The organism is Rhodococcus sp. DN22 (genome assembly GCF_036669995.1).
GTDB classification, from domain to species: Bacteria; Actinomycetota; Actinomycetes; order Mycobacteriales; family Mycobacteriaceae; genus Rhodococcus_F; species Rhodococcus_F erythropolis.
This window is the reverse complement of the sequence record NZ_CP133326.1, coordinates 2,443,110-2,499,951: the sequence shown is the minus strand read 5'-3', so window position 1 is coordinate 2,499,951 and position 56,842 is coordinate 2,443,110. Positions and strand designations below refer to the sequence as shown.

The following is a 56,842-nucleotide window of genomic DNA, read 5'->3' as shown; positions in this document are numbered from 1 at the left end:
GCCTTGACCGACCACGGATGCGGCCCGGCGACGTAGTAACCGTCCTGATTCGGGAACTCGACGCGCAGAGTCTCCTCGTCGGTGATCAACGTAGGCAGGATGACGGGAATCTCCGGCTCGGCTGCGAGTATCTCCGCCACCGAGCTGAACTTGGCCAATTCGGTCAGCTGACTCCACGTCGGCGGCAACAGGATGCTGCCACCCTCCCGCCAATGCGCCAGCGCGTCCCGCGGGCTCTGCCAACGCACCTCGGCGGCCTCGGAGGTGACCCCGTCCGCGATCTGTCCGGTCGGTGACGCTGCGACGAAAAAGCGCGTGTCGTAGCGGCGGGTCTCGCCCACCGGCGTGATCCAGTTCGCCCACGGCCGCAGCAGATCCGTTCGCAGGACCAGGTTCTCCTTCTTCAGGAAATCGCTGAACGACAGCTCGTGCTTTTCGAGAGCAACGCGGTCCTGGGCGTAGCCGGCCGTGTCCGCGACGACGGTGTCCCCGGTCGGTCCGGCGAGCAGAACGCCGCACTCCTCGAACGTTTCCCGCACCGCAGCCAAGACGAGAGCCTTCGCCCGAGCCACATCCGTGCTGAACCGCTCGGCCCACCACTCGACCGACGGTCCGGCCCACTCGACCTCTGCCGTCGCATCGGACTTGTCGACGCCTCCGCCGGGGAAGACCGTCATGCCCCCGGCAAACGCCATCCCCTGTACTCGTTGAAGCAGGAAGATCTCGATCCCGGATTCGGCATCGCGCACCAAGATGACGGTCGACGCATCCTTGGGCTCGGGGACAGCGTTTGCATTCTCGTTAGCCATGCTTCGCGAACCTACGCGATCTGTGATCTGGAACGCATTTCAGGTCCCACTGAAGCTCACGCGCGATGAGCTCCTGACGGCCTTGCGCGGCGCGCGAAGTATCGGCCGTCCGCCTTGTCGAGGCTGATGGACTGGCTGAATGCCGCGCTCAGATTTTCGGCGGTGATGACGTCGTCCAGAAGGCCCTGAGAGACGACCTCACCTTCCTTGAGAAGGAGTGCGTGAGTGAATCCCGGCGGGATCTCCTCGACGTGATGGGTGATCAGAACGGTAGCCGGGGCGTCCGGATCGGCAGCCAGTTCGGCGAGTCTGGCCACAAGTTCCTCACGTCCACCGAGATCGAGCCCGGCGGCGGGCTCGTCCAGGAGAAGAAGTTCGGGATCGGTCATCAAGGCTCGCGCGATGAGGACGCGCTTGCGCTCGCCTTCGGAAAGCGTCCCGTACGTGCGATCCGCCAGGTGCTCGGCGCCGAGGCTTTCGAGCATCTCCACAGCGCGCGAGGTGTCCATGGATTCGTACTCCTCGCGCCACCGACCGAGAACGGCGTAGCCCGCCGACACGACTAGGTCGCTGACCTTCTCGTCGCCGGGCACGCGGTTCGCCAACGACGACGAGGACAAACCGATTCGCGGGCGCAACTCGTTGACGTCGACCTTGCCGAGAACTTCGCCGAGGAGGTGGGCAGAACCACTGGTCGGGAAAGTCTCACCGGCCGCGATGCGCAGCAGCGAGGTCTTGCCGGCACCGTTGGGTCCGAGCACCACCCATCGCTCGTCCAGCTCCACTTTCCAGGTGACGGGCCCCACCAGAGTGGACCCTCCCCGACGGATGAGTACGTTGTCGAAATCGATGAGCAGATCTGGATCAGGTAGCGGCACCCGAACATCTTCCCGCACATTCTCCGGCCGTTCACGGCAGGATCATCTTGCGTGTCGCCTCTCATCGAAACTCACACCCCGACGCCCGGGTCTCCGTTCCCCCTCGGCGCCAACATCGTGGACTCCGGAACCCAGTTCGCGGTCCACGCACCAGCTGCGTCGAGCGTCCAGATCTGCCTGATCGGCCAGGACGGAAACGAAGATCGCGTCGAACTCCGGCAACACACGTACGGAATCTGGCACGGGATCATCGCCGGGATCGGTGCGGGGCAGCGATACGGAATTCGGGCAAGCGGCCCGTGGAATCCGCGCGCCGGACTGAGACTGAACCCACACAAGCTGCTCATCGATCCGTGGGCGCGCCGCATCGAGGGGGAACTCGGTGACCACCGTGCCCTCCTGTCGTACGCCGACGATCCTTTCGGCGACCCGTCTGCCCTCGACTCTCTCGGCCACGTGCCGCTGTCCGTGGTGACTCCCGGCCTCGCGCCTGCCGGAGGCCGCCTCGAGACGCCGTGGGAGGAAAGCGTGATCTACGAACTGCATGTGGGCGCGTACACCGCCAGTCATCCAGGAGTACCCGCCGCCCACCGCGGAACGTACCTCGGCCTGACGGCACCGGCCGTGATCGATCACCTCGTCTCACTCGGCGTCACCGCCGTGGAACTGCTTCCCGTACAGGCGTTTCTGACCGAACAGAGCGTCCGCGAGCGAGGGATGCGCAACCACTGGGGATACTCGACGGCGTCGTACTTCGCCCCGCATCCCGGATACGCGGCAACTTCGGGCGGCGAAGTCACCGAGTTCCGGATCATGGTCGACGCACTACACGCGGCAGGCATCGAGGTCATCCTCGACGTCGTCTACAACCACACCTGCGAGCAGAGTGTCGACGGAATCAGCGTCAGCTGGCGAGGTTTGGACGGCCCCGGCTACTACCTTCTCGACGGCGACGGCCGCGACATCGACCTGACCGGGTGCGGCAACACGGTCGACGCCTGCTCCCCCATCGCCGTCCGCATGATCACCGACAGCCTCCGCTACTGGGCCACCGAAATGGGTGTCGACGGCTTCCGATTCGATCTCGCGAGCGCGTTGGGTAGGCCGCGCGGCGGCGGCTTCGACCAGCGGGCGTCCATCTTGTCGGCCATCTCCTCCGATCCGGTACTGACCCGGTGCAAGCTCATCGCCGAACCGTGGGATGCCACTGCCGACGGTTACCAGGTCGGAAACTTCGGACTCCAATGGTCGGAATGGAACGACAAGTACCGCAGCACTATTCGCCAGTTCTGGAACGGCGGCTCCAGCGTCCGGAAGGTCGCGTCGCGCCTCGCCGGTTCCGAGGACATCTTTGCCGGCAGCGGCCGTCGCCCATGGGCGTCGATCAACTTCGTCACAGCGCACGACGGGTTCACCGCCGCCGATCTGGTCGCGTACAACCACAAGCACAACGAAGCCAACGGTGAAGACAATCGTGACGGCGCCGATCACAACGATTCGTTCAACCACGGAATCGAAGGCCCCAGCACCGATCCCGAGATTCAGGACGCCAGGGCACGTCATGTACGGGCGCTACTGGCCACGCTCGTGCTGTCGACAGGCACACCGATGCTCACCGCCGGAGACGAGTTCGGCCACAGTCTCGGCGGAAACAACAACGCGTATTGTGTTCCCACACTTGCCTCCCCAGCCGATTCGTGGGCCCTGGACTGGACGGCGGCCGATCAGTCGTTGGTGCAGTTCGTCTCCCGAGCGTTCGGATTACGCCGAGCGGCACCGGCGTTGCGTCAGCCCGAATTCTTCGAAGGCAGAAGAAGACTGGAGCACCCGGACCTCGTCTGGTTCGACGCTGCCGGCGTCGAGTTCGACGACACCGCATGGTACGACGAGAGTCACCGAACGCTGCAGGCCTGGATCGACGGAGCCGACGTTCGGTCTCACACTCGGACCGGGCGCCCACTCGGTGACGACAGTTGGCTCCTGATCCTGCATTCCGGTGGACCGGTTCAGGTCACCGTCGGCACTCCGGAATGGTTCGACGGCACCTTGACTGCATCGTTCGATTCGGCGTCACCGACCGGCGAACCTGCCTCCACGGCCGAAGTTCCCGTCGGCACGGAGATCTCATTGACCGGACCCACGGTCTTGGCCTTACGTTCCGTGACACGTCCGCCGGTAACCGCTGCTGTCATGGAATCCGGCAGCACCTTGATCAGTAATTGAATGGTCGGCCCGATCCCGAAGGCGTACAACACTGTTCCGACGCCAACCGTTCCACCGAGGAGCCATCCGGTAGCGAGGACCGCGATTTCGATGCTGGTTCGCACGAGCCTGACCGACAAGCCGGTGCGCGCCACCAGTCCTGTCATCAACCCGTCGCGGGGACCCGGCCCCATGCCTGCCCCGATGTAGAGAACGCTGGCCAGTCCGTTGAGGAGGATTCCCGCGACCATGATCGCGGCGCGAACTGGCATGGAATCAAAGACCGGCAAGAAGGCCAGTGAAGTATCCACCGAGATTGCAATTACCACGACATTGGCGAGCGTGCCGAACCCTGGCCGCTGACGGATCGGAATCCAGAGCAGCAGTACCACCGCACCGGTAATCGCAGTGATCACGCCGAAACTGAGCGAAACATGCTCGGCCACGCCCTGATGGAACACATCCCAGGGGTCCAGTCCGAGGCCGGCTGTGATCATCATGGCCATCGAGAAGCCGTACAACCACAGACCAACGAACAGCGAGGCGAATCTCCGTATCAACACTCGACCATCTTGAAGGCCACTGGACTGTTCATCCATAGCCAAGTTGTCGATACTGGACTGGTCGGTTAGGTCTCTACGGAACCGCGATGACTGTCATGGAGCCTGGTGCCACTTCCGTGAAGCCCGCATCACGAACCGCGACAGCCTCCGACCGCTTCAATCGGTCTACTGCCTCGGCCCACTGTTTCGGACTTGCGTCGCGTACCGAGCAGCGAAAGTCGTTCTGCGCCCATACCCAGCACTGTTTCTCGGACATGGCCGCTGCCAACAACATCGAGGCATGCCCTACCTGTGCCGACGCCTTGCCTACCGTCATCTCGAGCTCCGAGTCGATCCACAGCACCGGAAGACCGGGCTCGGGCTGGCCAGGCTCGTCGTGCTCCAGGTCGGTGCCACCGATCTGCAACTTCTTGATTCGCGGGTCCAGTTCTCCGACCGGCCCGGGAACCAGAGCCCGCGCCTGGGCGCCATCCACGTCGACGGTGATTCCCGGTACCTCTTGCGCGGCGAGCCACTGGGCTCCACGCGCTCGGCGAGACACTTTCCGGATCCGGGCACTCACCCACGCCGAATAGTCCTCGTGCCACGGGCCGGGCTCCCCGTCTTCGGTGAACCCGACGCGTTCGTCCAGGCACAGCGCCACTGCCGCCGTTGCGGCAGCCTCGAGCAGTGCAGTGCGCTTCGGCGGGTCTGCCTTCGGGATGTGGAGAATGATCGGCATCGCCAACACCAGTGCCGGATCCGCGGGATCGTCTCGCCCACCGTACCCAGCGGCCAACACCGCGTGGCGCTCGCGCCAGCGAGAATCGGGATCGGAACTGACTGCTGGATCGGAACTCATGGAATCGGTACGCGTCGTACGCCACCGTCGACGGCGTCCGCAGCCTCGACCTCGTCGCGGGTCACACCGAGAATGAACAGCACAGCATCGAGGAAGGGATGCGACAAAGCCGCGTCCGCGACCTCCCGCAACGCGGGCTTGGCGTTGAACGCCACACCCAGTCCCGCGGCGTTGAGCATGTCGATGTCGTTGGCACCGTCACCGACGGCGACGGTCTGTTCCATCGGCACACCGACCTGATCGGCGAACTTGCGCAACGCGACGGCCTTCGCAGCGCGGTCGACGATTTCACCGATCACACGTCCGGTCAGCTTGCCGTCGACGATCTCGAGGGTGTTGGCGTGCACGAAGTCCAGTTCGAGTTCGTGTGCGAGGCCTTCGATGACCTGGCGGAAACCGCCGGACACCACGCCGCAGTGGAATCCGAGGCGGCGCAGGGTGCGAATCGTGGTGCGCGCCCCCGGCGTCAGTTCGATGCTCTCTGCCACCTCGTCGATGACGGACGCGTCGAGACCGGCGAGTGTCGCCACCCGCTGGTGCAGTGATTCGGTGAAGTCGATCTCGCCGCGCATCGCAGCTTCGGTGACGGCGCGGACCTCGTCCTCGACGCCGGCCTTCGCGGCGAGCATCTCGATGACCTCGCCCTGTACGAGCGTCGAGTCCACGTCGAACACGATCAGACGCTTGGCCCGGCGAGCCAGTCCTGCGCGCTCGACTGCGATGTCGACGTTTTCGAGAGCGGCGACCTCGGCGAGTCCGGTACGCAGCTTCGCGTCGCCGTCGACAGTATCGGCTGCGCTGACGCTGAGTTCGAGGCCGGTGACCGGATAGTCGGCGACACCACGGATGGAGTCGATGTTGGCGCCCTGCTTCGCGAGTTCGCGTGCTACCGAGCGCATTGCGCGGGCATTGACGGGGCTGCCGAGAACAACGACCGCGTGAGTGGACACTGCAGGTCGACCTGGATCGGCACCGATTTCGATGTCGACGTTCATTCCGACCGTCGCCATCGCCTGTTCGAGCTCTTCCTGAAGGGCTTCGGGATCGTTCGGGCAGGCCACCATGACGCCGAGTGTCAGTCGACCTCGAATCACCACCTGCTCCACGTCGAGCAGACGCACATCGTGCCGCGACAGCGCCGCGAACAGTACCGAGGTGACACCAGGGCGGTCCGGCCCGGTCACAGTCACCAGAACAGTGGTGTCAGAGGCACCCACCGAAAACTCCGATCGTTTCTTCGTTCGCGTCTTGATCGTCACCATTGTGCCAAGCGAAAGGCCCCACCCGTTACTCGGGCGGGGCCTTCGCTGATTACTTCAGTGTGTTACTTCGCTCAGGAGCGGCTGTCGGTGCCGGGGTCGCCTTCGTCCCCGACTGTGAGCGGCTCGTGACGAGCATCTTCGAGCACGGTGCTGGCGTTCTTCCCACCGTGACCGGGGCCGACGTGCGCTTCTGCGCGCATTCGCTCCACCATGTGCGGGTAGTGCAGCTCGAAGGCCGGACGCTCGCTGCGGATGCGCGGCAACTCGGTGAAGTTGTGACGCGGCGGCGGGCAGGTTGTCGCCCACTCGAGCGAGTTTCCGTAGCCCCACGGATCGTCGACGGTGACCACTTCGCCGTAGCGGTAACTCTTGAAGACGTTCCAGATGAACGGGAGCGTCGAGGCACCGAGTACGAACGCGAAGATCGTGGACACCGAGTTCAGAACCGTGAACCCGTCCGAGGGCAGGTAGTCGGCGTAACGACGCGGCATACCTTCGGCACCGAGCCAGTGCTGGACGAGGAACGTGCCGTGGAAGCCGACGAACGTGGTCCAGAAGTGCCACTTGCCGAGGCGCTCGTCCATCATGCGGCCGGTCATCTTCGGGAACCAGAAGTAGATACCGGCGTACGTGGCGAACACGACCGTACCGAAGACCACGTAGTGGAAGTGGGCGACGACGAAGTAGCTGTCCGTGACGTGGAAGTCGAGCGGCGGGCTCGCGAGGATGACGCCCGACAGACCACCGAAGAGGAAGGTGATCAGGAAGCCGATCGAGAACAGCATCGGCGATTCGAAGGTCAATTGCCCCTTCCACATCGTGCCGATCCAGTTGAAGATCTTCACACCTGTCGGCACGGCGATCAGGAACGTCATGAACGAGAAGTAGGGCAGGAGAACAGCGCCGGTCGCGTACATGTGGTGAGCCCACACTGCGATCGACAGAGCGGCGATGGCCAACGTTGCGTACACCAGGCCGCTGTAGCCGAAGATCGGCTTACGGCTGAAGACCGGGAAGATCTCCGAGACGATGCCGAAGAACGGCAGCGCGATGATGTACACCTCGGGGTGACCGAAGAACCAGAACAGGTGCTGCCACAGGAGCACACCGCCCGTTGCCGGGTCGAAGATGTGTCCACCGAGATGGCGGTCGACGAACAGTCCCATGAATGCAGCGGTCAGTAGCGGGAACGCCAGCAGGATCAGGATGCTGGTGATGAAGATGTTCCAGGTGAAGATCGGCATGCGGAACATGGTCATACCGGGTGCGCGCAGGCAGATCACGGTGGTGACCATGTTGACGCCACCGAGGATGGTGCCGAGGCCGGCGACAGCCAGACCCAAGACCCACAGGTCGGCGCCGACGCCGGGGCTGTGCAGCGCGCTGGTCAGCGGCGTGTATGCCGTCCAACCGAAGTCTGCTGCGCCACCGGGCGTGACGAATCCGGCCGTCGTGATGATCGCGCCGAACAGGTACAGCCAGTAGCTGAACGCGTTCAGACGCGGGAACGCGACGTCAGGTGCACCAATCTGGAGCGGAAGAATGTAGTTCGCGAAGCCGAAGACGATCGGGGTCGCGTACAGCAGCAGCATGATCGTGCCGTGCATGGTGAACAGCTGGTTGAACTGTTCGTTGGAAAGGAACTGCATGCCGGGTACAGCAAGTTCGGCACGCATCATCAGTGCCATGAGGCCACCGATGAGGAAGAAGGCGATGGAAGTCGCCAAGTACATGATTCCGAGCACCTTGGGATCGGTGGTCGTGATCATCTTGAAAATGAATGAGCCCTTGGGTCCCTGCCGCGGCGGGTAAGGCCTGGCCGGCGCTATCGTGGGGACTGGCTGGGGCGCTACGGCAGTCACTGATCCTCCTGAATGTGCCTTTGGTCGCTCCGCAGACTCCGTCAAAGAGCCCTTGGTTGCGCCCGCAGGGTCCGTCGCCCGGGCTGCGGACAACGGCTTCTGGCTTGCGCTCATCGAATCGTAGACCGTGACTCCGAGGCACCGCGACCCGGTCCTACTCTGCGTCGTACTCGAGCATCCGTTTTTGGGGGCACCAAACGAACGACCTGCGGTTTATGTTCCCTCGGGAGTCCGAACCCACATCCGAATCGGCGTGTCGTACCCGTCGAAGAATTCGGCCGGTGTCCGTTTTCGGCCATCTCCTCCACTGATAAGGTCACCCTCGCCTAACTCACCTCAGGAGTATTCAGTGAAATTCTTTCCCCGCCGCGCCGCGCTGGTAGCCGTCGCAGCCTCGATCGCCTTGGTCGTTCCAGCCTGCTCGAGTAACGACGAGCCCGCTGCAACCACCACCTCGACCGAGTCGGGCGCATTCCCCCGCACGATCGAACACTTCCGTGGAAGCACCGAAATCCCGGCAGCACCCCAGCGGATCGTCGCGCTCGACAACAGCTTCACCGACGCCGTCCTTCTCCTCGAATCCCCGCTCGTCGGCTACGTCGACTACCGCGAGCCCGGTCTGCCCGACTACCTCGGATCCTCCCGGGAGGAATTCGCCGCGGACGCCGTCTCGGTCGGCACGGTCAGCAGTGCAAGCCTCGAGAAGATCGCCGCACTGCAGCCGGACCTCATCATCTCCGCCGAGGTCCGCGACGGGAAGAACTACGAACAACTGTCCGCAATCGCACCCACCGTCTTCACTCAGACGACCGGCCCGACGTGGAAGGACAACATCCGCCTGGTCGGTCAAGCGCTGGGCAAGGAGTCACTGGCCGAGGCGAAGATCACCGAGTACGAAACCCGCGCAGCCACCGTCGGCAAGGAAATCAACGAGAAGGCGAACAACCCGGTCATCTCGGTAGTCCGATTCGCCGGTGAACCGACGGCACGCCTCTACCGCACCACCTCGTTCAGCGGCATCGTCCTTCAGGACGCCGGATTGAAGCGCCCGAACAACCAGGGACCTGACCCCGCCGATGCCGGAAACATCATGATGAAGATCAGCCCCGAGCTGATCAACGAAGCCGACGCGGACGTCATCTTCATCAGCACCTGGCAAGACGCCGAGGGCAAGAGCGCCGAAGCTGCGAAGCCGTTCCTCGAGAGCCCGCTGTGGCAGACCCTTCGAGGACGCAAGGTCGACGTGGACGATTCACGTTGGATGTCGCCGGTCAGCATCCAGGGCGCCCACATGATCCTCGACGACCTTTCGGACACGTTCGAGGTGGACAAGCAGAACAGCTGAGTCGAACAGCTAACCTGAACGGCGCCCGCTCACACAGGAAGCCGTCGACTTGTCTGTTCTCTCACGCACGTCTGTTCTCTCACACACGACCGCCCGCACGTCCATTCGTCGTGTCTCGATCCTGGGGATCGCTGCCACGATGCTCGTCCTCGGTGGTTGCTCGTCCGGCTCGTCGGACGATCCCGCGAGCACTATCGTCCGGACCACTACGTCGATCGCCGGTGCCGGCGTGATGGGTATCGAACGCGACACCGCCACCGCGTGCCCGACGCCGACGCAAGCCGACCCGGGAGCGGGCCCCGGGGTGAAGCGTCGAGTCGTACACACTGCGGGTGAAACTGAGGTTCCTTCCGATCCCCAACGGATCGTGGTCCTCGACAGCGTCTCGATGGACGCCGTGTGCGCCCTCGGTCTGTGGGAGCGGGTAGTGGGCGCCGCGACCGGTGTCGACTCGCCTCAACCGTCGTACCTCGGTTTCGGCATCTCGGAGATTCCGAGCGTCGGCCCCGTGAGCGCACCCGACGTCAACGCCGTGAAGGCCGCCGCGCCGGACTTGATCCTCGGGTCCAGTCCGGCGTCCGACGGTTTGTACGGGCAACTCGACGCCATTGCCCCCACCGTGTTCGCCGGCTCGGATCCCGTGTACTGGAAAGCGCAGTTCGCCCTCGCCGGCCAGGCACTTGGCCGTTCGTCCGCGGCTGCGACGGAGCTGGACCGCTACCAGCAGGACGTCGTGCAGCTCGGCGACGCATTGAATGCATCACAGACGCAGGCATCAGTGGTTCGGTTCGGTTCGAAGGACCTGCAGATCGAGGGTCCCGCATCCTTCGCCGGACAGATCCTCAGCGACGTCGGCGTCCGGCGCCCACCGGCGCAGCGATTGACCGATGCGACCACAGCACCGATTCCGGCCGACGATCTCAGCGCCGCCGAAGGTGACTTGATCTACGTACTCTTCGACGGGCCGAACGGCCGTACCTACGGCACCGAGATCATGAAGAGCGACCAGTGGCAGGACCTCGCCGCCGCCACCGACCGGCGTGTGTTCGTCGCTGAAGACGAAATCTGGAACGGAAACGGGATGACTGCCGCCCGTGCCGTATTGGCGGACTTGAAGGGAACCTTGAACGGATATGCGAGCTGACTGGAACGAACCGCTACTCCCACATTCGAGGCGGCTCGCCACAACTGTGACGGTCGGGTTCTGATCATGCCGATCCCGGAATTCATTGTCGCTTTGCGCGAGAAGGTCGGTCATGCGCCGCTCTGGCTGTCCGGCGTGAGCGTCGTGATCCGCGACGACGACGGCCGGGTCCTGCTCACCCGCCGCGCCGACAACGGTCAGTGGGCCGTCGTGTCCGGCGTTCTCGAGCCCGGAGAGGAACCGTCGGCGGCGGCGGTGCGGGAGGCGAAGGAAGAAACCGGCGTCGACGCCGAATTGATTCGGATCACGAGTGTCGATGTCACAGAACCCATTACGTACCCCAATGGTGACGTGACCCAGTACCTCGACGTCTGCTTCCTGGCCAGGTGGACCGGCGGAGATGCACACGTGGCGGACGACGAAAACCTCGAGGTCGCGTGGTTCGCGCCGAGCGAATTGCCTTCGGACATGACGGAAACCTCGCGTCTGCGCCTCGCAAAAGCATTGCTGGACAAGCCGGAAGCGTGGTTTCTGCGCTGACCCACTCCCCCATCGACGACCGAAGCCCGATTCCCGCGTGTGCAGGAGTCGGGCTTCGGTATATAGGTCGCTCTAGAAATCCCGAGCGGGTCGCTCTAGAAATCCCAGTCGTCGTCTTCGGTGTTGACGGCTTTGCCGATGACGTAGGAGCTTCCCGAGCCGGAGAAGAAGTCGTGATTCTCGTCCGCATTCGGTGAAAGTGCCGACAGGATAGCCGGATTGACGTCCGTCTCGTCCTTCGGGAAGAGGCCTTCGTAGCCGAGATTGTTGAGCGCCTTGTTGGCGTTGTAGCGCAGGAACTTCTTGACATCCTCGGTCAGGCCGACGCCGTCGTAGAGGTCCTGCGTGTAGTCGACCTCGTTCTCGTAGAGCTCGAAGAGCAGCTCGAACGTGTAGTTCTTGAGCTCTTCACGCTCGGCCTCGGTGAGCTGTTCGAGGCCCTTCTGGTACTTGTAGCCGATGTAGTACCCGTGCACGGCCTCGTCGCGGATGATGAGGCGGATGAGGTCTGCGGTGTTGGTGAGCTTGGCTCGCGAGGACCAGTACATCGGCAGGTAGAACCCGGAGTAGAAGAGGAAGCTCTCGAGGAGCGTCGAGGCGACCTTGCGCTTGAGCGGCGACTCGCCGTTGTAGTAGTCGAGAACGATCTGCGCCTTGCGCTGCAGGTTGGGGTTCTCCTCCGACCAGCGGAACGCGTCGTCGATGTCCGGGGTGGAGCACAGCGTCGAGAAGATCGAGCTGTAACTCTTCGCGTGCACCGATTCCATGAAGGCGATGTTGGTGTACACCGCTTCTTCGTGGGGAGTGATCGCGTCCGGGATGAGGCTGACGGCGCCGACCGTTCCCTGGATGGTGTCGAGCAGCGTCAGGCCCGTGAAGACGCGCATGGTGAGCTGCTGCTCCTGCGCGGTCAGCGTTCCCCAGGACGGGATGTCGTTGGAGACCGGCACCTTTTCGGGCAGCCAGAAATTGCTGACGAGGCGATCCCATACCTCGGCGTCCTTCTCGTCCTGGACGCGATTCCAGTTGATGGCGGAAACGCGACTGACCAGCTTGACCATAATTCCTACCTAGCGAGAGAGATACTGCCGAATGTTGGCTTGCCTGAACACTACCCGTTGTGTCGGGTCCGCGATGCCAACACAACAACATGTGTCGCACGCGCCCCTCCACGAGTACAAAAAATGTGATATCAATTAAATATCACTTACCGATGGAAAGCGAGTCCCGCATGACCAGCACACCCACCGTGGCCGAGAAACCGACCGGAGTCGCCACCACAACGATCGCCGAACGCCCAGGCTGGGACCTGTCCGGCAGCTGGATGCTCCTCGGCGGCGTACTTCTCTTCCTGGCCGGAATCGCGCTGTCCGTCGTTGGCGGAGTTCTGGGACTCTTCGCCCTGATTCCGGTCGGTGTGGTGCTGTTCATCGCGTCACTCCCCCTGCTGATGGGCCTGACCTTGGTGCAACCGAATCAAGCCCGAGTCCTTCAACTCCTGGGAAGCTCGTACAGCGGCACCCTGCGCACGCCGGGACTGCGATGGACAAATCCGCTGACTGTCCGTCGATCGATCTCGACGCGTATCCGAAACCACGAGACCGGTCAGGCGAAAGTGAACGACGCCGACGGAAATCCCATTGAGATCTCGGCGGTGGTCGTCTGGCAAGTTGCCGACACAGCGCTCGCCTCATTCCAGGTGGACGACTACGAGGAGTTCGTCTCGGTGCAGACCGAGGCGGCCGTCCGCCATATCGCCGGCAGCTACCCGTACGACGCCGAAGGCCGAGTCTCGTTGCGCGAGAACGCCGATATCATCACCACCACCTTGTCGGAGGAGGTTCACGCCCGCGTGCGTGCGGCGGGTGTCGAAGTTATCGAGACACGCATCAACAGGCTCTCGTATGCACCCGAGATCGCCAGCGCAATGCTTCGGCGCCAGCAAGCGGGTGCAGTGATCGCCGCCCGCAAGCAAATCGTCGAAGGTGCGGTGTCCATGGTCGACATGGCACTCAAGCAGCTCGAGGAAAAGCACGTCGTCGAACTCGACGAGGAACGCAAGGCCACGATGATCAGTAACCTTCTGGTCGTGCTGTGCGGCGACCGCGACGCACAACCGGTGCTGAACACCGGTTCGCTCTACCAGTAAAGGAAAGGCCACATGGCCACGGATCCAGCTCCGAGATCGGAGCGTAAGAAGATCCTGCTTCGGTTGGACCCAGCGGTGCACGACGCGCTTGCCCGCTGGGCCGCCGACGATCTCCGAAGTACCAACGCCCAGATCGAGTTTCTCCTTCGGCGCGCACTCACCGAGCACGGTCGAATGCCGAAGAATGCCGGCAAGATGCACGGTCCAGGCCGTCCGCCGGCCTGATACCCCTGTGCGCCTTTTCGGTAGTAACCACTACCGAAAAGGCGCACGGGGCGGAGCCCTTTACAGCATGCAGGAAACGCAGCCCTCGACCTCGGTGCCTTCGAGTGCCATCTGACGCAGACGGATGTAGTACAGCGTCTTGATGCCCTTACGCCACGCGTAGATCTGCGCCTTGTTGATGTCGCGGGTGGTGGCGGTGTCCTTGAAGAACAGCGTCAGCGACAGGCCCTGGTCGACGTGTTGCGTTGCCGCAGCATAGGTGTCGACGATCTTCTCGTACCCGATTTCGTAGGCATCCTGGTAGTACTCCAGGTTGTCGTTGGTCAGGTAGGGCGCCGGGTAGTAGACGCGACCGATCTTGCCTTCCTTGCGGATCTCGATCTTCGACGCCACCGGGTGGATGGAGCTGGTGGAGTAGTTGATGTACGAGATCGAGCCGGTCGGCGGGACGGCCTGAAGGTTCTGGTTGTAGATACCGTGCTTCTGAACCGAAGCCTTCAGCTCACGCCAGTCGTCCTGGGTGGGGATGTGCAGCTTCGCATCGGCGAAGAGTCCGCGAACCTTGTCGGTTGCCGGCTCCCAGGCCTGGTCGGTGTACTTGTCGAAGAATTCACCCGAGGCGTACTTCGACTCCGGGAAACCCTTGAAGTACGAGCCGCGCTCGATGGCGATCTTGTTCGACGCACGCAGTGCGTGGAACAGCACGGTGTAGAAGTAGATGTTCGTGAAGTCGATGCCTTCTTCGCTGCCGTAGAAGATCCGCTCACGAGCGAGGTATCCGTGCAGGTTCATCTGACCGAGGCCGATGGCGTGAGAGTCGTTGTTGCCCTGCTCGATCGACGGCACCGAGTAGATGTGTGTCTGGTCGGACACTGCCGTCAATCCGCGGATCGACACTTCGATGGTCTTGGCGAAGTCGGGCGAGTCCATGGTCTTCGCGATGTTCAGCGAACCCAGGTTGCAGGAGATGTCCTTGCCGACCTTCGAGTAGGACAGGTCGTCGTTGAACAGTGAAGGCGTCGAAACCTGCAGGATCTCCGAGCACAGGTTCGAGTGAGTGATCTTGCCTTCGATCGGGTTTGCCCGGTTCACCGTGTCCTCGAACATGATGTAGGGGTAGCCCGATTCGAACTGCAATTCGGCGACGGTCTGGAAGAACTCGCGGGCCTTGATCTTGGACTTGCGAATTCGCTTGTCGTCGACCATCTCGTAGTACTTCTCGGAGACGTTGATGTCGGAGAACGGAACTCCGTAGATGCGCTCGACGTCGTACGGCGAGAACAGGTACATGTCCTCGTTCTTCTTCGCCAGTTCGAAAGTGATGTCCGGGATCACGACGCCGAGAGAGAGCGTCTTGATGCGGATCTTCTCGTCGGCGTTCTCACGCTTGGTGTCGAGGAAGCGGTAGATGTCGGGGTGGTGCGCATGCAGGTACACGGCGCCGGCGCCCTGACGCGCACCCAACTGGTTGGCGTAGGAGAACGAGTCCTCGAGAAGCTTCATGATCGGGATGACACCCGAACTCTGGTTCTCGATCTTCTTGATCGGTGCGCCGTGCTCACGAACGTTGGTGAGCAGCAAGGCAACTCCGCCACCACGCTTGGACAGCTGCAGTGCCGAGTTGATGGAGCGACCGATGGACTCCATGTTGTCTTCGATACGAAGCAGGAAGCAGGACACGGGCTCACCGCGCTGCTTCTTGCCCGAGTTCAGGAACGTCGGGGTGGCGGGCTGGAAGCGTCCGGCGATGATCTCGTCGACGAGTTCGACGGCCAGGTCTTCGTTGCCTGCGGCCAGGGTGAGCGCAACCATGCAGACACGATCTTCGAAACGCTCGAGGTAGCGCTTACCGTCGAAGGTCTTGAGCGTGTAGGAGGTGTAGTACTTGAATGCACCCAGGAACGTCGGGAAGCGGAACTTCTTGGCGTACGCGTGATCGATCAGGAACTTCACGAAAGTACGTGAGTACTGATCGAGAACCTCGGGCTCGTAATAGTTTTCCTCGACGAGGTAGTCCAGCTTCTCGTCCAGATTGTGGAAGAACACGGTGTTCTGGTTGACGTGCTGCAAGAAGTACTGACGGGCTGCAGCGACATCCATCTCGAACTGGATCTCACCGTTGGCGCCGTACAGGTTGAGCATGGCATTGAGTGCGTGGTAGTCGAGACCGTTGGTGGAATCGCCGCCGCGTGCATCACGCTCTACGCTTCCTGCCGCGATCGTGTCAGTGATGGTTGGCGCCACTGCCCGTGCTCCTTCTCTGTTTCGAGATGATTCCAGAACTCCCCCAAGCCTTCTCGTACTCGGTCGACATCCTCGGCAGTGCCCATGAGTTCGAACCGGTACAGAAAAGGAACGTGGCATTTCTGGGAAATGATGTTTCCTGCATAGCAAAAGGACTCACCGAAATTGGTGTTTCCCGCCGCGATCACTGCTCTGATCAACGACCTGTTGTGTGGATTGTTCAAAAAACGAATGACCGGCTTCGGCACATAACTGGTGTCGCGCCCTGTCACGGTGACCCCGCCACCATAGGTGGGCAGAATCAGCACATAGGGCTCGTTTACACGAAATGAGCCGTCACGGTCATGGATAGGTATACGTGTCGCAGGCAGGCCGAGACGTTGAACGAATCGGTGGGTGTTCTCCGACACGCTGGAAAAATAGACCAGCGAAGTCATCGGTTGTCACCATTTTCTTGTACGGTGCCCGGAACTACTCAGATGTGTCGGCGGAGGTGTCCACCGCCGACACTGCGGCGCTTCAAGCAGCGACGGTCAGGGTCTTGATGCGATCGGGACGGAAACCCGACCAGTGATCTTCACCGGCAACCACGATGGGCGCCTGGAGGTACCCGAGAGCCATGACGTAGTCGCGGGCTTCGGCATCCTCGGTGATGTCGATGATGTTGTATTCGAGACCGGCCTTGTCGAGGGCGCGGTAGGTGGCATTGCACTGAACGCAAGCGGGCTTGGTGTAGACGGTGATGCTCATGAGAGTCCCTCTTTCGCTTAGCCAACAAAGGCCGATGTAGTGATGTTCAGCACCGATTCGACCGATTGCCGGAGTCTCGCTCGAGGCGTTCCGCGTTGTGGTCTCTCAGTGCTCAAGACACTACACCTAGTGGCCGACAGAAACACATAACGCGAGATGTTGTGAGTCACATCGTTGAAATTCCCAGGTAGCCCCAGTTCAGCGCACACATCTTCCGGCGCGTCGGCGTGTCGCCCGTCACATTTCGGCCGCAGGCCCGACAGCATCTGAAAACCACTACTCGGACCTACCATGAGCGTCGTGGAAACACCCCCGAAGGACGAAGCTCCGCGCCACCAGGCAACCGTGACGAGAACGCAGCAGGTGACACCTAAGATGCGCAGAATCACCTTCGGCGGTGCGGGCCTGAGCGACTTCGAGACGAGCGGGAGCCCCGACGAACGGGTGCTCGTCAGATTCCCCCTCGACCCCCCTCACGCCCGTAGTTACACGGTCCGGCGCTGGCAGCCCTCGAAGAACGAACTGGAGATCGACTTCGTTCTCCACGGCCACGGCGGAGCTGCGCTCTGGGCCGAGAATGCGCAACCGGGCGAGACCGTCCATCTTTCGACTGCGAGCGGGTGGTTCAAGCCGCCGGCAGAGTGCGACTGGCTGCTACTCGTCGCCGATCACGCCGCACTGCCTGCGATCGGGCGGATCTTGGAAGAAGCACCCGACGGTCTACCGATCCACGTCATTGCACAGGTGCCCGCGTCGAGCGAACAGCAGACGTTCACGACGCGCGCCGACGCTCATTACCGATGGATCGACGAAGCAGACTCACTGCTCGCCGAATTGGCTGCCATTCCCCTGCCTCGCGGCGAGGGCTACATCTGGTGCGCAGTCGAGGCCACGACCGCCAGACGCATCCGCGCCCATCTGCGTCGAACATCGGAAATCCCGGCACCCCGCATGCACGTGATGGGTTACTGGCGGGAGGACAAGGAGAACTGGGAGCGTCGGTACGCCGTCGTCGCCGACCGTATCGACGCCGCGATGGGCGAAGCGATGATGGCCGGCAAGGATTTCGAAGCGGTTCGCGACGCCGTCGACGACGCGATGGAACGCGAAGGGCTCTAGCGCACAGACGGGCGCGAATCGCATACGAGTGAGGGCCATACCTTCCGGCATGGCCCTCGCTCGTGAAACGGATTACGCGTTGACGAGCTGCTTGCTGGCGTCGACGAGGTCGGAGACGACCTTGGAGACCTGAGCGAGCACCTCTGCGTTCTCACGCGGGTGCAGCTCACCGAACAGTGCGCCGGTTCCACCGATGCTCAGTGCGGTGTCCTCGACGACCTTGCCGCCGGCGATGCGGACTGCCTTGGTGGTGTCTTCGTGTGCCCACTTGGCGCCGTTGCCGCTGGGCGACGCGCTGATGACTGCGACAGCCTTGTCCTTGACGGCACCGACACCGTACGGACGCGAGATCCAGTCGATGGCGTTCTTCAGAACTGCGGGGATGGTGCCGTTGTATTCGGGGGTGACGAGCAGGAACGCGTCAGCGTCGCTCGCAGCGGCGCGCAGTGCGTCGACAGCGGGAATGGAAGCACCCTCGACGTCGATGTCTTCGTTGTAGAAGGGGACGTCGGCGAGGCCTTCGAAGACCGTCAGCGTTGCACCCTCGGGCGCGGCGGACACAGCCGTCTCGGCAAGCTGGCGATTGACGGATCCGGCGCGCAGGCTGCCGACGAGAACGAGAACATTGGTCTGTGACATAACGAGATTCCTTCGAGAGTGGTGCGGTTGGTGGCTCCGGTTGAAAGTTATATCAACTAAACGGACCGCGGTCCACTTACATTCCCCGGCCCTGTAACCTGATCCCGTGAGCGCAATCCCCCTCCCCCAGATCGGCGCCGTACCCGTCGAGCGCGGTGACGCAGCACGTAACCGCGTACTTCTGCTCGACGCCGCAGCCCTCCTCGTCGCCGAGCGAGGTGTCGACGCGGTCACGATGGATGCCGTCGCGTGCCGGGCCGGTGTGGGCAAGGGCACAGTTTTTCGGCGCTTCGGCAATCGATCGGGACTGATGCAGGCACTGCTCGATCACACCGAGCGAGAACTGCAGCAGGCATTCATGTTCGGCCCCCCACCGTTGGGGCCGGGCGCGCCGCCGATCGAGCGCCTCATCGCGTTCGGACGAGCTCGGATCGCCATGGTGGAAGTACAGGGCGAAGTCCTCCGTGCTGCGGAGAACGCTCCTGAATACCGCTTCGGCGGTCCGGCCCGGGCGCTCGGCATCGCTCACGTCATCGGACTTCTTCGAGGAGCCGGCGTCGAGGGCGACCTCGATCTGCTCGCTTCAGCACTGTTGGCACCGCTCGAAGCGTCGCTTGTCCTTCATCAGGTTCGCGATCTCGGGATGACCACCGAGCGCCTGGCCGCCGGCTGGGAAGACCTTGCCCGGCGCGTTACTCGATGTTGACTCCCCAGATCCGTCCCACCACTTAATGTGAGCCCATGCGCATCGCAGCTGCCGTCATCGGCCTCCTGACCATCGCCGCGGTAAGCGGTTGCTCCGCTTCGTCCGACTCCCCCGAGGACAAGACGGACCCCTCCGGCCGCGTCTTCATCTCGACCTCCGTCGACGGAACACAAATTCCCGGCGGTGGCCCGCTGACTCTCGATTTCAGCCAAGCGGATCGAGTGTCCGCGAGTGCCGGATGCAACACGGCAAACGGCTCGGTCGAGTTCACCGACGGCAAGCTGACCACCGGCACCATGGCGTCGACCATGATGGGCTGCCCTCCCGGCATCGCCGAATCCGACGCCTGGACAACAACATTGCTGACCTCCGCGCCGACGTGGAGCCTCGACGGCGACACCCTCACCCTGACATCGGACGACGCCACAGTGACTCTGCAGGACAAGAAGATCGTCACGCCGGATCGACCTCTGCAGGGCACGACGTGGACCGTCACGTCACTCATCAGTCCCGATGCGATCAGTACGAGCCTGGCTCTGGAGACGTCAGCTCCCGAACTCACGATTGCCGCAGACGGTTCGGTCAGCGGAACCACCGGATGCAATCGCATGACCGGAAGCGCCCAGGTCTCCGACACCACAGTCACGTTCACGCCGATGGCAACCACGCGAATGGCCTGCCCCGAGGAGAACATGGACATCGAGCGTCAGATCCTGGCGGTACTCGACGGTGAAGTGAGCTACACCGTCGACGCCGACACGCTGACCCTGCGCAAGCCCGACAACACCGGATTGATACTGACTGCGCAGGCTTGACCAGACGCTGCAGGCTCGATCAGACGTTGTCGAGCAGCCAGCGCCCCAATTCGCGGGCGCTGGCATCGATCATCGCGGGCCAGTCCAAGGCCGAGTCGTCCGCGTGATCGCTGACATGTTTGACGAGTCGGCAGGTAGCACCCGCAGCCTGCGCGGCGAATGCGATGGCAAACCCCTCCATGTCGACCAGATCGGCTCGCTGAGCGAGAGCGTCCCGGGTCGCAGTGTCGGCGATAAATGCGTCGCCGGTCGCCAACACCGAGTCGTCACCGCCGGCGAGCACCAAACGGTCCGCGACCTCGTGCCCCAGCGCTCGGATCGCGGTGCTGCTGATGTCGTGATTGATGACAACCCCGGGAACATAGAGGCCACCGTGGTGCGCGTGCAGCGCACCGGCGGTCCCGATGTTGACGACCAGCGGCAGATTCTCCCGCTCGTACCGCGCGAGAGCAGAAGCGACTGCTGTTGCAGCACTGACCTTTCCAATCCCCGTGATCAGCAGTTCGTATCCTTGCGGCACGTATGCCGCTTCCGACTTCGTCGCACTGACCACCAGAACGTTGTTCGCACTCATGTGCGCGACCGTACCGCCCCGGATACGGTGGCACTGCACGCGCCTGCTCACATCGCTAGAGTCCATTCATGGCCACACTGCGTGAAAGCATCATCGAAGAACTCGGCACAAAGCCGACAATCGACGCCGCAGCGGAGGTTCGCGCGCGAGTCCAGTTCCTGAAGGACTACGTGCGCTCGACCCCCGCCAAAGGGTTCGTTCTGGGAATCAGCGGCGGTCAGGACAGCACGCTCGCCGGAGCCCTCGCCCAACGCGCGGTCACTGAACTTCGTGAAGAAGGCCACGAGGCCGAGTTCGTCGCCGTTCGACTCCCCTATGGCGCGCAGGCCGACGAATCCGATGCTCAGATCGCACTCGGCTTCATCAAGCCGGACCGCTCTCTCACGGTCAACGTCAAGCCTGGCGCCGACGCCACAGCCCGTGAGGCCTCCGAGGCGTTGGGGAACGGCGAACTACGCGACTTCGTCCGCGGCAACATCAAGGCGCGCGAACGAATGGTCATTCAGTATGCGATTGCCGGTCAGCTCGGCTACTTGGTAATCGGTACCGACCACGCCGCAGAAGCGATTACCGGCTTCTTCACGAAATTCGGTGACGGCGGCGTCGACATCACGCCGCTCACCGGCCTGAGCAAACGTCAGGGCGCTGCATTGCTGCAGGAATTGGGCGCACCCGAGAGCACGTGGCGCAAGGTGCCGACCGCCGACCTCGAGGACGACCGACCCGCGCTGCCCGACGAAGTTGCCCTCGGCGTCACGTACTCACAGATAGACGACTACCTCGAAGGAAAGGACGTTTCCTCCGAGGTAGCCGAAAAGCTCGAGAAGATGTTCGCCAACACTCGTCACAAGCGCACGGTGCCGGTCACACCCCTGGATGACTGGTGGAAGTAACTCTTACCAGCGACTAGCTACCGAACAGGCTGCCGAAGACGTCGCCCAGCGAACCCGTTCCCGAAGCCGGATCCTTCTTCGCGAAGTTGGTGGTGCATCCGTTGAACTGCACCGCATCGACCAGCGTCGAGGTGGCAGCGGAACCGGTCCCGACACTGACGCCGTAGTGGTCGACTACCGCTTTCGGGTTCGCGGCGACGATGTCAGCCAAAGGCACTGACACGCGGTCCTTGGCGCCGTCGATGTTCTGAGTGCTCCACCACACGCCCTTCTGGAGATCCGCGTGAACGCCGCCGTCAGCCGTCGGCGTCGCGTCCGGTCCCGGGACCCACACCAAGGTGGTGAATCCGTTCTCGAACTTTCCGCCGGTGGTTCCGGTGAGGCGGAGCTGGAACGCCGCAGTCGGCGTGGCGGCGCGCTCGGCGAAACCGATCGCCTTGCTGACTGCGTCGGACAGCTTGATACCGCCGGCCGAATGGTAGGAAACCGAACGATCGCCGGTACTGTCGACGGCCAGCTTCAGTGAACCGTCCTTGTCGAGAACGTTGTCGGCCGAGTACGACGCGGTCTGATCCTTCTCGTCGGTGAACGGGATGCCCCACCCGTTCGGCGTCGCTTCGGTGGACAGGGTCGAGCACGAGGCTTCCGGCGCAGAAGAGCCGAGAGAACCGGTGGACGGAAGCGCAGTAGCAATTGCCGGAGCGGTGAGTGCAGCTGCCCCGAGGAGCGCTACGACGACTCCGACACGGCGCGTGGAATTAATCGACATTGAAATACCTTTCACATATCCCGAGTGGAATTGCGCCAAAATTAACACATGTCGACAATTACCAACAGCGAAGGTATTTCTTTTGTCATCCAAACAGATGACAATTCACCTGGGCAATTAGAAGTGCATTTACTCCCCCAAAAGTAGGAGAAACTAAACAAAGCGACCAATGCTGGACAATTGACCAACAATGGAGAAAACGGAGATAGATGCCACTTGAGCTGGAGTGATCAAGATATAAATATTTGGACCGGGAAACCGAAAAAGGACAATACGTCGGCAGCCCACAAATAGCTACGCCGGCAATTCTCGGACTAGCCTCCAGCGAAAGGCGGAAGAATATCGACAGCGCTACCGGAGGCTCGAGAGACGTCGCGGGTCAACTCGTCACCGACGAGGAAAGCCGAGACCGACAGCACTCGCTCCATCTCCGGTCCGTATCGCCCGACCAAGACCGCCACCAACTCGGCAAGTGTGTTGTCGGGCGAAATGGCGACTACCTCGCTACGGCAACCGGATACATCCGCTGCAGCAGCAAAGTAACGAACCGAGATCGAATGCGGATCAGCCACCAATCGCTCCCATACTTCTTTCCGGCGGAACGAAGTCCGCGGCGTCGATGCCGTGCCCTGCCCACTTGTTCCACATCGCACCGCGCCACAAATCCGCAAGTTCGTCGTCACTTGCTCCGGCCCTGAGCGCGGCACGCAGATCAACTTCACGGTCACTGAACAAACATGACCGAATTGTCCCCTCTGCAGTCATTCGCGTCCGATCGCAATCACTGCAGAACGAGCGCGTCACCGAAGCGATGATCCCCACCGTCATTTCAGTCCCGTTGACACGCCATTCTTCAGCAGGAGCCGACGGGTCTTCGCGACCGATTGCGGCCAATTCGAAACGGTCACTCAATACCGACAGCAATTCAGCCGCAGTCACCATGTTCTCGCGCGCCCAAGCATGGTCTGCATCGAGAGGCATTTGTTCGATGAACCGCAATTCGACTCCGGCGTCGAGGCACCACTGTAAAAGGTCCGCCGCGCCGTGGAGCGTTTCGCGCATGAGAACGGCATTTACCTTGAGCGGCGCAAGGCCAGCCACCGCGGCCGCTCGGATTCCCGCGAGAACCGAAGGCAACCTGTCTCGACGCGTCAATTCCGCGAAGTGCGCGCGATCAACCGAATCCAGGGAAACATTCACGCGGGTCAAACCAGCTGCAGCCAGCTTTGCGGCACGATGTTCGAGCCCAACGGCGTTGGTGGTCATGGCAAGTGGAATTCCTGGCACACGCGCGGCGCATCCCGCGATGATCTTTTCGAGGTCACTACGCATCAGCGGCTCGCCGCCGGTGAATCTCACCTCGCGAATACCGACTCGTTCGACACCGATTCCGACTACTCGAACGATCTCGTCGGCACTCAGAAGGTCTTCCGCAGCGATGGCCGGCAAGCCTTCCTCCGGCATGCAATACGTGCAACGAAGTGAACACTTCTCGGTGATCGAGACTCGCAGATCTCTGGCAACACGCCCGAACCTGTCGACCAGGAGATCCGTCTCGGGACGACCGGCGAGGGAGGCAGCGTCAAACCGCACGGTGGGAATTCCCATCGAGACCACTGTCATCACTTCACCAACTTCCGTATTGCTCCAGTATGACCGAAAGCCGTACTCCGTGTGTCGGACGGACCACACCGCCTAGGATCAAAACATGTCGAGGTTGTCGAGGTTACTGTCATGAGCGCGCGTTCGGTCGAGGAACACGCTGCGCACATCTCCGGATTGCTCACCGGCCTGCACACCCTCTCTCCGTCGGCGGTTCCGACGGCAGAAGCGTTGGGGCGCATAACTTGCTCGGATATCGCATCGCCGGTGGACCTGCCCCTCTTCCGCAACTCACAGATGGACGGATATGCGGTCGACGCCGCATCCGTTGCCTCGGTTCCCACGACACTGACGGTTCGAGGCGTGATCGCCGCGGGAAGCGGAAAACCACCGAAACACCTTCCAGGATCGGCATTTCGCATCATGACCGGTGCGCCGCTCCCCGAGGGTGCCGACGCCGTCGTTCCCGTCGAGGACACCACGGGCGTCACCGAACACGTGGTCACCATCGAACGGGGCAGGTCTGTAGGCGAATTCGTTCGCGAACGTGGCAGCGACATCACTGCCGGAATGCTACTGGTCACGGCCGGAACACACTTGGAACCTCGCCATATCGCCGCGCTGAGTGCTGTGGGCCTGGCCTCGCTCGACACGTACACGAAGCCACGGGTCGCGATAATTACGACGGGCGCCGAACTGAAAAGTGCCGGAACAACTCTCGAACCCGGCGAGATCTACGATTCCAACGGCCCAGCTTTGGCAACATTGGCCGAAGCCAACGGCGCCGATGTCGTCTCCGTCGCCCGAAGCAGCGACGACCCCGCCGAGTTCCGCGAATTACTCTCGTACGCAACCTCGGTCGCCGATCTGGTTTTCACCTCCGGTGGGGTGTCCATGGGCGATTTCGAGGTGGTGAAGGAAACTCTCACCCCTCTGGGTGCACACTTCGGCCACGTCGCAATGCAACCTGGCGGTCCGCAAGGCACTGCAGTGGTGAACGAAGTGCCGGTACTGAGTTTCCCGGGCAACCCGGTCAGCACGATGGTCTCGTTCGAGGTCTTCGCCCGCGGCGAACTGCGCCGGGCCGCGGGTCTGCCCGAGATCCCGCGCGAACGGCTGCCACTGACTGCACCGCTGCGTTCGGTGGATGGCAAGCGCCAGTTCCTGCGCGCGCGTAGAACTGCGGACGGTATCGAACTCGTGGCCGGACCCGGCTCGCACCTCGTTGCAGCAATGGCGTGGGCCGACGTCCTGATCGACGTCCCCGCTGCCGTGACCGAACTCGGAGCGGGCGATCTCGTCGATGTCCTCCCGCTCTCGACTTCCTCGTTTTGATTCACTCGATCTGATTCAAAGGACACTCATGACCGAATTGACACACGTCGACAGCGAAGGCCGAGCGCGCATGGTCGACGTCAGCGCCAAGGCCGAGACGACGCGCATCGCCGTCGCTGCCGGTGAACTCGTCACGACCGCCGAGGTAGTTCGCCTCGTCCGCGCCGACGGCATGCCCAAGGCCGATGTCCTCACCACCGCGCGCATTGCCGGAATCGCCGGTGCAAAAAAGACGTCAGAGCTGATCCCGTTGTGTCATCAGCTCGCGCTTTCGTCGGTCAAGGTGGAATTCGGGTTCACCGAAACCTCGATCACCGTCGAAGCGACGGCAAAGACTCGCGGACAGACCGGCGTCGAGATGGAAGCACTCACCGCCGTCGCGGTAGCCGGCCTGACCTTGCACGACATGGTCAAAGCGGTCGATCCCGGAGCCACTATGAACGGTGTTCGCCTGCTCACCAAAGACGGTGGTAAACACGGACATTGGACCCGCGACACTCAGAACTCACAGACATCTCCGGCGCACGCCTTCGCCTCGCCACGGTCCGCAACCGTCCTCGTCGCTTCCACCGGCGGTGCCAACGGAACCAGACCCGACACCACCGGACCGACGATCGCAGCCTGGCTACGCGAGCGGGACTTCGAGGTGCGTGGACCGCTTGTGTACGCCGACGCAGACATCGCGGCAGGCATCGCTGACGCCAAGGAGGGCTCCCCGTCGCTTGTCATCAGCACCGGCGGCACCGGTGCTTCCCCCACGGATGCAACGCCGGAAGCTACCCGGGCAGTCTTGACCCGTGAGTTGCCCGGGGTCGCAGAAGCGATCCGAACCAAGGGCCTCGAGAAGACCCCGCACGCGTCACTGAGCCGTGGTGTGGCAGGTCTCACAGGTACGACGGTCATCGTCAATCTTCCGGGTTCTCCCGGTGGAGTGAAGGACGGTCTCGCCGTCCTCGAACCCATCATCGATCACCTGCTCGCGCAGGTCGCAGGCGGAGGAGCACACGATGAGTGAGCTACTGGCTCGGATCTCCGAGCAACCGATTCACGCAGACACCGTCGACGCCGCCGTTGCCGGTCCGAAGAACGGCGCTGTTGTGGTGTTCACGGGAACGGTGCGCAATCACGATGGAGGTCAAGCAGTTTCAGCGTTGGAGTACCAGGCACACCCGGACGCGGAACGCTTTCTCGAGACGTGCTGCCAAGAGGTTGCAGCCTCGACCGGCCTGCCGGTTGCCGCGATCCATCGCGTCGGCCACCTCGAGATCGGTGACCTCGCACTGGTCGCCGCCGTCGCCGCCCCGCATCGAGCGGAGGCGTTCGCCGCGTGCGCCGAACTGGTGGAGCGCATCAAGCACGAGGTACCGATCTGGAAGCGGCAACACTTCGCAAACGGCGTCTCCGAATGGGTCGGGTTGTAGGTCGAACGCTCCGAGAAGGTAGAGTTGCGACCACTAGGTGCCTGAAATCGGGCATCCAGCGTCGTAGAACGCAAATTTTCTTGCTGAGTGCTCAATGCACCCGCTCTTCTTACGGCGAAGAAGCCTGCCGACCGGCAGCGCCGCCACCACTGTGCTTGATTGTTCGACCGGTTAATTCCCGTGTCGGCATCCGGGCACGAACACGTGCCCGAAAGGCTCTGAACACACTTGTCTGACATCTCTACGCCCGCTACCACCTTCGCAGCCCTCGGTGTGCGCGCACCGCTGGTGAAAGCTCTCGAAGACGGCGGAATCACTTCTCCGTTCCCGATCCAGATCGACACCCTCCCCGACACTCTTTCGGGGCGCGACGTACTGGGCCGCGGAAAGACCGGAAGCGGCAAGACCCTCGCGTTCTCCATCCCCATGGTCTCCCGCCTCGCCGGCGAACTGTCCGGAGGCAAGCGTCGTCCGGGTCGACCGCTCGGCCTGGTCCTCGCACCGACGCGTGAGCTCGCCACCCAGATCACCGCAACCCTCGAACCGTTGGCCGCCGCATACGACTTGCGCGTGACCACCATCTTCGGCGGCGTCTCGCAGCACCGCCAGGTTCAGGCCCTCAAGGCCGGAGTCGACATCGTCGTCGCCTGCCCCGGTCGCCTCGAAGACCTCATGAAGCAGAAGTTCGTCAGCCTCGACGCCGTCGAGATCACCGTGCTCGACGAGGCCGACCACATGGCCGACCTCGGCTTCCTGCCCGTCGTCACCCGCATCCTCTCGTCCACCCCGCAGGACGGGCAGCGCCTTCTCTTCTCGGCAACGCTGGACAACGGCGTCGACAAGCTCGTCAAGCGTTTCCTCAAGAACGAGGTCATGCATTCGGTGGACGAGGCCAACTCCCCCGTCGCAGCGATGACGCACCACGTGTTCGACGTCGACGGCGTCGAAGCCAAGAAGGCTCTGGTCGAGAAGCTCGCTTCCGGTACCGGTCGTCGCATCCTGTTCATGCGCACCAAGCACCAGGCACGCAAGTTGGCTCGCCAGCTCACCGAGTCGGGCATCCCGTCAGTGGACCTGCACGGCAACCTCTCTCAGGCTGCTCGCGACCGTAACCTGGCGGCATTCTCCGCCGGTGAAGCGCGCGTCCTCGTCGCCACCGACGTCGCAGCGCGCGGCGTCCACGTCGACGACGTCGAGTTGGTCGTCCACGTCGATCCGCCGGCCGAGCACAAGGCGTACCTGCACCGCAGTGGTCGCACCGCTCGAGCAGGCAGCGCCGGCGACGTGGTCACCGTGGTTCTGCCCGAGCAGCGTAAGGATCTCGCGATCCTCATGCGTAAGGCAGCCATCAAGGTGACCCCGGTTCGTTCGACTGCCAACTCCGAGCACGTCGTCAAGTTGGTCGGCGACATCGCACCGCACGTCACGCCGGCTCCGAAGGCTCCGGCCCAGCCGAACGGTGGACGCGGACAGCGTCCCGCCGGCCAGGGTGGACGCGGCGGCGCAGCACGTTCGGGTCAGGCGCGCTCCGGACAAGGCGGTCAGTCACGCGGTGCTCGCACCGGCGGAGTTGCTCGTCAGGAACATGCAGGCGGCGGCGCTCGCCGTCCCCGCACCGGCGGCGGCGCTCGCACCGCAGGTTCCACCGGGGGCCGTCCCGCGCGCTAGGCACCCGGTACAACTCAATAGGTTTCGTAGTGGACAGCGTCGGCCAATGGCCGGCGCTGTCGCCATCCGAAGCGCTCGAGATCCGGAACCTGTTGAAACTCAGTCACCTTCCCGACGCACAGCCACGCAATGGGGCGTACGGGTGACGGAATGCCCATGAGTTCGGTGAGGTACTTCTCGTCGTAGAACGAAACCCAGCCGATGCCGATCTCCTCGGCCACCGCGGCGAGCCACAAATTCTGAATTGCGAGTACCGCCGAGAACAGTCCGGTGTCGTCGACGGTATGACGGCCGAGGATGTTCGGGCCACCGCGTGACGGGTCGTAAGTGACGACGATGCCGGTACCGCTCTCGGCGATTCCCTCGATCTTGATGGGGTCGAACGTCGATCGGCGATCCTCGGGCAAAGACTGCGCGAACTTCAGCCGGGCATCGGCGACATGTGCCGCGAAGGTATTGAGCGTCTCCGGATTACGAACGACGACAAAATCCCACGGTTGCGTGTTTCCCACGCTCGGCGCGCGATGGGCGGCGTCGAGAATGCGCATCAGAGTTTCGTCGGGGATGACCTCTCCCGAGAACTCGGCGCGAACGTCTCGCCGTCGCCGAATCGCTTCGTACACGGATACATCTGATTCACTCACGCCCCGACGGTATAGCGGTGCAATCCCAGCATGGCGTCGGGGTGCGGTTCGACCGTTTCCTCGCGCACGCAGGCGCGGAGCGCGCTGCCGACCGCTCCCGAATCCATCCCGGTACCGATCACAACCAGTTGCGTGGTTCGAGGTTCGCCCGACTTCCACCGCAGCGGCGTGATCCGAACATGATCACCCACCGATTGGATCTCGAATTTTCCTGTGTAACCCGGAATCTCGAAGTTCACGAATCCTTTGATGCGGTACACCCCCGGCGGTTGATTCTCGAGGAAATGCGTCAGAGCCCTGGCATCGAGTGGCATCTCCGACGTGAAATCAACCGATTCGTAGCGGTGGTGCAGGTGATCGTGGTGACACGAGCCGTCCTCGTGATCGTCGTCGTGCCCCTCGCGCAAGAGCTCGTCGAGGCTCAGTTGATCGCCCGGAGCGGGAGGGGTCACCTCACCGGAATCGAACAGCAGAGCAGGGTCTATCCGTGAATGCGCCGTCTCCACTATCGGCGCTCGCGGATTCAACTCGCGAATCCCGGCCGTGAATCTCTCGCGCTCGGAGACCGGAACGCTGTCGATCTTGTTGACTACCACCAGGTCTGCCAGGCGGACATGTTGATCGAGCTCGGGATGTTCGCGGCGAACGGTGGAGAAATTGGCTCCGTCGACCAGGACCACCAGGCCGCCGTAGACGACAGACGGGTTCTCACTTCCGAGGACGAGTCGAATCATGTTCCGCGGCTCAGCAAGCCCGCTCGCCTCGATGACGATCACGTCGATCCCGGATTGCCGGTGCGCCAACTTGTTCAGCATCTCGTCCATGTCCGAGACGTCGACAGCGCAGCACAAACAGCCGTTGCTGAGAGAGACCATCGAATCGACCTGACCGGCGACCATCATCGAGTCGATGTTGACGGAGCCGAAGTCGTTGACGATCACGCCGATGCGTACACCGTCGTTGTTGCGCAGAAGATGGTTGAGCAGCGTCGTCTTTCCCGAACCGAGAAAGCCTGCGACGACTATTACGGGAATCTGCTTCTTCGCCACCACGCAACCTTCCGAAACCACACGTACCGATCAGTGATCGTAGTGGAGTGTGGCTCCGGAAGGTTCACGCTGACAGCAGACTCACACCGTGCAGAGCGGACGGATGTCCGACGTGCCCTCGGTGGTCGGTGACGTCAAGATCGTGCACGCGTTGTATCCACGGGATTCGGCGACCCGACGGATCTCACTCCAGCCGGCCGCGTCGACAATCGGGGACCGTGAGAGCACGAACCCGGAAAGCCTGAGTGGATCGCCCACCAGTGCCCACGAATAATCGTCGGCGATATACGTGACGATGTAGTTGGGCGGACCGTCCAAACTCTCCTGCGAGGGCACCCCGGGGAAGCTCACATGCAACTGGGCACCCGTTGCTGGATCGGTAACTCGGGCATTCCCGACGATCTCGTTGGCTTGGCCGGTCCACGTCGTACACGTGTTCTTCACGCTCACGTTCGACGAATCGACGATCCCGTAACTCGCCCGGGTGTCCTTCGCGCACGCGAGGTTGAAGGGCTGAGGAATCGCCGCCACCTGGTTCCATTCCCCTACGTAGCGCGCGGCGTCCAGGTTCGCCACCGGCTGCAGAGGTTCCCAGAGTGGGCTCGCCTGCGCGGTTCCCGAAAACAGCGTCGCTGCGGCGCACACTCCCGCAATCGCAATCGCACTTCGCCCCGACCACTTCATGTCATTGCTCCTCGTCTGTACAACGCTCGATCGGCATTGGTTCCTCAAGGTATTCGGAGCTGACGGACTGAAGGATGGGGACGTATGTAAAACTACTTTCGGTTTGTTATGGACCTACTTCACGAACCTTATGTAGTCTTTGCTCAAAGATAGCTGAAAGTCGGACGGAGCTACTGTGATGAAGGTTGTCGACTTAGGTCTCGAGCGCACTCGCTATGCAGTCATCGACGAGACGATCGAGTCGAGGTGGCGCCGAGTCACCTCGATGCAGCACGACACCGTTGCCGTCGTGACTCCGCGCGACCGGATCACTTTCGCCGAACTCGAACTCCGGACCGATGCATTGGTCCGCGAACTTCGCCTACGTGGGTCACACGGGGCTCGCCCGGTTGCGGTCGATCTCGAACCAACCGCCGAGTCGGTGCCCGCCATCCTCGCTACTCTGATTTCCGGTCGACCTTTGGTCATGATCGACCCACAACTCCCCGAGGCCCGGCGAGCGCACATCATGAGCGCCTCGGGCGCCGTCGCGCTGCAGTCGATCCTCGACGAATCGGCCGCAACCGGCTTCCGTTTCGACAACGCGCTGGAACCATCGAGTTCCGACCCTGCCATGATCGCGTTCACATCAGGGACCAGTGGAGCGCCCAAGGGAGTCGTGTTGAGCCACTCCATGTGCCTGAACAAAGCCGACGAACTCGCCGCAGCAATCGACCTGCGCCCCGACGATCACATCGGAAACCTCTTGCCCGTCAGTTTCGGAGCCGGAATCACGGCCCTGATCATGGGACTGATGAACGGCGTCACGGTCTACTGCTGGGATCCACGCATAGACGGAGTTTCGGGAATCGACGACTGGCTGATCGAGAATTCGATCACGACCGCGCACTGCGCGCCGTCATTCCTGCGGGCATGGTCAAGCCTCGAATCCGATGAAGCACCGGATAATTCGCTCGGATCGCTGCGGGTCGTCGTGACGTACGGGGAAGCAGTGCACGGCGAGGATTACGCGCGCCATCGCAGTCACGGCTTCGCTCGCGTCACGTACGTCAACTGGCTGGCCACCACCGAGACCGGTGTCGTCGCGTACAACGCGTTCCCACCACATTCCGAACTACCCGTCGGAGTGGTTCCGGCCGGACGTGCTCGCGACGGCAAGGACGTACAGATCGTCGATGTGAACGGCGTGCCTCTCCCCGACGGAGAGATCGGCGAGATACAGGTTGTCTCGAGCGATCTTGCCGATGGATACCACGGTGACCCGGATCGCACTGCGGCACGATTCACGCGCCTCGGCGACGGAGTGAGCATCTACCGGACCGGTGACCGGGGCCGTATCGACGAACGCGGCGAGCTACAACTGCGGGGACGCGTCGACGACGCCGTCAAGATTCGGGGCTATCTGGTAGAGCCGATGGAAGTCGAGGCGCATATTCGTCGAATTCCCGGCGTCGCCGATGTTTTCGTGGCTGTCGTCCTCGAGAACGATCGACCGGAGATTGTCGCCTACGTGGTCCTGACCAAAGCCGTGATGGCACGGTCGGGCGCCGAGATGCGGCGCGAATTGGCGACATATCTGCCGGCCTGGATGCTCCCCCGACATTTTGTTCTGATGCCAGCGTTGCCGCGCAACGAAAGAGGAAAGGTCGATCGAACAGCGCTGCCCTCCGTCGAGGTGCGGTCCACTCCACCGACTCTCGCCGGGCCCGCCGAATTGTGGTTGTCCTCGATCTGGGAGTCGATTCTCGGTATCGACTCCATCGACCGTGATGACGACTTCTTCGAACTCGGTGGCGATTCGCTTGCTTCAACCGAAGTGGTGGCAAAGATTCACGACATGTTCCGGATCCGGATCACGGCGGCGGAGTTCGCGGCCGCCAGCACCGTCAAAGACCTTGCAGCGCTGGTGGATCGGTGCAGAATCGATCCCGATGATCGTGTCTGTCACAACACGATGGTTCCGCTGAAGCTCGAAGGGTCCGGGCGACCGCTGTTCATCATGAACGGAGCGGGGTGCCCATCGACGACGCTGTCCACCTTGTCGAAAGCGCTTCACACCGATCGGCCGGTTTACGCACTTCAGCCACATGGCTTCGAATCTCGCGGACTACCCGACCGGTCAGTGAAAGCAAGCGCCCGCCGTTTCATATTCGAAATCAAGAAGATTCAGCCCACCGGGCCATACCTCCTCGCCGGTTACTCGTACGGCGGCTACGTGGCGCTGGAGATGGCGTCACAGCTGTCCGAGTCCGGTGACACTGTCGAGCACGTCACCGTTCTCGACACCAGAATCTCCACCGAGACTGCCGCACGACTGGCCGGTCGAGCGGGCATCAGCCTGGATCCGTCGATCGTCGATCTCGCACCACAACCATCCACCAATACTCGATGGAAGCCGACCAGGCGCACCGTCGCGGCGATGTGGATCCGCACGCTCTTCGCCGGCATTCTGCAGTACCCACCGGCCACCCAGTGGACGGTGTTCCTCTACATCGGCGGCCAGGCGCTCCGGAAGCATCGGATGCGAACGTGCGCCGCGCCTGTCACGGTGATCCGTGGAGCCACCAACAACCGTGGACGTGAGATCTGGTCACTCATCGCCACAGGCTCCCTCGATTTCGACGACGTCGACGCGTGTCACGAAGACGTCGTCCGTCAACCGTACGTCCGCAAGACTGCGGCGATCATCGATCGAGTCTGCGATCGAGCGTGACCAACTGCGGCTCACGTCCAGCTGTAGAAGGGAGAGCGGCGTGGAGTGACAGCCCATTCGGTCGTCGACGAACAGACCCTTTCCTTGACGAATGCACCCGCCCTGCCCGCAATGACCACTCCCGTTGACTCGTCGACACGAGTGGTCCGCTGGAACACACCTCGCCGCCTCCCGAGACTGATGCACCGGCCTGCGAACTTCGGAGTCACCGGGCGCGGCGCGGAACCTTCGAGTCGATGCAGGATTGTTTCGGCCGCATGGACTCCCAAGGGGATCGCGGCCTGACAACTCATCCTCAGTGAAAGATCACCGACTGCGACGCCATCGCCCGCACCAAAGATGTTGGGGTGGGACGAGCATTCCAGTCGATCGTCGACCTTCAGACGACCGAGATCGTCGACCGGGAGGCCACTTCGGCGCGCCAGCTCGGGGACACCGAATTCTGTCGCGAGAATCGTGCAATCGGCCTCAACCCGTACACCTCCCGCTAGCTCGCAGGACGAACCGTCGATCCGAGTCACCCGGGATTCGGTGACAATATCAACCCCAAGGTCGGTCAATGTTCTGAGAATTGCCGATCGAGCACGATCTGACAGATCCGGGGCCAAGATTCCTCCGGTCACCAAAGTGATTCGGCTGCTTCGCTGCTCAGCCAATTCTGCGGCAGTCTCGATCCCGGTGAGACCGCCGCCGACAACGCAGACCGCAGCCTTCTCGTCGAGAGTCGCCAGCCTGGACGAGAGGCGGACCGCGTCCTCGAATTCGGCGACGCCGAACCCGTGCTCGTCCGCCCCGGCGATCGTGCTGGGTAACTGCCTACTTCCGACTGCGTAGACCAAGTAGTCGTAGTCGAGCACGCTGCCGTCGTCGAGGGTGAGCCTGCCGAGCGCCGCCTCGATCGTCGTCACCTCTCCGAAGACTCGGTGTGCCGCACGCGGTAGCGCCCTGTCGAACGAGACCGTCGCGTCGTAGCCAGCCGCGATCATCTGATGGAGCCTGATTCTTTGCACGAAGTGTGGGCGCGGATTCACGACGCTCACCGTGATGTCCGACCGAGTTCGCAGCAGTCGCTTCGCTGCCATGACGCCCGCATATCCTGCCCCGATTATCGCCACGTGTGCACTCATGGTTCTCCGTTCCGCCGACGGTCCCCATGCCGAGAATGCACGGGATGATCAAGCCTCACCGCGGACAGTATTGCGCACGAAACAACAAATGCTCTGCACCGATTGGTGCAGAGCATTTGTTCGGGTGGAGCTAAGGGGACTCGAACCCCTGACCCCCACACTGCCAGTGTGAATCGACCTGTAAGCGTGCGTTCAGTGCGTTCCGAAACGTCCACGCTTTCAGTCTTTTCCGTCTGATGTGTCTAGTACGTGTGCCGCAGTAGTCAGGTGTCCTAGGACAGCAGTAGGACACGCTCAGGCGATGACGCCCGCGCCTCGATGGTCCTGACTGCCGACGTCGATCGCACCTCTTGAGACAATGCGTCCAGTTGGTCTGGTTTGATCTGAGCATGAATCCTCGTGTACCTGCACTGTTGTTGAGTGCCATCGCGGCGAGCGTCCTCGCTACATCTTGTTCATCGACCGACGACGGCGCGGCGCGCCCCGAAGCGTCCTCGCAGTCCGTCACGGCCTCAGCCGATCTAACGAACAAGCGTGGGGCTGTCGAGGTCGACCTCGGCCAGCGAGCTGAGGTGAAGGATGAAACCGGCGCGCTCTTGCTCGCCGTGTCCGACACAGCTCTCTCGATCGAGGGCTGTCCGCTCAACAGTGAGCATCCTGGACTCGTCAGCAAGAATCGATTCTCCGCATTCATTGAGATCGGTGCTGCGCCAAGCACTGAGTGGCTGTGGCCTTCCGATTTCTACTACGTCGACGCTGGCGGCAAAGTCGTCAAGAATATCGCGTTGTCTGACGCGAATCCCTGTTCGAGCCCGGGGAGTAGCAAGTTCATCGACCTACCCGCCAATTCTTCCGCCGACGGCGCGGTGACACTCGACATTCCGCACACGGCGCGGTTCATCGGCTATCAGTCCAATCTCAGCGGGCAAGATGTTCGGATCGAGTGGCGGGTGCCGGAGGGAACGCTGGTCACCGCCACAGCTGAAAGCACCGCCTCGGCACCGAAGCCCACGACAGAAGCTCCGCAATCCGTACCGACGACGAATCCAGTCGATAAGCTGCCGAACCCGTACCCCAATTCGATTGATTCCGAAGGCAGAGCCACAGGAACTGGCGGTAGCGAACTCGTCGGGTGCGCTGATGCTTCGCTCTACCAGCCGGGCACCGGCATTTACAGCGACGGGTCTATGGACTACGCGGCTGAGTGCCTCCAAGGCGGATCGATGGCGAACTGAGATGGTGACAATACTGATCGCAGTTCTGGCGCTCCTCGTGGCGCTCGTGGCCTTGTTGCGGGACACCAGAGAGCACCGACGAAACCGGACAGCGGACGTTCAAGCGCTGATGTTTCAGAGCAACAGGTCAGGGGTGGTGACACATATCAACGGCGACCGAGGTTTGCGGAAGTTCGAGCCGTCGGTTCATGCTTCCGGTTTCGGTACTCGATACGACGTTCGGACCTACTTGTGGGTGGACGATCAAGTGGAGCCGAAATGGAAGGACCTCAGCCAGTCGGCCGACCGATTCGATAACACCAGCGAGCCGCTGCGTTGTGAGATTGAGGTCTACGACGACGATTCCGGCCGAGTGTGGTTTGGCATCGGACACAACGAGTCCCAGGTACGGGGGCTGTTCGCGCGGGACCACGTTCGCAGCGAGTTTGTACGGTCCAATCTCGTCGAGCCGAACGTGCAGGTCTGGCAGTGGTACCGGTTGAGTTCCGCTCGGAAATGGTGGCAGAGACAAACTCGATTTAAGTTCGGCGGCGGCGGCGTGCCCAAGCCGTTAGGACGATGGAAGGTTGTTTCGACGGACCGCACACGGCCTGAACAGTTTCCTACCTGGGATGGAGTAAGCCGAGACAGCTAGTTAGGGAGCGTCGAATCGTGCGGTGAGGCTTGTTTCGCCGCTTGGTGTCTCTGTCGCGACTACCAACACCGCCCGATCACCGAGCTTTGCAGCTCCAGCCGAATAGCCGGTTCCGTTGAGTTCACGATGAGTGAGAGGGATCTCTGCGACAGTGACTTCCGCCGGACCGGTGATCTCAATACGGGTGATCTTGCGCAAGTAGTTTCCGGTCGGCTCCTCCTTCTTCAGGTAGAGATCGACTGCTTCACCCGACTCCGGCTCTATTGCCGTAGCCGGATCGCGTCCGATGGTGAAAAACTCCTCGTCACCAAGCGCATCGCGCATCGCATCGTTCTCCAGGTCGACCGAGCTCATGAATCCTTGCGCAAGATCTTGTGCCGACATCGCGAAGTCCCCATCCTCGAAGAAGAGTGAGGTATCGAGAAAGGGCACCACGATTTCGGCCGGGCGGTCAGCGCTTTCCTCGACCCACAGGCGCACCTTCCCCACGGTCAGAGTGAAGGATTTCATCCAGATCGCGTCGAGTTTCCCCACCACCTCGGTGCCGAACCTTCCCGGTTCGATTTCTCCAGGAACTGCGGTAGTGATCCCGAATTGTCGAGCTTTCTCGATCGCTGAGCGGGTGAACCCTGACGACGAAACGAGAACTAAGACATTTGTGGGAAGCCTCAGATGCTTGCTATGCATTTCTTCCACCCAACTGACTGTTTGCGGGCGCTTATGGGCTCGGCACTCGATGCTCACTATGACCGGATGTCCAGCAGTCACGCTTTCGATGCACGTATCTACTTCCCTAAAGTTCCCAGAGTCCAGATCTCTGAGCATCTTCGACTCCGTGACTGTCGCACCCGCACTGAGATGGGAATGAATGATTGCGACGATTTCCTGGAACTCGTTTGTCCGTTTGGGCACGGTTCACAGACTACATTTCACATTTCACCCGGTTAGCGAACAACGTTGTTCAGGTGAAAGGGTCGCCGCTCACCTGAACAGCTGGCTACATCCCCCGCAACCCTCAGTGGTGGGTGAGCCATTGCTCGACTTGTCGGAGTGGTCCCTCGCTTTCAGGTAGCACCACGAATTGCCGTCCACCTCGGACAAGACTTCCAGGGCGCGCCAGGCGGTTGGATCATCGAAGCGGTGCGGAAGCAGTCGGTTACCTCGTTCGGAGGTGACCAGTCGCCACCGCTCCACACCGACGGCGTCGTAATTCGGAACCTTCTCCAGGATCAAGCCGTGCTGTTCGGCACACAGTCTGACCCGAGAGATCCTGTCCTCCAGCGCTTTACGCGCTGCCGATTCCTCGGCGCAGCGCTGCTCCCGCTCGGCTGCCTCACGGTCAGCCGCATCATCGCGGTGTGTGATCCGCTGGTGAAACGCTGCTCGCCGCTGCTCAGCCTTGTCGATCTGACGGCGTGCTCGCCGCGCGACTACCTCCAGATCGTGCAGTACGTCGAGCAATTCCCCGACCACACGCTGAGCGGCGATGTCGTCGTGCAGGTTGTCGAGTGGTTGACCGAGATCGGTCAGGAAACCGCCCACGATTTCATCGGCGTCAGGTCCAAGGATTACCAGTTAAGGAGTATTCGCGAATGTTCGCACAGCAGCGCCGCGAGGCCGGACTGTCGAAGATCACGCTGCGGAACCTCCGGCATTCGTCGGTGTCACGTATGCGCGCAGCCGGAGTCCCCGCCGACGTAGTCGTTGCCTGGCACGGCCACTCGGAACGGATGACTCAGGCGGTCTACGGGCGAGTGTCGAACGATCGGTTAGTGGCCGCTTCGGCCGCACTTTCTGAGGCCGTAGGACAGAGTTAGGACAACATCCTCGAATACGAAAAGACCAGGCCGGAGGAATATCCTCTGACCTGGTCTTTTTTGGTGGAGCTAAGGGGACTCGAACCCCTGACCCCCACACTGCCAGTGTGGTGCGCTACCAGCTGCGCCATAGCCCCGTATTCAATTCACTCTAACAGTCGAACTCGAAGCGGCTTTACTGCTTTCCGCTTGCTGGAAGAAAGTTACACCACTTGACTCCTGGGCAACAAATGGCCTGGTCAGAGCGAAGCGGCCGCTCCTCGTCCGAGCGGCCGCTTCAACTCAGGAGGAGAGCTTGGAAACCCAGTCGCTACTGCCCGTGTCAACGATCTTGCCGTTCGCCACTACCGTGGGCGTCCCGTTCGACCCGACATCCTTGAGCGCCTGGCTGGCGGCTGCAGCATTGGCCGCGGCTGCTTCGACGTTGGTACCGGAAGAGATGCAGGTTGCCACGTCCTCGGATGCGCCCGCATCACGAGCGATCTGGGCGAGGTCGTCGTTGGTGTGATCGCTGCTGCCGCCCTCGGCAGGCTGCGTGTCGGTCGCGAAAAGCTTGTTGTGGAATGCGGAGTACGCGATCGCGTCACCACCCTGAGCGACGCAGAGCAGAGCGGCGCCGGCCCGTGTGGAGTAGTCACCGCTGCCCGACGCCCGGTTGAGGAAGTTCAGCATGTGGTACCGCACGGCGACGTCACCGTTGTCGACGGCGGCCGCGAGAGCCTGGCCACTGAGGTGCTCGAGAGCAGCGCAGGCCGGGCACAGCGGATCCTCGAAGAGATCAATGGTCGTCGCGGCGGAGGGCTTGCCGAGCAGCACCACTCCGTTGTCCTGCACCGTGACGGCAACTTCGGAACTCTGCACGGAGCCGTAGCCGTCGTTCTGGGGCTTGTTCTTGCTGTTCGTCCACAAGACACCGCCGATGACGAGGGCCGCGATCACGAGCACCGCGAGGCCACCGATGATGTAGGTGGAGCGGCTCGAGACCGGTTCCGGCGAGTATTTGTTCTTGCTGCTCTTGGTGCTCACGCTGATGCAGTCCTTCGTGCGTCGAAACGATTTACCGATTGCTTACCTTGCCACTGAAGACTGAGTATCCACTGAGAACGCCGCGCGTGATCCGGGCCCCAATGCGAGCGGCGAACGCGGGAACACGAGCAGCCAGACGGCAAGTGCCAAGAAGCCGAGGTCCCGGAGAATCTCCTTCAAATAGTCCCAAGCGCCGACGTCGGCTGCACCTCCGCCGCCGAAACATCCGCAGTCGATGGACAATCCCCTGGCCCACACCGAAATGATCACCGCAATGAGAACCGTGAGGATGACCACCGAGACCGCAGCGGATACTCGCACCGCCAGCCCGACGAGGATCAGCAGGCCCAGCACTATTTCGACCAGGGGAAGAGCCGTCGCCACCGGACCTACCAGCGACTCGGGCAACAGTTGATAGGCGCGCACCGCGATCTTCGTCTGCACGGGATCAAAGAACTTGAGTCCCCCGGAAATCAGCCAAACGGCCGCCAAACCCAATCGGGCCACAAGACTCACGATGCGAATTGCCACCCGATCGAGAGTACAGAATGCCCGGTCAGTCCAGGTTTGTCCGCGCAGGAGTATCCGTTAGCACCGTCACATCAGTCAGATCTTCGACGACGGATTCGACGGGCTTCGTTCGCGACGGAACGAACAACCAACCCGTCGCCGACACGACTACTACGGCTCCCATCACCGCGAAGGCCGCCGAGTACGACACATGCTGGGCGATCAGCCCGGCACAAATCGGCGCCACTACCCCACCGATGTCGGACATCATCTGGAATACCGCCAGAACGGGTCCGCCTCGGGCCGTCGATCCGACAACATCGGCAACCGCGGCCTGCTGGGCCGGACTCATGAGCCCGGAGCCGACACCGGTCACTGCGGCGATGGCGAAGAACACCACAAGGTTGTCGGTGAATCCCATTGCGATGGTTCCCAGACCGCAGATGAGCAGACCGCTCACGACAAAGGGCTTGCGTCCGAAGCGGTCCGAGAGTCGTCCGGACACGATCAACACCAACGCGTTTCCGACGGCAAAGATCGTGAGAGCGTAGGCCGCTATCGACGGGTCTCGGTCGAGGAACTCCACGACGAACAGAGGGACCATGGCAACGCGAACTCCGAAGATCACCCCGCCGAAGGCGAGGTTCGATCCGAGCGCTGCCCGGTACACCGGCGACTGAAGCCCTTCTGCGAGAGTCATCGACTTCACATCGACAGCCTTGTCCGGTGACGCCAGGTGAGATCCACGCAGGCTCACGAAGACAACGAGCGCGGCGATCACCAGCGCAACTGCGTAGATGATGAACGGCATCCGCAGACCGAACTGCAACAGCGCACCGCCGACCAGCGGGCCGCCGATCGATCCCATGAGAAAGCTTGTCGCGTACAGCCCCGAGACGCGGCCGCGACTGTCCGGCGGTGACATGCGAATGATCAGCCCGAGAGCCGACACCGTGAACATCGTCGACCCGATACCGCCCAACGACCGGAACAGCAGAAGTTGCCAGTACTCCCCGGCGAAAGCGCACGCACCGGTCGAGACCGCGACGATCAAAAGGCCGACGATGTAGACCGGACGCTCACCGAGTTTCTGTACCAAAGTGCCGCTCATCGGCGCGAACACCAATCGCATGAATGCGAAAGACGAGATCACGATCGTGGCGGCGGTGACCGATACGTCGAAGCTGCGCGCGAACTGAGGTAGAGCCGGAGCGACCAACCCGAATCCGAGGGCGATGACGAAGCTGGCGGCGACCAGTACCCAAATTTCCTGTGGCAGCTTGGCTGCACGAGTTTTCATGTCGCCCGGAATTCTAGCCGGGCGACACGAGCGGTCCGCGAGCTAGTTCGCCTTCAAGACGCCGGACACCAAGTCCTTGGCCGCTGCCTGAACCTGAGCCAGATGATCGGCGCCCTTCATCGACTCGGCATAAATCTTGTACACGTCCTCCGTGCCGGACGGCCTCGCTGCAAACCACGCGTTCTCTGTCGTCACCTTGAGACCACCGATCGCCGCGCCGTTTCCGGGCGCCGCGGTCAGTGTCGCCGTGATCGGTTCACCCGCCAGTTCGGTCGCACTCACCTGATCGGGAGACAGTTTCGCCAAGACCGCCTTCTGTGCGCGTGTCGCGGGCGCATCGATCCGCGCGTACGCCGGGCTCCCGAACTTCTCGGCCAACGCGTCGTAATGCGCAGACGGAGACTTTCCCGTCACTGCGGTGATTTCCGACGCGAGCAACGCAAGGATGATGCCGTCCTTGTCCGTCGTCCAGACCGAACCGTCGTGGCGGAGGAAGGATGCACCGGCGCTTTCCTCGCCGCCGAATCCCACGGACCCGTCGAGCAGACCGGGAACGAACCACTTGAAACCGACTGGAACCTCGAGCAATTCGCGGCCCACACTGCTGACCACGCGGTCGATCATCGAGGAACTCACGAGTGTCTTGCCCACCTTGGTGTCTGCGCGCCACCCTGGCCGGTTCGCGAAGAGATACTCGATGGCAACGGCGAGATAGTGATTCGGGTTCATCAAACCGCCGTCGGGCGTGACGATGCCATGGCGGTCGGAGTCTGCATCGTTTCCGGTCGCGATGTCGTAGCGATCCCGAATTCCGATCAGCGACGCCATCGCGTCGGGCGACGAGCAGTCCATGCGGATCTTGCCGTCAGTGTCGAGCGTCATGAATCGCCAGGTCGGATCGACGAGAGGATTCACCACTTCGAGGTCGAGTCGGTGAGTTTCGGCAATCGCGCCCCAGTAATCGACGCTTGCCCCGCCGAGGGGGTCTGCACCGATCCTGATTCCGGCATCGCGGATTGCATCGAGGTTGAGGACAGAGGGGAGGTCTTCGACGTAGTACCGGAGGAAGTCGTAGCGTTCAACGCGGTCCAGTGCCTGCGCCGCCGTGACACGCCGTACCCCGGAAAGCCCCTTGCGCAGTAGCTCGTTCGCTCGATCGGCGATAACCGACGTCGCATCCGTATCCGCGGGTCCGCCGTGTGGCGGGTTGTATTTGAAGCCGCCGTCACGCGGCGGATTGTGTGAAGGCGTCACGACGATGCCGTCGGCCTTTGCCTCCGGTCCCGTCGAGTTGTACCGCAAGATCGCGTGACTGACCGCCGGGGTGGGCGTGTAGGCATCACGTGAATCGACGAGGACGACGACGTCGTTGGCGACCAGGACCTCCAAGGCCGACAGCCAGGCAGGCTCCGAGAGCGCATGTGTATCGCGGCCGATGAACAGTGGTCCGTCGATGCCCTGCGAAGCACGGTACTCGACAATCGCCTGGGTTGTCGCCAGGATGTGAGCTTCGTTGAACGCCGCGTCGAGACTGGAACCGCGATGTCCCGAAGTGCCGAAAAGTACCTGCTGCATCGGGTTCTCGGGATCCGGGATGCGCGTGTAATACGCGGTGACCAGATGAGGAACGTCGATCAGATCCTCTGGCAGAGCCACTTGTCCTGCTCGTTCGTGCGCCACGAATCCCCCTCGGCCCGGTGGTCGACCACTGTGTCGACGCGACTGTGGACAATTGTCTACCCTGGCCGCGTGGCGTGCACGCTCGACGCCGGATCGGTCAATCCGTGATCTGGATTCCCAACCACGCAGCGGACAGTCCGACGATCAAACTGACGACGATGTAGATCAGCGAGAGGGCCGTCTGGCGCCTCTCGACCATCCCGACATTTTCGTTCGCAAAGGTCGAGTAGGTGGACAAGCCACCGCAGAATCCGGTCGCCAGAAGTGCAGCCATCTCGGTGGAAAGAGCTGCCCCGGTGAATAATCCAAGGAGGAAGCAGCCGATCACGTTGGCGGCGAACGTCGCAGCCGGGAATCCCTTGTACGCGGGCACATACCGCGCCAACAGGTACCGGCCACTCGCACCAGCGCCGCCGCCGAGTGCCACCAGGAGAACTGTCATGCCGACGCTCCGTCCCGCGCGCGGATCCAGCGTTCACCGAGCCCTTTGCCCAGTGCAGCGGCGAGGATCGCGGGAATCAGTGTCCCGAGTACATAGAGAATCGATCGCCACGGACTCTCCGTCACGGCGTGAACCGCGAAGGACGAGAAAGTGGTGAAGCCGCCACAGAACCCGGTGCCGAGAAAGAGGTACCCAACCTTGTTGTGGACGAGCAGGGCCGCGAGAACACCGAGAACGAACGAGCCGACGACGTTGATGACCAGCGTCGTCCAGATGTGGGGAAAGAGCTCCCCCAGCCCGTATCGACTCAGTGCCCCCAGCGCTCCGCCGACGGCAACCGCTCCCACCGCACCCGGCAGCTTCAGATCACCCATGCTCTCGCCTCACCCGAAAGAGCCTACGTCCCGGATCGGGCTTTCGGCGGGCGCGGAATGAAGTAACTTGTCCGCTGCTGATACTCGCGATAACCCGGACGCTGTTCCATATGTCGCTCGAGCAACCGCGCACCGGTGGCGAAGACCAGGAAGTACGTCATGGCGATCGGCGAGAGGACAGTCACCACTCCCGGCCACACGGACGCCGAGACGAGGAAGATCCCCCACCAGACGCATGCGTCGCCGAAATAGTTGGGATGCCGCGTCCACGCCCACAAGCCTTGATCCATGATGTGGCCACGGCTACCCGGATCGGATTTGAATTCCTCCATCTGCCGGTCGCCGACCGTCTCGAACGTGACGCCGACAATCCACAGCACGATTCCGAGCACAACAAGAAGCCCGAAGCTACCGTTCGATACTGCTGCGACCTGGATAGGCAGGGAGACGAACCACAACGAAATCCCCTGCGTGAGATAAATCTTGCGGATCGCATACAGCGTTCGATTACCCGTCGCTCGTCCGAGCATTTCTTCGTACCGCGGGTCTTCACCCTTGCCGCGGGATCTGATCGCCATGTGCGTCGCCAACCGCAGACCCCAGATCGCCACCAGCGCAAGCATCAGCAACCGGCGCCAGAGGTCGCCGGTTCCAACTACCGCGGACACGAGCGCGATCAGAACGAAGCCGGCGCCCCACGACACGTCGACAACATTGTGCCGCCCGATCCGTACACCGATGGTGGCTGTCACTGCCATTCCGACGGCGATCGCCAACAGGCTCGTGAGCGTGACCACTCCGAATGCGCCCCAGTCGAATCCGTTCATCGCCGCGACACCCACTGCGGCCGGACCGATTCCATATCCGATCGACCACCACCGTGCGGCCGGACCGACAGAATCTGATCGACGCCCATCCTGCCGTCCCGAAATGCCATTCCTCCGCCGACGAGGTAGAGACGCCACACCCGAGCGACTTCGACACCCACGAGATCCACGACGCGATCCCAGTTCGATTCGAAGGTCTCGATCCACGCGTCGACGGTCCGCACGTAGTGCTCACGCAGGGCGTGCACGTCCCGGACTTCGAGTCCACCCTCCTCGATCATCGCAACAGTGCGACCGACCGGCCGCATGTACATGTCCGGCGCGATGAACGACTCGATGAACGGACCTCCCCCGGGGTGCGCACCGGTGCGTGACATCTGCTGAATCAGCACACGGCCACCGGCAATAACGTTGTCGTGGAGCGCTTTCACGTATGTCGGATAGTTGTCCTCACCGACGTGCTCACCCATCTCGATCGACGCGACCGCATCGAAGGGACCGTCTGGAATCTCACGATAATCTTGGAGCCGGATCTCGACCCAGTCTTCCAAACCGAGTGCGCGGATCTTCGCGTCGACAAAAGCCTTCTGCTCCGCCGAGATCGTGATGCCGACAACCCGAGCGCCGTACTCACGCGCTGCATGCAGGCTCAGCGAGCCCCAACCACAGCCGACATCGAGGAACCGTAGGCCTCGCGCCCGATCGAGACCGACCTTGCGGCACACCAGATCCAGCTTGTCTGTCTGTGAGTCTTCGAGCGTGTATTCCGGCGCATCGGAAGTCCAATAGCCCGAGGAGTACGCCATGTTCTGATCGAGGATCAGTTGGTAGAAATCGTTCGACAAATCGTAGTGGTGCCCGATCGCTTCGCGGTCGCGGGCGAGACTGTGCAAGCGGCCCTTCACCTGAGCCTGCGACGACGGTGGAGCCAAAGGTCTCCCGAAAGCACCGAAGGATCGCGCAGCCTTGACCGCGGCCAGGACGAGAGACGGGGTCGGGGTGATCGACCCGAACCCCCGCTCGGCAGAGACCTTCCACACGTGTGTGAGCGCATCACCGAGATCGCCTTCGACGTCAAGTTCACCGAGAACATATGCCTGCGCCGCTCCCAACTCGCCGGGATTCCAGAGCAAGCGTCGCAGCACATTCGGGCTGTAGAGCGTCACTTTCGGAGCATCTTCCGGACCTGCTGTGCTGCCGTCCCAGGCAGTCAATCTCACCGGAAGTTCGCCGCCGACAAGTGGACTGAGGATGTCCGAGAGACGGCCCGCAACGCCGGTACCTTGTGCCGTTCGATCCATCGTGGCGGTCATCGCTGATTCCTCCGATCGAGAACAATTTGCTGGACGTCGAGATATCCCGAGCGAAACCCCGCCTCGGAGTAGCAGAGATAGAAATGCCACATGCGCGCGAACACTGCGTCGAACCCGAGCGCGGACGCTTCGTCGGTGCGAGCACTGAAACGCTCGTCCCACAGCCGCAACGTCTGCGCGTAGTGATCGCCCATCGACATCCGCTCACGCACCCGAAGGGTTGTCATGCGTTCGGTGACGTCCTCTATCGCCCGCACCGACGGGAGAAATCCGCCGGGGAAGATGTACTTGTGCACCCAGGTGTAGGTGTTGCGGGTCGCGAGCATCCGATCATGCGGCATCGTGATGGCTTGGATCGCCGCGCGCCCACCCGGCGCCAGCAGGGCGTCGATCGTCTGGAAGTAACTTCCCCAGTACTGGTGGCCGACAGCCTCGATCATCTCGACCGACACGACGGCGTCGTACTCCCCCTGCACTTGCCGATAGTCGAGAAGGTCGACCTGAACGCGATCGGCCAGTCCCGCAGCGCTTATCCGCTTCGCCGCCAATTCCTGCTGTTCGACCGACAGTGTCACTGAGCGCACCGTTGCTCCGCGCTCGGCTGCTCGGATCGCCAATTCTCCCCAGCCTGTGCCGATTTCGAGTACTCGCGAACCGGGACCGACACCCGCACCGTCCAGCAGGCGATCGATCTTCCGATGCTGAGCCGCTGCGAACGCGTCCCACGACGGGGTAGCTCCCACCGACAGATCCTCGAAGAGAGCACTGGAATACGTCATGGTGTCGTCGAGGAACAGTTCGAACATCTCGTTCGAGAGGTCGTAGTGCCGGGAGATGTTCGAGCGCGTGTTCTGCGTCGAATTCCGCTCACTGCGAGGCTGCTTCGGAATGTAGAGGCCTCGTAGCCGCTGCAGGAAGTCGGGAATCAGCGTCGCCACCCGGGAGGCGAAGACTTCCAGGACCGCGGTGAGGTCGGAGGCTTCCCAATCGCCCGCCATGTACGACTCGCCGAATCCGATCAACCCACTGTCGCCCACACGAGCAGCGAAGTCGTCTGGACGGTGGATGACCATCAACGGCGAATCCGGACTACCTCCACCGGAGAACTCACCGTTGGGCATCTGAACGCGCAGCGGCAAGCGCGCGACCGCCTTGTGGAACAGAGCGCGGGCAACCGGCGACGCAACCCTCACTTTGAAACCGCTGGGCACCGTGGCAACGCCCGGCCACCGCTCGGATTCGATCGTGTGAGCGGAAGGTTCGGTGCCGAGAGTGGTCGTGGTCATTGCACTGCCTCCTGCGGGTGATGTTGCGGTCGGGGAACGATAGGTAAGCGCCTGGCCCACAGCCGGATTCCTTGAAATCTGATCTGCGCGGCGACTCGGAGCGGAGCCAGCGGGATGGAGAGCGCACTGCGGACGATCTCGCGCGTCGTCGCCGGCACACAACGACCGGACACCGTGGCTACGAATGGCGCCTTGCCGTCACGGGCCAGAACTATCGAGAGCGCGAGCGCGGTGTCGGGTAGCGGTAATCGCATCCGGTACTCGCCGTCCAGATCGTTGAACGGAGACACGTAGAACTCTTTGGACGTGCGAGCCCCGCCGCGTTCGTCGGTTTCGAGCAGGTAGCAATGCCGCTCGCCGTAGGTGTTGTGAACCTCGGCAACGACGCACCGCTGACTGCCGTCGTCGTTCAGACACCAGAACACACTCAGTGGGTTGAACACATGCCCGAGAACACGTGCGTTCGCAAGCATGAGGATGCGGCCGCCGGCGAACTCCAATCCGTTAGTTGCCAGAAAAGACTCGACGTTGGCACGAATCGATCGGGTGGGGTCGCCGAGGTGATCTCCGGCGTCGAACTTCGCCAAGGATCGCAGTGCCTTCGGGAGCTCGGGCAGATCGTCGACGTCGACGAGCCAGCTGTAGCTTCGGTACTCGAACTCGTTGTGCAACGGCTCCGTTCGTACGTGTCGGATGCTCGTATGAACGATGGACGGCGTGATGGGTGCAGTCACGGCCACCGACCTCCGACGCGTTCGGCGGCACGCAGGCCAGACAGTGCACCGTCCTCGTGGAAACCCCATCCGTGGTACGCACCGGCAAACGCGAGCACGTCCGAGTCCAACTCGGGAAGCCGCGCTTGAGCGGCGACGGAGGTGGGTGTGTACTGCGGATGCTCGTAGGTCATCTGATCGATCACCGAGTCCGGGGACACCATTTCGTCTCCCCCCAACGTCACCAGGTAGCGCCGACCGGTCTCCGGCAGCCGCTGCAACCTCGTCATGTCGTAGCTGACCAGAACGTGATCTGGCTTCGCGTTGCATTCAGGGATGTAGTAGTTCCACGACGCGCGCGCATTGGTGTTGCCGGGCAGCACATTTTCGTCCGTGTGAAGTTGGGTGTGGTTGACGGAGTACGGCATTGCGCCGAGGACCTGGGATTCGGCAGGCGTCGGATCCGCCAAAATCTTCAGTGCTTGCTGCGGATGCGTTGCGACCACAACTGCGTCGAAGGTCTGGATCTGGTCGTCGCCGTCACGAATGTCGACGCGATCGTCAAACCGGTGGACGGCGCGAACTGGCGTGTTCAGGCGGATATCCCCGATACTTTTGGCGACGAGACGAACGTATTCGCCCGATCCACCGGTGACTGTTCGCCAGGTCGGCGATCCAGTGACGCTCAGCATTCCGTGGTGATCGAGGAACGAGAACAGGTACCGCGCGGGATACTTCAGCGCCGAGCCGGGATCACACGACCAGACTGCCGACACGAGCGGAGTCATGAAGTGAGCGGTGAAGTAGTCGGAGAACCGGCCGCTGCGCAGAAACACTCCCAGTGTCTGGTCGGGTGCCGACGGATCCGTGTTGTCGAGCAGGGCGCGGGCACGGCGATGGAAGCGCTTGACCTCCATCAACATGGACAGAAAGCTGCCGTTGACAAGAAGCCCCGGCGTCGGGAGAACGCCGCGCAACCCTTGGCCTCCCGAGTACTCGAGACCGCAACCCCCACACCTGACCGACATACTCATGTCGGATTCCTGCGTAGGCACATCGAGTTCTGCGAACAATCGCAACAATGTCGGATAGGTGCGATCGTTGTGAACGATGAACCCCGTGTCGATGGCGAGGCTTCGCCCTTCCGGGTCGGTGACCGAATGGGTGTCCGCGTGCCCGCCGAGCCGTGAATCCGCTTCGTAGAGGGTGACGTCACTGTCCTTACTGAGCACCCACGCCGCTGTCAGACCTGCGACACCACTACCGACGACGGCCACCTTGCGCTTGTCGGAACTCATCGTCGTTCTCCCATCTTTGTTGCGGCTACCCCGCGACTCATTCGTGCGATTGCATCCGCGACGAGGCGATGCCAGGTCGCCGCCCGACGGAGCATGAAGTGGCCTGCGCCGTCGATGCCGATCCATTCAGCGCTCTTACCCGACTTCTGCAGTTCGTCAACTTTCCGACGAGACGCTGCCGGGTCGGTCCACGAGTCGGCCGTGCCGTGGAGCACAACCAGTGGTGTGTCCGAATGCAGATTCACCGAGGTTCCATCGGGCCACCACGGCGCCAGCGCAACCACACCGACCACCGCCGGATCGCCACACAGTTCGGCGGCGACCCGTCCGCCCATCGAGTGCCCCAGCAAAATCACCCGAGCTTGTGCATTACGTTTCGTTATCGCGTCGAGTTCGACTCGAGCGTCGGCGACCGGACTGCGCTCGGCACCGTTCCAACCACGAACCCGATAGCGAGCCTGCACCGCTCTCACACCGGAGCGGCGAAGCTGAGCGGTGAACGGGCGCATCCGAAGGTTGGACAGATGCCAGCCGCGAGCCGGGCGACGGCTCGAGACCTTTCCTCCAGGCAGCACGAGCACCACCAGGTGCTGGTCACCGTCCTGCTGTTGCCGTCGGCTGGGCGTCATGCATGGCATTCGGAGCCGAAAACCATTTGGATGGGGTTCGTAGAATTTCTTTTGTGAATCGTGAAGCACTCGTCGGTGACGTCCTCGACGCCATGGACGCCAACTTGGTTTCCCATGCCTGCCACCTGCATGAACACTTGCCGACTGCATCGGTCACGGTCACCGCAGATGTTGTCGTCGCAGACAGCGGCCTCGCCGACGACACTTTCAACATCATCGCTGGTGCTCGCTTCGCCGTACCTGCCGACGGGCCCGAAGATCGGCGACTGATCGACATCCTCGCCTCGATTCGGGCAACCGGACGTCCGTTCTCCTGGTGGACCGGCCCCCGCGATAATCCCTCTGACCTCGGGGCTCGCCTGTCCGCCCTCGGCTGCGTGCGCTCCGAGGAAGAACGAGCGATGACGGCGGACCTTGACGTCGTCCCTCATCCGACGCCTGTCCCAAAACTCTCCGTTCATCGGGTGACTACTCGTACCCAGCTCGCCGACTATGCCGCCGTGATGGCCGCCAACTGGTCGCCGCCCTCAGCCGCAGTAATTGGATTCTTCGAAGACACCGCTGATACCGCCCTCGATGAGCGTTCGCGGAGTTCGTTTGTCGTGGGGTACGCGAACTCCCAGCCTGTCGCCGGAGCCGAGGTCCACTTTGCCGCCGGCGTCGCCGGCCTGTATGGCGTCGTCACACTCGAAACGGCTCGCCGACGCGGATTCGGCTCGGCGGTCACCCTTGCCGCACTCGACATCGCCCGCGAGCGAGGTGCCCGAACAGCAGTACTTCAGGCGTCCAGCGACGGCGCACAGCTCTATCGAAACCTCGGCTTCAGGGATGTCGGCACCTACGCCGAGTACTCGATCGGAAGCAGTTAGACGTCCCCACGGGGACGCTTTCACCCCGTATCCGTGAAGGTGTCGGCACCCACATCTATCATCGAACGTACATTCGAAATGATGTCGGACGCGAGCCGGGGGGCAACCATGAACGCAGCATTAACCGAGAACGCACCACCGATCGATGAAGATACGCAGGGTTCCAACCGAGACGACGTGGATCAGCTCGGCTCGGAAATCTGCGCCCTCGCCGGCCAGATCGCCGCGGCCACGGCTCGATTCCTTACCCTCCTGTCGAAATTCGACGAAGACCGCGGATGGACCGGTCCGGGACTTCACTCGTGCGCCCACTGGTTGTCGTGGAAGTGCGGAATGAGCCTGCACACCGGCCGTGAATACGTTCGCGTCGCCAAAGCGCTCCGACCTTTGCCCGAGATGCGGAAGGCCTTCGAGCAAGGCCGCCTGTCCTACTCGAAGGTTCGCGCCCTCACCCGGGTCACCACGCCCTCCAACGAAAAGCAGATGGTTCGGTTCGGATGTGAGGCGCCCGCAGCCCAGATCGATCGTCTCGCCGCAGGTCTGCGTAAAGCAACCGACAACGAATCCGGCAAAACCAAAGCGGTCGAACATCTTCAGGTCCGCTGGCATTGGGACCCGGATACGGGCGAATTTGTCATCAAAGGACGCCTGCCTGCGCAGGACGGCGCCCGAATCCTCGCAGCGTTAGCTGTGGCGGAACGTGAACGCACCCGAATCGCCGCCATCCGCCCCGTAGACGAGAAGGCCGCAAAGAACCCGGTCGGAAATATCGGGCCAGGTCTCGTCGCGATGGCAGAGCTCGCCACCGCCGCAGTCACGGACCGCACGCCCAAGGCCGCCGCGAACGAAGTTGTGTTCTTCCACGAAGCGAACACCGTCCGAGTGCCGAGCGGACCCGCATTGCCTCAAAATGCCGCTGAGGAAGTGCTCTGCAACGCCAAGCTTCGCCTGGGAACGACCAAGGAAGGATGCGTTCTGAATCTAGGTCGGCGGACTCGCGTCGTCAGCGCTAAACAAATGTTGGCATTGAACTACCGCGACGGATGCTGCCGCACACCAGGATGCGGACGGACCCGCTTCCTGCACGCACATCACGTGAAATTCTGGGGACGCGGCGGCAATACGGACTTGGACAATTTGATCATGCTTTGCGGTACCTGCCACCGCGCGCTGCACGACGGCCAGTTCACGATCTCTGCACTCGGCGAGCAGAAGTTCGAGTTTCATTACGCCAATGGCGACGTCATCGACCCAGCACCGCCAACAGAGGGGTTCGCCGATGACCTATTGCGCGGAGACGTACCCGACGACGCGATCGTACCGGCGTGGAGCGGAGAGCCCCTCCACCTCGATCACGCGGTCAGCGTCATCCTTGACGGCTGGGCCGCGTGAGCAAACATTGGTCTAGTCCAATCTGAATCCGTCGTGAACAATCGGACAACCCTCGCATTCAGGTAGTGCAATTGGTCTAGTCCTATCGCAATATCTTTAGCGTGACCAAGAAAATCGCACGCACCTCAGCCGCTATCACACTCCTCCTCGCCGGCGCTGTTGCTGCCGGAACTGCAACTGCTGCAGCAATTCCCGGATCGTTCGACCTCAATCCGTCGGCCGCTGAGAAGACAGTTGTCATCGGCCTTGACGGCACCATGCTCAGCCACATCAAGACCGCCGACGCTCCCCGTCTCCAGAAACTGATCGCCGAAGGAACCAGCGGCGAATCCTCCATCCTCGGCCACACCACCATCTCCGGACCGTCGTGGTCGACCATCCTGACCGGAGTCTGGGACACCAAGCACGGTGTCAAGGACAACACGTACGCAGGCGCCCGCTTCGACCTCTACCCGAGCGTGTTCACACGGTTGGAAACAGCACAGCCCTCTCTGCTCACCGAGTCGATCTCCACCTGGGGCGGCATCGACAACATCGCATCCAGCGGCACGCCGAAAGCCGACGTTGTCGTCACCACTGCCGATGCAGGTTCCGGAGCGGCCACCGATGCTGCGACCGCTGACGCCGTCGCCCGCGACATCACTGACAAGGGACCTGACCTGATCTTCACCCAACTCGATCAGGTGGACGGCGCGGGGCACAGCGGCGGCACCAACGGCGCTGCGTACGAAGAGTCCATTGCCTCGGTCGACGCTCAGGTGGGCAAGATTGTCGATGCCGTTGATCAACGCGCAGCGAAGACCGGTGAGAAGTGGACGGTTCTGGTCACTGCGGATCACGGCCACAAGCCTGCCGGAGGGCACGGTGGCCAGACGCCGGCGGAAGCAACGACATTCGTCATTGCACGCGGTGCGGGATACGCGGCCGGCAAGACCACCGACGCGTACACGATCGCCGACATCACGCCGACCATCCTCCAAAGCCTGGGCGTTGCATTGCCTGCCGATCTGGACGGAAAGCCGCTGGCCAAGGAAGCTCCCGGCTTCGTCGGCTCGGTCGACCTGGGATTCTTCGGCTCCTGATCGCAAGAAGTCCCGGGCGCTCAGCAGAGTGCCGCAGCAAGACCGCAAAAAGGTCGGGCCGGAGAGCGTGTGCTCTCCGGCCCGACCTGTTGTGGAGCTGCCGGGAATTGAACCCGGGTCCTACGTTGAATCGCTAGGGCTTCTCCGTGTGCAGTTCGCTAAGTTTCTACTTGGATCTCCCAGTCTCGCGAACAAGCCAGGATGACGATCCCAGTCACTGTTTGATGTCCCATTCGACTCCGTGACCGAGCCGAACAGTAAAGCCCTCTAGCTGATGCCAGGAACCGGGTCGAGGGCAACCCCGGGCTGACAGACACGCTTCGCTACTTAGGCAGCGAGAGCGTAGTCGCGCTGATTGGAATCGGCGCTTATAGGTTTGCAGCGACGCTTACGGTGGTCTCTTGCCTGCACCGACACGCTTCCCCTAACTCAACACACGCAGTCGAAACCGTTCAGCCCCGTGTGTGCCCCGCGTCTTTCGTGGGGCTATTCACTATAACGCGCCGAAGTTCGGAAGTCATACCAATTAATCGGCGGCACTTTCCGTGTCCTGCGCCGCAGCTGATTCCCTGATAGCTGCGGTCTCACGCTCTGCAGCACCGGTGATGTTGGTGATCATCCCCTGGAAGACCACTCCGTGGAAAGGCAGGATCGAGTACCAGTACGCCCGGCCGGCGAGCCCGCGAGGGAAGAAGACCGCACGCTGATCGAGATGCGAACCCACCGGCCGTCCATCCGCACCCGCCGGACCTTCCGACACTCGCAACTCCAACCATGCTCCGCCCGGGACCTTCATCTCGGCGCGCAACCGGAGCAACTTGCCTCGATCGATTTCTTCGACCCGCCAGAAGTCCAGGGCTTCACCGGTGTTGAGCCGACGTGGATCCCGCCTACCCCGGCGCAGTCCGACCCCGCCGACCGCGCGGTCCATCCACCCCCGGATGGCCCACGCCAAAGGGAATGAATACCAACCATTCTCGCCGCCGATCGACTCGACGACCGACCAGAGGGTTTTCGGATCCGCAGCACAGTCACGTTCGCGGTGGTCTACGTAAACTGCCTCCCCTGCCCAGTCCGGGTCGGACGGAAGAGGATCGGACGGCGCTCCCGCGATCGTCGCACCGGACCACGCCGTCTCCACCTCACCGGTCTCGATCTTGCGAAGCGCCAAACGCACAGCTTCCCGGTACGGTGTGAGGCCACCGGCCGGAGGCGGGATGAAGTCGTCGATGTCGTGGTTGTGCATCACCGCGTCGTTCTGCAGTGATTCGATCAGTGGCATCGCCAAGCCCCGCGGGATCGGCGTGACCAATCCCACCCAGTGACCTGCCAGACGCGGGGTGAGGACGGGCAAGACGAGGATGCGTCGGCGTACCAATCCTGCGACGTCGGCGTAGGTGTTCATCATCTCGCCGTACTGCATGACATCTGGCCCACCGATGTCGAAGGCGCGGTTGACCTCCGGCGTTGTCGCCGCGGCTGCGATCAAATAGTGAAGTACGTCACGCACCGCGATCGGCTGAATGTTGTTGTGCACCCACTTGGGTGTGGTCATCACCGGAAGTCGATTGGTCAAGTGGCGCACCATTTCGAAGGACGCCGAACCCGATCCGATCACCACCCCAGCTTGAAATACAACTGTCGGAACCTCGGAGTCGAGGAGGATCCGACCGACTTCGAGCCGAGACTGCAAGTGAGTCGACAACTCTCGGTCGGACGGATGAAGCCCGCCCAGGTACACGATCCGGCGCACCCCCGCATCGCGGGCAGCGGCGGCGACGTTCTCCGCGCTTCGCTTGTCGATATCCGAGAACGACCCTCCACCGCCCATGGCGTGAACGAGGTAGTAGACCACGTCGATATCGTCGAAAACACCTGAGAGGGAGGCACTGTCGGTCAGATCCCCACGCTTGATCTCCACGGAATCATGCCAGGGAACATCGCGTAGTTTCTCCGGGCTGCGCACCACCACTCGAACGCGATGGCCCTCTTCGACCAGACGAGGGGCAAGACGTCCGCCGATGTATCCGGTCGCACCCGTGATCAACACTCTCACTGCGTCCATCACCCCACGCTACGCACAATTCAACTGCGAAGCGCCAGTGCAACCTCGAGATCGTCGTTGGTCAACATCATGTTGATCCCCGCTCCAGCCTTCGCCCCGGCGGCTGCGGCCATGATGACCTGGGCACCCGGGTCGACGACGTTGCCCGCAGCGAACACGCCGGGCACGCTCGTCGCCCCCATCATGTCGACTGTGACGAAATCGCCCATCATCGTCTCAGCGCGCTGCGCGCCGAATGCGCGCAAGATCGCATCGTTGGGGTCCATCGTGAGGGCGCCACCGACAAAGACCGCCGAACGCGCGACCACAGTGCCGTCGGCCAACCGCACGCCCACCAACCGATCATCCTCGACGACGGGACCAGCGATCTCACCCTCGACGATCGAAATATCGCGAGCTGCAAGCTTTTCCCGATCTTCGCAACTCAGTTCGGTGATTCGATGGAGGAAGAGAACTACGTCGTCGGACCACTGGCGAACCATGAGGGCCTGGTGCATCGCAAATTCCGCGCTCTTGGCGATCACGCCAAGCGGCTGATCGCGCACGCTGTACCCGTGGCAGTACGGGCAGTGCAACACGTCGCGGCCCCAACGCTCGCCGAAGACTTCGAGTTCGACCGGCAGGCGGTCCGTCAGACCCGTTGCAACAAGGACTTTGCGCACCTGAATCTTGCTGCCGTCAGCCAGTTCTACCGAGAATTTCTCGCCGTCCCGTGTCACGGAGACAACGGTGCCGTCATGGAACTCGCCGCCGAATTTGCGGACCTCACCTCGGCCGATGGTCAACAATTCGGCGGGGTTCATGCCGTCGCGGGAGAGGAATCCGTTCATGTGATCGGCGGCCGCGTTCCGTGGCGATCCGTTGTCGAAGACGATCACGGACCTGCGTGCCTGACCAAGGATGAGTGCGGCGTTCAGCCCCGCCGCGCCGGCTCCGATTACTGCTACGTCGAATGAGTTCTGCGTCATGAATCCAGAATGACAAGAGATCGCGTTCTTGACAAACACTGTTGCCACTTTGGCAAAATAGATCCATGACCGAAACATCGTTCGAAGCCGTTCTAGCCGGCATCGGCCCTCGCCTACGTGCGTTGCGCCAGCAGTCCGACATGACCCTGGCCGACCTGTCAGAGACCACCGACATCAGCGTCAGCACACTCTCGAGACTCGAATCCGGTACTCGGCGAGCCAACTTGGAGTTGCTGCTGCCGATCGCCAAGGCACACGGCGTCCCGTTGGACGACCTGGTGAACAGCAAGATCAAGGACCCCCGCGTTCGAGAAGAACCGCGAACGGTCGGATGCATGACGGTCATTCCGCTGACCAGTCAGCCCGGCAACCTCCAGGCCTACAAGATGATCATCTCCCCCACCGACGACGATCGCGAACCGGGATCCCACGAGGGCTACGAGTGGGTCTACGTTCTGTCCGGGCGCATCCGACTCCAACTCGGCGACCGGGATTTCATCATGGGGGCAGGTGAGGCCGCCGAGTTCGACACCCACATTCCGCACCGCATCAGCGCTGCCGACGGCCGACCTGCGGAGGCGATCAGTCTCTTCGGGAAACAGGGCGAGCGTGTTCACCTACGCGCAGCGCCGGCCGACAGACGCGGCTGAAACACTAGGACTGAAAACGCTGGAACTCGAAAGAATCTAGGCGCCCGCGACGGCAATCATGCCGACTGCCGCCAGCGCCAACAGCATTCCCGCTTGTTGCACGCGGCTTACCCGCTCGCCCAGCATCACCATGGCGAGCAGAACCGTCGCAGCCGGATAC

The 56,842-nt window shown here is 62.2% G+C and carries 56 protein-coding genes, 1 tRNA gene, 1 other RNA gene and 1 pseudogene (2 of these 59 only partly in view); 21 read left to right on the top strand and 38 right to left on the bottom strand.

Going from position 1 to position 56,842, the window contains the following annotated elements:
* Both RA302_RS11470 and RA302_RS11465 read right to left on the bottom strand, forming a co-directional pair.
* Positions 1-809, bottom strand: partial view of an NUDIX domain-containing protein gene (locus RA302_RS11470; protein ID WP_153212476.1) — the 5' portion only. The gene continues 10 nt to the left of window position 1, outside the view; the window shows 809 of its 819 coding nt (coding positions 1-809); its start codon is at positions 807-809; its stop codon lies off the left edge, out of view.
* A 56-nt stretch (positions 810-865) separates the two neighbouring features.
* A complete protein-coding gene (locus RA302_RS11465; protein WP_003944728.1) occupies positions 866-1,687 on the bottom strand; it encodes an ABC transporter ATP-binding protein in 822 nt (273 codons plus the stop codon).
* Between the two features lie 51 nt (positions 1,688-1,738).
* On the opposite strand from RA302_RS11465, the pseudogene glgX reads away from it, so the two are divergent.
* Positions 1,739-3,781 (top strand): annotated as a pseudogene (glgX, locus tag RA302_RS11460) (glycogen debranching protein GlgX); the annotation flags it as partial.
* Here the strand turns inward: glgX and RA302_RS11455 are convergent.
* The 4 genes from RA302_RS11455 to ctaD all read right to left on the bottom strand — a co-directional run bounded on the left by RA302_RS11455 (position 3,694) and on the right by ctaD (position 8,417).
* Positions 3,694-4,488, bottom strand: coding sequence for a membrane protein (locus tag RA302_RS11455; protein WP_338480712.1), 795 nt, complete (start codon positions 4,486-4,488; stop codon positions 3,694-3,696). The pseudogene glgX and the gene RA302_RS11455 sit on opposite strands and share 88 nt — an antisense overlap.
* Before the next feature lie 37 nt (positions 4,489-4,525).
* Positions 4,526-5,293 carry a peptidyl-tRNA hydrolase gene (locus RA302_RS11450; protein ID WP_338480710.1) on the bottom strand — a complete coding sequence of 256 codons (768 nt, stop codon included), beginning with the start codon at positions 5,291-5,293 and terminating at the stop codon, positions 4,526-4,528.
* The gene (serB, locus tag RA302_RS11445) at positions 5,290-6,510 is read right to left on the bottom strand and encodes a phosphoserine phosphatase SerB (protein WP_020969288.1); all 1,221 of its coding nucleotides are present in this window, start codon (positions 6,508-6,510) and stop codon (positions 5,290-5,292) included. Before serB ends, RA302_RS11450 begins: the two co-directional genes overlap by 4 nt.
* Positions 6,511-6,626: 116 nt before the next feature.
* Positions 6,627-8,417 (bottom strand): cytochrome c oxidase subunit I, encoded by a 1,791-nt coding sequence (ctaD, locus tag RA302_RS11440; RefSeq protein WP_020907234.1) that lies wholly within the window; start codon positions 8,415-8,417, stop codon positions 6,627-6,629.
* 349 nt (positions 8,418-8,766) lie between these two features.
* On the opposite strand from ctaD, the gene RA302_RS11435 reads away from it, so the two are divergent.
* The 3 genes from RA302_RS11435 to RA302_RS11425 all read left to right on the top strand — a co-directional run bounded on the left by RA302_RS11435 (position 8,767) and on the right by RA302_RS11425 (position 11,446).
* Positions 8,767-9,762 (top strand): iron-siderophore ABC transporter substrate-binding protein, encoded by a 996-nt coding sequence (locus RA302_RS11435; RefSeq protein ID WP_080910891.1) that lies wholly within the window; start codon positions 8,767-8,769, stop codon positions 9,760-9,762.
* Between the two features lie 49 nt (positions 9,763-9,811).
* Entirely contained in the window at positions 9,812-10,906 is a 1,095-nt protein-coding gene (locus tag RA302_RS11430) for an iron-siderophore ABC transporter substrate-binding protein (RefSeq protein ID WP_338480706.1), read from the top strand.
* A gap of 66 nt (positions 10,907-10,972) precedes the next feature.
* On the top strand, positions 10,973-11,446 hold the full coding sequence (locus RA302_RS11425; RefSeq protein WP_019747889.1) for an NUDIX domain-containing protein: 474 nt from the start codon (positions 10,973-10,975) through the stop codon (positions 11,444-11,446).
* 95 nt (positions 11,447-11,541) lie between these two features.
* On the opposite strand, the gene nrdF is transcribed toward RA302_RS11425, so the two are convergent.
* A complete protein-coding gene (gene nrdF / locus RA302_RS11420) occupies positions 11,542-12,507 on the bottom strand; it encodes a class 1b ribonucleoside-diphosphate reductase subunit beta (RefSeq protein ID WP_003944744.1) in 966 nt (321 codons plus the stop codon).
* Positions 12,508-12,677: 170 nt separating this feature from the next.
* On the opposite strand from nrdF, the gene RA302_RS11415 reads away from it, so the two are divergent.
* Entirely contained in the window at positions 12,678-13,595 is a 918-nt protein-coding gene (locus RA302_RS11415) for an SPFH domain-containing protein (RefSeq protein WP_003944699.1), read from the top strand.
* 12 nt (positions 13,596-13,607) lie between these two features.
* Positions 13,608-13,820 (top strand): hypothetical protein, encoded by a 213-nt coding sequence (locus RA302_RS11410; RefSeq protein WP_003944723.1) that lies wholly within the window; start codon positions 13,608-13,610, stop codon positions 13,818-13,820.
* 60 nt (positions 13,821-13,880) lie between these two features.
* Here the strand turns inward: RA302_RS11410 and nrdE are convergent, their stop codons facing one another.
* The 3 genes from nrdE to nrdH all read right to left on the bottom strand — a co-directional run bounded on the left by nrdE (position 13,881) and on the right by nrdH (position 16,814).
* Positions 13,881-15,962 carry a class 1b ribonucleoside-diphosphate reductase subunit alpha gene (gene nrdE / locus RA302_RS11405; protein ID WP_007736057.1) on the bottom strand — a complete coding sequence of 694 codons (2,082 nt, stop codon included), beginning with the start codon at positions 15,960-15,962 and terminating at the stop codon, positions 13,881-13,883.
* A 59-nt stretch (positions 15,963-16,021) separates the two neighbouring features.
* Positions 16,022-16,501 (bottom strand): class Ib ribonucleoside-diphosphate reductase assembly flavoprotein NrdI, encoded by a 480-nt coding sequence (nrdI, locus tag RA302_RS11400; protein ID WP_019747887.1) that lies wholly within the window; start codon positions 16,499-16,501, stop codon positions 16,022-16,024.
* 82 nt (positions 16,502-16,583) lie between these two features.
* On the bottom strand, positions 16,584-16,814 hold the full coding sequence (gene nrdH / locus RA302_RS11395) for a glutaredoxin-like protein NrdH (protein ID WP_019747886.1): 231 nt from the start codon (positions 16,812-16,814) through the stop codon (positions 16,584-16,586).
* A 291-nt stretch (positions 16,815-17,105) separates the two neighbouring features.
* Here nrdH and RA302_RS11390 point away from each other — a divergent pair, with 291 nt between their 5' ends.
* Positions 17,106-17,933, top strand: a complete 828-nt coding sequence (locus tag RA302_RS11390) for a siderophore-interacting protein (protein ID WP_024487207.1) — start codon at positions 17,106-17,108, stop codon at positions 17,931-17,933.
* 72 nt (positions 17,934-18,005) lie between these two features.
* On the opposite strand, the gene RA302_RS11385 is transcribed toward RA302_RS11390, so the two are convergent.
* Positions 18,006-18,572 carry an NAD(P)H-dependent oxidoreductase gene (locus RA302_RS11385; protein WP_019747884.1) on the bottom strand — a complete coding sequence of 189 codons (567 nt, stop codon included), beginning with the start codon at positions 18,570-18,572 and terminating at the stop codon, positions 18,006-18,008.
* 106 nt (positions 18,573-18,678) lie between these two features.
* On the opposite strand from RA302_RS11385, the gene RA302_RS11380 reads away from it, so the two are divergent.
* Both RA302_RS11380 and RA302_RS11375 read left to right on the top strand, forming a co-directional pair.
* Entirely contained in the window at positions 18,679-19,278 is a 600-nt protein-coding gene (locus RA302_RS11380; RefSeq protein WP_019747883.1) for a TetR/AcrR family transcriptional regulator, read from the top strand.
* Positions 19,279-19,313: 35 nt separating this feature from the next.
* Complete coding sequence (locus RA302_RS11375; RefSeq protein WP_020969283.1) at positions 19,314-20,093, top strand: META domain-containing protein; 780 nt, start codon at positions 19,314-19,316, stop codon at positions 20,091-20,093.
* 19 nt (positions 20,094-20,112) lie between these two features.
* On the opposite strand, the gene RA302_RS11370 is transcribed toward RA302_RS11375, so the two are convergent.
* On the bottom strand, positions 20,113-20,667 hold the full coding sequence (locus RA302_RS11370; protein ID WP_020969282.1) for a nucleosidase: 555 nt from the start codon (positions 20,665-20,667) through the stop codon (positions 20,113-20,115).
* A gap of 68 nt (positions 20,668-20,735) precedes the next feature.
* Here RA302_RS11370 and nadE point away from each other — a divergent pair, with 68 nt between their 5' ends.
* Positions 20,736-21,560 (top strand): ammonia-dependent NAD(+) synthetase, encoded by an 825-nt coding sequence (gene nadE / locus RA302_RS11365; RefSeq protein WP_042951470.1) that lies wholly within the window; start codon positions 20,736-20,738, stop codon positions 21,558-21,560.
* 13 nt (positions 21,561-21,573) lie between these two features.
* Here nadE and RA302_RS11360 read toward each other — a convergent pair whose 3' ends face one another.
* The 3 genes from RA302_RS11360 to moaA all read right to left on the bottom strand — a co-directional run bounded on the left by RA302_RS11360 (position 21,574) and on the right by moaA (position 23,952).
* A complete protein-coding gene (locus RA302_RS11360) occupies positions 21,574-22,329 on the bottom strand; it encodes a hypothetical protein (protein WP_084326398.1) in 756 nt (251 codons plus the stop codon).
* 314 nt (positions 22,330-22,643) lie between these two features.
* Complete coding sequence (locus RA302_RS11355; protein WP_003944706.1) at positions 22,644-22,901, bottom strand: MoaD/ThiS family protein; 258 nt, start codon at positions 22,899-22,901, stop codon at positions 22,644-22,646.
* On the bottom strand, positions 22,894-23,952 hold the full coding sequence (gene moaA, locus RA302_RS11350) for a GTP 3',8-cyclase MoaA (protein ID WP_020969279.1): 1,059 nt from the start codon (positions 23,950-23,952) through the stop codon (positions 22,894-22,896). Before moaA ends, RA302_RS11355 begins: the two co-directional genes overlap by 8 nt.
* Positions 23,953-24,063: 111 nt before the next feature.
* Between moaA and glp the strand changes: the two genes are divergently transcribed.
* The 4 genes from glp to RA302_RS11330 all read left to right on the top strand — a co-directional run bounded on the left by glp (position 24,064) and on the right by RA302_RS11330 (position 28,355).
* The gene (gene glp, locus RA302_RS11345) at positions 24,064-25,266 is read left to right on the top strand and encodes a gephyrin-like molybdotransferase Glp (RefSeq protein WP_113682985.1); all 1,203 of its coding nucleotides are present in this window, start codon (positions 24,064-24,066) and stop codon (positions 25,264-25,266) included.
* A 28-nt stretch (positions 25,267-25,294) separates the two neighbouring features.
* A complete protein-coding gene (moaCB, locus tag RA302_RS11340) occupies positions 25,295-26,281 on the top strand; it encodes a bifunctional molybdenum cofactor biosynthesis protein MoaC/MoaB (protein ID WP_047889494.1) in 987 nt (328 codons plus the stop codon).
* Positions 26,274-26,687: a molybdenum cofactor biosynthesis protein MoaE gene (locus RA302_RS11335; protein WP_003944730.1), complete on the top strand. Its 414-nt coding sequence runs from the start codon at positions 26,274-26,276 to the stop codon at positions 26,685-26,687. The genes moaCB and RA302_RS11335 overlap by 8 nt, the downstream gene beginning before the upstream one ends.
* 228 nt (positions 26,688-26,915) lie before the next feature.
* A complete protein-coding gene (locus RA302_RS11330; RefSeq protein WP_019747875.1) occupies positions 26,916-28,355 on the top strand; it encodes a DEAD/DEAH box helicase in 1,440 nt (479 codons plus the stop codon).
* Between the two features lie 14 nt (positions 28,356-28,369).
* On the opposite strand, the gene bluB is transcribed toward RA302_RS11330, so the two are convergent.
* The 3 genes from bluB to RA302_RS11315 form a co-directional block, all read right to left on the bottom strand.
* Positions 28,370-28,999 carry a 5,6-dimethylbenzimidazole synthase gene (gene bluB / locus RA302_RS11325; RefSeq protein ID WP_019747874.1) on the bottom strand — a complete coding sequence of 210 codons (630 nt, stop codon included), beginning with the start codon at positions 28,997-28,999 and terminating at the stop codon, positions 28,370-28,372.
* Positions 28,996-30,048, bottom strand: a complete 1,053-nt coding sequence (locus tag RA302_RS11320) for a GTP-binding protein (RefSeq protein ID WP_070796200.1) — start codon at positions 30,046-30,048, stop codon at positions 28,996-28,998. The genes bluB and RA302_RS11320 overlap by 4 nt, the downstream gene beginning before the upstream one ends.
* An 81-nt stretch (positions 30,049-30,129) precedes the next feature.
* Entirely contained in the window at positions 30,130-30,732 is a 603-nt protein-coding gene (locus RA302_RS11315) for a lipocalin family protein (protein ID WP_021334361.1), read from the bottom strand.
* 178 nt (positions 30,733-30,910) lie between these two features.
* Here RA302_RS11315 and RA302_RS11310 point away from each other — a divergent pair, with 178 nt between their 5' ends.
* Positions 30,911-33,445, top strand: a complete 2,535-nt coding sequence (locus RA302_RS11310) for an AMP-binding protein (protein WP_338480688.1) — start codon at positions 30,911-30,913, stop codon at positions 33,443-33,445.
* A gap of 11 nt (positions 33,446-33,456) precedes the next feature.
* Here RA302_RS11310 and RA302_RS11305 read toward each other — a convergent pair whose 3' ends face one another.
* Positions 33,457-34,572 carry an FAD-dependent oxidoreductase gene (locus RA302_RS11305; protein WP_338480686.1) on the bottom strand — a complete coding sequence of 372 codons (1,116 nt, stop codon included), beginning with the start codon at positions 34,570-34,572 and terminating at the stop codon, positions 33,457-33,459.
* A 389-nt stretch (positions 34,573-34,961) separates the two neighbouring features.
* On the opposite strand from RA302_RS11305, the gene RA302_RS11300 reads away from it, so the two are divergent.
* Entirely contained in the window at positions 34,962-35,807 is an 846-nt protein-coding gene (locus RA302_RS11300; RefSeq protein WP_042951463.1) for a hypothetical protein, read from the top strand.
* Between the two features lie 634 nt (positions 35,808-36,441).
* Here RA302_RS11300 and RA302_RS11295 read toward each other — a convergent pair.
* Entirely contained in the window at positions 36,442-37,353 is a 912-nt protein-coding gene (locus RA302_RS11295; protein ID WP_208722038.1) for a hypothetical protein, read from the bottom strand.
* 69 nt (positions 37,354-37,422) lie between these two features.
* A complete protein-coding gene (locus RA302_RS11290; RefSeq protein WP_064075187.1) occupies positions 37,423-37,983 on the bottom strand; it encodes a hypothetical protein in 561 nt (186 codons plus the stop codon).
* Between the two features lie 50 nt (positions 37,984-38,033).
* On the opposite strand from RA302_RS11290, the gene RA302_RS11285 reads away from it, so the two are divergent.
* Positions 38,034-38,258: a tyrosine-type recombinase/integrase gene (locus RA302_RS11285; RefSeq protein ID WP_054801644.1), complete on the top strand. Its 225-nt coding sequence runs from the start codon at positions 38,034-38,036 to the stop codon at positions 38,256-38,258.
* A gap of 61 nt (positions 38,259-38,319) precedes the next feature.
* Here the strand turns inward: RA302_RS11285 and RA302_RS11280 are convergent.
* The 13 genes from RA302_RS11280 to RA302_RS11220 form a co-directional block, all read right to left on the bottom strand.
* Positions 38,320-38,395: transfer RNA gene (locus tag RA302_RS11280), tRNA-Ala, on the bottom strand.
* Positions 38,396-38,540: 145 nt separating this feature from the next.
* Positions 38,541-39,284 carry a DsbA family protein gene (locus tag RA302_RS11275; RefSeq protein ID WP_007731305.1) on the bottom strand — a complete coding sequence of 248 codons (744 nt, stop codon included), beginning with the start codon at positions 39,282-39,284 and terminating at the stop codon, positions 38,541-38,543.
* Between the two features lie 42 nt (positions 39,285-39,326).
* Positions 39,327-39,815 (bottom strand): MauE/DoxX family redox-associated membrane protein, encoded by a 489-nt coding sequence (locus RA302_RS11270; RefSeq protein ID WP_019747868.1) that lies wholly within the window; start codon positions 39,813-39,815, stop codon positions 39,327-39,329.
* A gap of 25 nt (positions 39,816-39,840) precedes the next feature.
* Entirely contained in the window at positions 39,841-41,094 is a 1,254-nt protein-coding gene (locus RA302_RS11265; protein WP_029255079.1) for an MFS transporter, read from the bottom strand.
* A gap of 42 nt (positions 41,095-41,136) precedes the next feature.
* A complete protein-coding gene (gene pgm / locus RA302_RS11260; RefSeq protein ID WP_046378364.1) occupies positions 41,137-42,774 on the bottom strand; it encodes a phosphoglucomutase (alpha-D-glucose-1,6-bisphosphate-dependent) in 1,638 nt (545 codons plus the stop codon).
* A 97-nt stretch (positions 42,775-42,871) separates the two neighbouring features.
* The gene (gene crcB / locus RA302_RS11255; RefSeq protein ID WP_019747865.1) at positions 42,872-43,216 is read right to left on the bottom strand and encodes a fluoride efflux transporter CrcB; all 345 of its coding nucleotides are present in this window, start codon (positions 43,214-43,216) and stop codon (positions 42,872-42,874) included.
* On the bottom strand, positions 43,213-43,590 hold the full coding sequence (locus RA302_RS11250) for a CrcB family protein (RefSeq protein ID WP_019747864.1): 378 nt from the start codon (positions 43,588-43,590) through the stop codon (positions 43,213-43,215). The genes crcB and RA302_RS11250 overlap by 4 nt, the downstream gene beginning before the upstream one ends.
* 23 nt (positions 43,591-43,613) lie before the next feature.
* Positions 43,614-44,417 carry a DUF1295 domain-containing protein gene (locus tag RA302_RS11245; protein WP_046379875.1) on the bottom strand — a complete coding sequence of 268 codons (804 nt, stop codon included), beginning with the start codon at positions 44,415-44,417 and terminating at the stop codon, positions 43,614-43,616.
* Entirely contained in the window at positions 44,414-45,730 is a 1,317-nt protein-coding gene (locus RA302_RS11240) for a cyclopropane-fatty-acyl-phospholipid synthase family protein (RefSeq protein ID WP_338480672.1), read from the bottom strand. Before RA302_RS11240 ends, RA302_RS11245 begins: the two co-directional genes overlap by 4 nt.
* Positions 45,727-47,016: a cyclopropane-fatty-acyl-phospholipid synthase family protein gene (locus RA302_RS11235; protein WP_019747861.1), complete on the bottom strand. Its 1,290-nt coding sequence runs from the start codon at positions 47,014-47,016 to the stop codon at positions 45,727-45,729. Before RA302_RS11235 ends, RA302_RS11240 begins: the two co-directional genes overlap by 4 nt.
* On the bottom strand, positions 47,013-47,756 hold the full coding sequence (locus RA302_RS11230) for a DUF1365 domain-containing protein (protein WP_024487210.1): 744 nt from the start codon (positions 47,754-47,756) through the stop codon (positions 47,013-47,015). Before RA302_RS11230 ends, RA302_RS11235 begins: the two co-directional genes overlap by 4 nt.
* Positions 47,747-49,027, bottom strand: coding sequence for an FAD-dependent oxidoreductase (locus tag RA302_RS11225; protein ID WP_019747859.1), 1,281 nt, complete (start codon positions 49,025-49,027; stop codon positions 47,747-47,749). Before RA302_RS11225 ends, RA302_RS11230 begins: the two co-directional genes overlap by 10 nt.
* On the bottom strand, positions 49,024-49,656 hold the full coding sequence (locus tag RA302_RS11220) for an alpha/beta fold hydrolase (protein WP_338480668.1): 633 nt from the start codon (positions 49,654-49,656) through the stop codon (positions 49,024-49,026). Before RA302_RS11220 ends, RA302_RS11225 begins: the two co-directional genes overlap by 4 nt.
* Positions 49,657-49,709: 53 nt before the next feature.
* Between RA302_RS11220 and RA302_RS11215 the strand changes: the two genes are divergently transcribed.
* The 3 genes from RA302_RS11215 to RA302_RS11205 all read left to right on the top strand — a co-directional run bounded on the left by RA302_RS11215 (position 49,710) and on the right by RA302_RS11205 (position 52,999).
* On the top strand, positions 49,710-50,525 hold the full coding sequence (locus tag RA302_RS11215; RefSeq protein ID WP_322742219.1) for a GNAT family N-acetyltransferase: 816 nt from the start codon (positions 49,710-49,712) through the stop codon (positions 50,523-50,525).
* 108 nt (positions 50,526-50,633) lie between these two features.
* The gene (locus RA302_RS11210) at positions 50,634-51,917 is read left to right on the top strand and encodes a DUF222 domain-containing protein (RefSeq protein WP_338480664.1); all 1,284 of its coding nucleotides are present in this window, start codon (positions 50,634-50,636) and stop codon (positions 51,915-51,917) included.
* A gap of 101 nt (positions 51,918-52,018) precedes the next feature.
* On the top strand, positions 52,019-52,999 hold the full coding sequence (locus tag RA302_RS11205; protein ID WP_134998789.1) for an alkaline phosphatase family protein: 981 nt from the start codon (positions 52,019-52,021) through the stop codon (positions 52,997-52,999).
* 89 nt (positions 53,000-53,088) lie between these two features.
* Here the strand turns inward: RA302_RS11205 and ssrA are convergent.
* The 3 genes from ssrA to RA302_RS11190 form a co-directional block, all read right to left on the bottom strand.
* Positions 53,089-53,459: a transfer-messenger RNA gene (gene ssrA / locus RA302_RS11200) on the bottom strand.
* A gap of 66 nt (positions 53,460-53,525) precedes the next feature.
* Positions 53,526-55,064: an SDR family oxidoreductase gene (locus RA302_RS11195; RefSeq protein ID WP_084326421.1), complete on the bottom strand. Its 1,539-nt coding sequence runs from the start codon at positions 55,062-55,064 to the stop codon at positions 53,526-53,528.
* A 20-nt stretch (positions 55,065-55,084) separates the two neighbouring features.
* Positions 55,085-56,032 (bottom strand): NAD(P)/FAD-dependent oxidoreductase, encoded by a 948-nt coding sequence (locus RA302_RS11190; RefSeq protein ID WP_338480660.1) that lies wholly within the window; start codon positions 56,030-56,032, stop codon positions 55,085-55,087.
* A 65-nt stretch (positions 56,033-56,097) separates the two neighbouring features.
* Between RA302_RS11190 and RA302_RS11185 the strand changes: the two genes are divergently transcribed.
* The gene (locus RA302_RS11185; RefSeq protein WP_007731290.1) at positions 56,098-56,682 is read left to right on the top strand and encodes an XRE family transcriptional regulator; all 585 of its coding nucleotides are present in this window, start codon (positions 56,098-56,100) and stop codon (positions 56,680-56,682) included.
* 36 nt (positions 56,683-56,718) lie between these two features.
* On the opposite strand, the gene RA302_RS11180 is transcribed toward RA302_RS11185, so the two are convergent.
* Positions 56,719-56,842, bottom strand: partial view of a DMT family transporter gene (locus RA302_RS11180; protein WP_075832889.1) — the 3' portion only. Its footprint extends 734 nt past the window's final position; 124 of the gene's 858 nt are visible here — the last part of the coding sequence; the start codon falls outside the window, past its right edge — the gene reads right to left on this strand; its stop codon occupies positions 56,719-56,721.

What these genes read in the sequence shown, in the direction of transcription:
- RA302_RS11370 (WP_020969282.1), bottom strand. Translation starts at nt 20,667, where the DNA reads ATGAGTGCGAACAACGTTCTGGTGGTCAGTGCGACGAAGTCGGAAGCG.
- RA302_RS11305 (WP_338480686.1), bottom strand. Translation starts at nt 34,572, where the DNA reads ATGAGTGCACACGTGGCGATAATCGGGGCAGGATATGCGGGCGTCATG.
- RA302_RS11385 (WP_019747884.1), bottom strand. Translation starts at nt 18,572, where the DNA reads ATGTCACAGACCAATGTTCTCGTTCTCGTCGGCAGCCTGCGCGCCGGA.
- RA302_RS11310 (WP_338480688.1), top strand. Translation starts at nt 30,911, where the DNA reads ATGAAGGTTGTCGACTTAGGTCTCGAGCGCACTCGCTATGCAGTCATC.
- moaCB (WP_047889494.1), top strand. Translation starts at nt 25,295, where the DNA reads ATGACCGAATTGACACACGTCGACAGCGAAGGCCGAGCGCGCATGGTC.
- RA302_RS11225 (WP_019747859.1), bottom strand. Translation starts at nt 49,027, where the DNA reads ATGAGTTCCGACAAGCGCAAGGTGGCCGTCGTCGGTAGTGGTGTCGCA.
- RA302_RS11450 (WP_338480710.1), bottom strand. Translation starts at nt 5,293, where the DNA reads ATGAGTTCCGATCCAGCAGTCAGTTCCGATCCCGATTCTCGCTGGCGC.
- RA302_RS11360 (WP_084326398.1), bottom strand. Translation starts at nt 22,329, where the DNA reads ATGTCGATTAATTCCACGCGCCGTGTCGGAGTCGTCGTAGCGCTCCTC.
- RA302_RS11315 (WP_021334361.1), bottom strand. Translation starts at nt 30,732, where the DNA reads ATGAAGTGGTCGGGGCGAAGTGCGATTGCGATTGCGGGAGTGTGCGCC.
- RA302_RS11455 (WP_338480712.1), bottom strand. Translation starts at nt 4,488, where the DNA reads ATGGATGAACAGTCCAGTGGCCTTCAAGATGGTCGAGTGTTGATACGG.
- RA302_RS11415 (WP_003944699.1), top strand. Translation starts at nt 12,678, where the DNA reads ATGACCAGCACACCCACCGTGGCCGAGAAACCGACCGGAGTCGCCACC.
- moaA (WP_020969279.1), bottom strand. Translation starts at nt 23,952, where the DNA reads ATGACAGTGGTCTCGATGGGAATTCCCACCGTGCGGTTTGACGCTGCC.
- RA302_RS11375 (WP_020969283.1), top strand. Translation starts at nt 19,314, where the DNA reads ATGCGCATCGCAGCTGCCGTCATCGGCCTCCTGACCATCGCCGCGGTA.
- RA302_RS11195 (WP_084326421.1), bottom strand. Translation starts at nt 55,064, where the DNA reads ATGGACGCAGTGAGAGTGTTGATCACGGGTGCGACCGGATACATCGGC.
- nadE (WP_042951470.1), top strand. Translation starts at nt 20,736, where the DNA reads ATGGCCACACTGCGTGAAAGCATCATCGAAGAACTCGGCACAAAGCCG.
- RA302_RS11335 (WP_003944730.1), top strand. Translation starts at nt 26,274, where the DNA reads ATGAGTGAGCTACTGGCTCGGATCTCCGAGCAACCGATTCACGCAGAC.
- nrdI (WP_019747887.1), bottom strand. Translation starts at nt 16,501, where the DNA reads ATGACTTCGCTGGTCTATTTTTCCAGCGTGTCGGAGAACACCCACCGA.
- RA302_RS11210 (WP_338480664.1), top strand. Translation starts at nt 50,634, where the DNA reads ATGAACGCAGCATTAACCGAGAACGCACCACCGATCGATGAAGATACG.
- RA302_RS11265 (WP_029255079.1), bottom strand. Translation starts at nt 41,094, where the DNA reads ATGAAAACTCGTGCAGCCAAGCTGCCACAGGAAATTTGGGTACTGGTC.
- RA302_RS11390 (WP_024487207.1), top strand. Translation starts at nt 17,106, where the DNA reads ATGAGCGTCGTGGAAACACCCCCGAAGGACGAAGCTCCGCGCCACCAG.
- RA302_RS11190 (WP_338480660.1), bottom strand. Translation starts at nt 56,032, where the DNA reads ATGACGCAGAACTCATTCGACGTAGCAGTAATCGGAGCCGGCGCGGCG.
- nrdH (WP_019747886.1), bottom strand. Translation starts at nt 16,814, where the DNA reads ATGAGCATCACCGTCTACACCAAGCCCGCTTGCGTTCAGTGCAATGCC.
- RA302_RS11220 (WP_338480668.1), bottom strand. Translation starts at nt 49,656, where the DNA reads ATGACGCCCAGCCGACGGCAACAGCAGGACGGTGACCAGCACCTGGTG.
- RA302_RS11250 (WP_019747864.1), bottom strand. Translation starts at nt 43,590, where the DNA reads ATGGGTGATCTGAAGCTGCCGGGTGCGGTGGGAGCGGTTGCCGTCGGC.
- nrdE (WP_007736057.1), bottom strand. Translation starts at nt 15,962, where the DNA reads ATGCTCAACCTGTACGGCGCCAACGGTGAGATCCAGTTCGAGATGGAT.
- RA302_RS11425 (WP_019747889.1), top strand. Translation starts at nt 10,973, where the DNA reads ATGCCGATCCCGGAATTCATTGTCGCTTTGCGCGAGAAGGTCGGTCAT.
- RA302_RS11235 (WP_019747861.1), bottom strand. Translation starts at nt 47,016, where the DNA reads ATGACCACGACCACTCTCGGCACCGAACCTTCCGCTCACACGATCGAA.
- RA302_RS11300 (WP_042951463.1), top strand. Translation starts at nt 34,962, where the DNA reads ATGAATCCTCGTGTACCTGCACTGTTGTTGAGTGCCATCGCGGCGAGC.
- RA302_RS11245 (WP_046379875.1), bottom strand. Translation starts at nt 44,417, where the DNA reads ATGAACGGATTCGACTGGGGCGCATTCGGAGTGGTCACGCTCACGAGC.
- glp (WP_113682985.1), top strand. Translation starts at nt 24,064, where the DNA reads ATGAGCGCGCGTTCGGTCGAGGAACACGCTGCGCACATCTCCGGATTG.
- RA302_RS11240 (WP_338480672.1), bottom strand. Translation starts at nt 45,730, where the DNA reads ATGACCGCCACGATGGATCGAACGGCACAAGGTACCGGCGTTGCGGGC.
- RA302_RS11410 (WP_003944723.1), top strand. Translation starts at nt 13,608, where the DNA reads ATGGCCACGGATCCAGCTCCGAGATCGGAGCGTAAGAAGATCCTGCTT.
- crcB (WP_019747865.1), bottom strand. Translation starts at nt 43,216, where the DNA reads ATGACAGTTCTCCTGGTGGCACTCGGCGGCGGCGCTGGTGCGAGTGGC.
- RA302_RS11185 (WP_007731290.1), top strand. Translation starts at nt 56,098, where the DNA reads ATGACCGAAACATCGTTCGAAGCCGTTCTAGCCGGCATCGGCCCTCGC.
- nrdF (WP_003944744.1), bottom strand. Translation starts at nt 12,507, where the DNA reads ATGGTCAAGCTGGTCAGTCGCGTTTCCGCCATCAACTGGAATCGCGTC.
- RA302_RS11285 (WP_054801644.1), top strand. Translation starts at nt 38,034, where the DNA reads ATGTTCGCACAGCAGCGCCGCGAGGCCGGACTGTCGAAGATCACGCTG.